Below are 46,143 nucleotides of genomic sequence, written 5' to 3' on the forward strand. Positions count from 1 at the left end.
AGGATGCATAGTAGGGGGGTCTAATAGATAGCTTGTCGCTTCCAGGACATGGTAAATCCTCAGGTGAACCCAGTTCAGTGATGATTTGAAACCCGAAGTTCGGGAACAGTTTGGAAACCAGGGTAGAACTAGGGACATTTAAAAATCATATGAACACAAAGATATTTGTAGGCAACCTGTCGTTCAACACGACGGAGAATGACTTGCAGGACGCCTTTGCGGCGCACGGCACAGTGACGGAGGCCAATCTGATGATGGACCGCGCCACGGGCAAGCCCCGCGGGTTTGCTTTCATCACGATGGCAACCCCCGAAGAGGCCCAGAAAGCCATTGAGGCCTTGAACGGCTCGACGCTGGATGGGCGCAATCTGACGGTCAATGTAGCCAAGCCCCGGGAAGAACGTTCCGGCGGCGGCGGCCGAGACCACGCCCGCGCCGACTACGGACGGCGTTACTAAGAGCCTTTTTGCACAAGGGCGTGGAGCTGACAGTTCCGCGCCCTTTTTTGTTTCCGGGAACAGCAACATGAATGATAGCGCGCACAAATCCTCGAGCGGGAAAGGCCCAACCGCCTCAAGCAAAGCGCGTCCGGCGCGCAAGCCGTTCATTTTTGGGGCCAAAGCCAGCGCTGGCAAAGAAGCACAGGCGCCAACAACTCAGAAGGCGCCTGTTGAAGCCACCCAAGGAGCCAGGCCTGCGAGGAAAGCCTTGAATGGCAACTGGCTGTCTGAGGCGCTTAAAGGCCTGATCCATACCGCTCGGGAGCAGGGGTATTTGACCTACGACGACATCAATGAGGTGCTGGTGGAGGGAGTTTCCCCCGATGATTTGGAGGCGCTTTACACGGAGCTGCGGAGCGTTGGCATCGAGATTGTCGTCCATGCCGAGGTCGAGAAGGTCAAGGCCGAGGAACCCGAACCTGAGGAAGAGCGCGGATTCGAAGCTCTCGATGATCCGGTGCGGATGTATATGAACCAGATGGGCAAAGTGCCTTTGCTCACGCGGGAGCAGGAGGTAGAGGTTTGCAAGCGCATCGAAACAGCGGAATTGGAGATGAAGCGGCTGGTATATCGGCTCGGTTTTGCCGCCAAGGAGCACAACGCGATTGCCGAGAAGTTGCTGGCCGACCCGCCCAAAGAACGTTATGACCGCATCATCGAGGAAAAGAAGGTCACCAGCCGCCAGCGCCACCTTCAAAACCTGGGCAAGCTAGTAAAAGGAGTCCGCCTGGCGGATGGACAGGTGGATGAGTGCTTTGTTCGCTGGCAGAATGCCGCGTCACCCAGCCAACGGCAAAGAGTTTTTGCCGAGTTCCAGAGGCTGGACAAACACCTCCAGGAGGCGCTTCCGAAGTTCTTTTTCAAACAGAAGGTCATTGAGGACCTGGTTGGGGTCGCCCGCAATGTCCAGGAGAAGTTCCAAGCCGGCTTGAAGCGGATTGAGGAGCTTGAAGGGGAGCCCAAGAGCAGCCGGCGCCAAGGCGCGTTGCAAGAGGAACGGGACAGGCTCCTTGCGCTGGAACAATTTGCCCGGTGTCCGCGCGAGGAGTTTGGCCGGAGGCTGGAGCAGTTGCAGCAGGCGGCGGGCCTGGCGCATCAGGCCAAGAGCGAGATGGCGGAGGCGAATTTGCGCCTGGTGGTTTCGATTGCAAAGAAGTACGTCAACCGGGGTCAGTCGTTCCTGGATTTGATTCAGGAAGGCAACCTGGGCCTGCTCAAAGGGGTCGAGAAATTCGAGTATCGGCGAGGTTACAAGTTTTCCACGTATGCCGTTTGGTGGATTCGGCAGGCCTTGACCCGATCGATAGCCGACCAGTCACGCACGATTCGCATTCCGGTGCACATGATCGAGATCATGACCAAGCTGTGGCGGGTGCAGAAACAGCTCGGCCAGGACCTGGGCCGCGAGCCCACGGCCGAGGACTTGGCGGACGAGATGCATCTTTCCATCGAGCGAATTAACGCCTTGCTCAAAATGGCTCGCCAGCCGGTCTCTCTGGACGCCCCGGTCGGAGACGATGCGGACGTGAACGTGGGTGATTTCATTGAAGACAAGAGCGCGGAGAACCCAGCCGACGGCACCAGCCACAACCTGCTCAAGGCGAATCTGGACAGGGTGCTGACCAGCCTCAGCCAGCGTGAGCGGAAGATACTCGAAATGCGCTTTGGGCTGGTGGATGGCTGCGGTCACACGCTGGAGGAAATCGGCAATCTTTACAGCGTCACGCGCGAGCGCATCCGCCAGATAGAAGCCAAGGCCCTGCGCAAATTGCGCCACCCCACGCGCGCGCATCAGCTCCGCGGCTTTCTTGATACTCAACCAGAAGCCGGCGTGGCCGGCATTTCCGAATCCCGAGAACGCAAAATGTAAGAGCCTCAGACTTCCTGATCCCCTGGAAAGTGAGACGGGGTGATGGAGTGGTGGAGTGGCATTCCGAGCCTGTTATCGGAGGACGAGGAGAGGGGGTTTTAACTTCCAAAGACCTGCCGGACAAACTCTCTGCTGATGCGATGATCCTCGATTGGGGAGCGGGTGATGGTGGTGGCAGGTTCCAGCGCGATTTCGACCGAGAAGCGCCGGGCCAGGCGATGTTCCCGGGCATATTGGGCGACGGCTGAGTAATCCACATCGCCGGGCTCGAGGTCTTCGAGCCAAATCCGGTTGCGGCTCTGGCGCAGGTGCCAGGTTACCACGCGTTGACCATACTGCCTTAAGGCATCCAGCGGCATGATCCCTCCTTTCCATACCCAATGCACATCGTAGCACCAGCCGACCACTTCGGGCTTGGTATGATCGAAGTCATAGTGGAATTCGCGCGCGTGGTTGGCCATCTCGGGCATGTGTTGATGGACGCCCAGTTTCATTCCCATCGCGTTGAGGCCCGCGCCTAATTCGCTCAAGGCCGCCACCTGTGTCTTGAGTTCCGCGTCGGTTTTTTCGCGCCCAATTGGGTCTGCGTTGCAACTGATTACTTGGAAACCGGCTTCCTGGCATACTTTTGCCGCTGCCAGGATATTGGCGACCACTTCGGTGGCCTTGCCTTCTTCGTGCAGCCGAGCGCCGACATAGAGGCTGACTGGCTGCAATCCCTTGGCTTTGAGCTGTCCAGCGAAATGCGCGTTTTGGTCCGGATTCTTCACATCCATAAAGCCTTCGAGATAGTCATAGCCCGTGTCGCGCAGGGCCGAGATGATCTCCTCGACATCGAAGGGTTTTTTGGCGCGCTGAGCGTATTGGGTCCAGACATAAATGTTCGAGCCGACCAGCGATTTTGGCGTTGCCGGCGAGCCGGTCTCCGCCGCCCCAATGCCCTCATCAGCAGACAGCACAAGGCCGAGAGCCGCCGCTGAGGTTATCCCGAGAAATTCGCGCCGCGACTGAAGGCGGTTGGTTTTGGAATCGGAAAGGAGGCTTGCGCGCATGACGCCATTGAAGACCGGACGGCGGCAGAAAAAAAGAAGAAAAGGAAACCGTTGAAACGGGGTTAACGGCTCGTTCAGCATTCACCTCCACCCCCATGAATGGCCATGAATGGGGGTGTTAATCAGAGTCCGCCGCCCGGTGCGAGCGCAGGTGGAATAGGTTTCTAGATACACAGCATTGGGTTATCCTAAGACAACACCACTTCACGAAGAATTTTGTCTCGCACCCTTTTTCACTTTGCCCGCGCCTGATTTGTGATAACCTCAGAGCCCTAAAAGGCGCAGAAAACATGACATCCAAAGTTAGTCGTAGCATTGTTGGGCTGGCGGGTCTCGGCCTGGCCTCATTGTTAGCAGTGGAACTCTTTGCCGGAACATCAAAGACACCGGCGCTGGTGCCATTGCCGCAGAAGCTCGAAATGCGCAAGGGCACATTCGTCTTGAGGCCTAAAACCCGGATCGTGGTTGATGCGGCCTCACGCGATACCGGCGATTACCTGGCCCAGCGGCTGCGTCACTCGACCGGTTTTGCCTTGCCGGTCGTGAGCGACGCCAAAACCAAAGGGGACATTGTCCTTGGGGTTGCGCCGCAAAGGGCGGGGCTCGGAGAGGAATCTTACGATTTGTCAGTTTCCCCAGGGTCAGTGGTCATTGAGGGAGGTGATTCTGCAGGGGTGTTTTACGGAGCGCAAACATTGCTGCAGTTGGTTCCGGTGGAGGTCTTCAGCAGCACGATGACGAAAGGGATTAAATGGAGCATGCCGTCAGTGGCCATCCATGATCAGCCGCGTTTCGCCTGGCGCGGGTTCATGCTGGATGTGAGCCGGCATTTCTTCAATAAATCAGAGATCAAACAGATGCTGGACCTGATGGCGCTGCACAAGCTGAACACCTTTCATTGGCATCTGACTGATGACCAGGGGTGGAGGATAGAAATCAAGAAGTATCCGCGCCTGACGGAGGTGGGGGCCTGGCGCAAGAGCATCGGTTTCAAACTCGATCCGAAGGCGAGCAGGGCTTACGGCCCGGATGGCCGTTACGGCGGTTATTACACGCAGGATGACATCCGGGAGATAGTCGCCTACGCCAAAGCCCTGCACATTACCATTGTGCCTGAGATCGAAATGCCGGGCCATTCCAGCGCCGCTTTGGCGGCCTACCCCGAGTTGAGCTGCACCGGCGGGCCCTTTAGCACGGATATGAGCGGGGGAGTTTTTCCGGGCGTCTATTGCGCTGGTAATGATGAGACGTTCAATTTTCTTGAGAACGTCCTGAGCGAGGTTATGGAACTCTTTCCGGGCAAGTATATCCACATCGGTGGCGACGAGGTTCCGAAACAGAGTTGGATGAACTGCGAGAAATGCCAGGCGCGCATGAAAGCCGAAGGGCTAAAGACAGGGCGTGAACTGGAGAGTTATTTCGTGAGGCGCATCGAGAAATTCCTTAATAGCAGGGGGCGCAGGCTCATTGGCTGGAGCGAGATTCGCGAGGGGGGCCTGGCACAGAACGCGGCTGTGATGGATTGGATCGGGGGCGCCTTCGAGGCCGCCAGCGCCGGGCATGACGTGGTGATGACTCCCACCGCGTATTGTTATTTTGATCATTATCAATCCACCAATCACGCCACCGAACCGCACGCGATTGGCGGGTTTCTGCCCTTAAACCAGGTGTATGCTTTCGACCCGATTCCCGCAGACCTGGAGGCTCAATATCGCAGCCATATTATCGGCGCCCAGGCTAACCTGTGGACCGAGTATGTGCCCTCGTTCAAACATGTCCAATATATGGCCTTTCCGCGCCTGTGCGCCATGGCCGAGGTGGGATGGTCGCCGCAACAAGAACGCAATTACGACGATTTCCGGCGGCGCCTGGCTGTTCATTGCCGGCGTCTGGATGACTTGGGAGTCAATTACCGCAAAGGGATTCCGGACGCCAACGCGCCTAAAACCATTCAGTTAAGCGGGGGCTAACAGGAAACGGGGGTTTGGGCTTAGGGCTGGGGTTGGAGTTGGAACAATTGGGCTGCATTGGCGGGTACATCCAGGAATAGTCCATGGTTCTGCAGTTCTAAGCCGGGACGGACGTACTGCTCGTCACTCAGCAGATCTTGCATCGACCACGAACAGCTCGAAAGGTTTGGGAAATTCAAGGACACCACGCATTGGCTGGGGTGGGTAGCGAGGTTGATGACCACCAGGTCGAACAGATCGGGCTGGGCCTGCCATTGGACGATGACAAAATTCTGTGCGGTAGGATTATCCTGCCAAGCCGCTCGAGGCCGCAGCAGTTCGCCTTTGCCCTGCCCAACGGCGCTCCTGTTCAAAACCTGCAAAAGGTTTTCGTAAAGAGCGGTGATCCGAGGATCATCCGGGCCAGCCCTGCTCCGAACCAATTGCACGGGGGCCTTGCGGCGGGCGCCGGTGAGTTGTCCCTGGTGCAGAAAGCGCATCCCGGGCAAGGCCAGGACCAGCAAGGCTGCGGCCCGATGTTCTGAAAACGAGAGCAGGGAGGCGATTCTCGGTTCGTCATGGTTTTCGAGGAAATGGGCGCCTTGAGCCAAGGCCCCAGGACGCATTTCATAGACGTGCCGCTGAACCGCCGCCGGAGCCCGGGCGAGGATTTTGTCCAGGAGGTCTTTATCGTAGGTAAAATCGAACCCGAGGGCTTGGAGGCGCGGTTCGAGGCCCCAGTAAGCTTCCGCCAGAAAAAGAAAGCCCGGAGCTTGCCTTTTAACGGCGAGAATAGCCGAAGCCCAAAACTCGGGCAGAGCGCCTGCGCCAGAGCGCGCCGGGCCAGGACTGACAGCCGCTTGAAGGGTTGGGACCTTTGGCCATGTTTGATTGAAGACATCGTTGAGCAACAGCATGGCCATATCGCAGCGAACCCCATCACAACAGCCGGCAATGCGTTGCAGCAATTCGATCATAATCCGGTGCGTTTCTGGCCGGCGGTAATCCAACTGCACGGTATCGGTCCAGGCGGCGAAGTTCGGGTCTTTGCCATGGGCCAGCCATCGCATGCCGGCCCTGGTTTGTTGCTGGAAATGTTCGGGCGCCCGGTCCTTGCTTTGCACAAATAATTCCGGGCGCTCAACGACCCAAGGGTGGTCCAGGCCGAGGTGATTGGGGACAAAATCAAGAACGAGTTTTAGCCCGCGCGCGCTGAGTTGCTGCCGGAACGTGTTTAAGGCTGCGTCGCCTCCCAATTCGGACCCCACGTGGTAATCCGCAATGGCATACGGCGAGCCGCCGACGGCTTCCGGCCCATACTCCGGACCGAGAAGCTTTAATTCAGACCAGGCCCGACTCCGTGCGAGCGGGCCGGTGGCCCAAACACCCATGAGCCAAATATGGGTAAAACCCAGGTCCTGCCACGCAGCAACCTCGGCTTCGGGCACCGAATCGAGCGTAACAGGGCGGGAATATTTTTTTGAAAGCTCGCCCAGCCACCATCGGGCATTGAGTTCGTAAAGGAGCGGTTGGCGCACTTAGGAATTCAGCGCCTTGAAGGCCTTGGCCGGGTTTGAGACGCGGAGAATGAGCAATCCATTTTTGGCGTTTGGGGGTGTGGCGCTGTAGCAGTACTCGATGTTGACTTTGGCATCCGCAAGTTTATGGGCGATTCGGGCCAGTTCACCTGGTTTATTGGTGCCGTCAATCATCAGGACGTCGTCCTCGACAACCAGGGTCCCATGTTCTTCGAACAGGTGGAGTGCCTTGCGAAAATCGCTAAGCACCAGGCGGATGACGCTGTGGTCCACGGTGTCGCTGGTGGTAATGGCATAGATGTTGATTTTGGCTTTAGCCAACTCCTCAGCCAGCCGGGCTAATGTGCCGGGCCGGTTATCGAGGAAAATGGCAAGTTGCTTGGTGATTTGCATAGAATCATTAGTGGAGGATTACTGCCCGCACCATCATAGCCGATCAGGCTGGAATCGCCAACCGGGAAAAATGCCTTATGGGCGTGTTTTGAAAATAGAATTGCCGCCATTCGTTCTCGTCCTCGTGGTCGTCCTCGTTCTCGCAAGACTGGAAAACCGAGGACGAAGGACGAGGAGGAACGGGAGCCGTCCATTTTTCAAACGCCCTCTTAGGGGCGAGATAGCATCTCTAATAATTGCGTGGCTTGGGTATATGCAGGCTGGATTTCCAGGGCGCGGCGGGCCGCGGCGCGGGCCTGGTCGGCGCGCCCGAGCCTGGCCAGGATAGTGGCCCGGGCAAAGGGAATATCCGGCGAGTGGTCATCAATGGATTCGGCCCTTACCAGGCTCTCGATGGCTTCTTGCGTTTTGCCGCAGCTATTATAAGCCAGCCCGAGATTGTACCAGCCTCGGGCAAAGCGCGGGTCCAACTCGACGGACTGCTTGAGGACCGCGCAGGCCTTCTCGATTTGACCGTCTTCGTTCAAAGCGAGACCCAGCTTGAAGCGGCATTGGGCATCGCGCGGCGCCAAGGCACAGGCGGTCTCTAATTCCTGAACGGCCTCATCCTGTTTCTGTTCGAGGCTCAACCCGGTGGCCAGGGCCTCATGCAATGGAGCAGAACGAGCATCCCAATCCACGGCGCGTCTTAAATAGCTCATCGCAGGATTGAGTTCACCTCGGTCCAGATGAAAGACGCCCAGTTGAAACGCGCCCGGCGGCTGGTCGCCGTTATAGGCGAGGTAAGTCATTAATTCCCGCCCCGGGACTGAGTTGGTATCAATGGTGCGCCGCAAAGCCCACTCGGCCTCGATGCGCACGGCGCGGATGGGGTCTTCGAGACTGTTGCGGAGGGATTCCTGGATGGCCGGATTATCGGGCGCCACCGGTTCCAGTGCGCGTGCGCCGAGTGCCCGCGCCAGGGGGTCCGGGTCCCGCAAACTGGAGATCAGTGCCGAGGTAATTTGGGGAGCGTCTGCCCAATGCCGGAGCAGGCCCGCCGAAACCGCGCGCCAGAAGCCGTTAGTCTCCGTCTTTAAAAGACCCAAAAGCTCGGGCAGGGCCTTATCATCACCGGCACGGGCGCGGGCAAGAATCCGCGCTCGGGTGCGGGTAGGTCTTTCCATGCGCTGGCCATACCATTTGTCGGCCGCCTGCAGGACCCACTGGAGGCTCTGATTGGTGTGGCAGCGGCTGCAGGCGTTGGGAATGCCGAATTCTTTTGTGAGCAGGGGGTCGGGGATGGTGAAACCGTGGTCGTGGCGGGCATGGCGCTGCATGTAAAGCGTCTGGGGCATGTGACAATCGGCGCAGCTATCGCCCGGTTGGCCGGCCTGGTGGTGGCTGTGGGTGGCCGGATCAATTTTTGGCGCCGGCGGGGCAGGCGCAGCGTGGCAGACCATGCACAGGTTATTGCCCGGAATCCGCACCTGTGCGGAGTGGGGTTCATGACAATCGATACAGCGAATTCCAGCGGCATGCATCCGGCTGCCCTCGAATGCGGTGAACTCGAAATCCTCGTCCCGGACCTGGCCGTCGGGATAGAACACATCCGTTTCGTCGGGCAGGACCAGGGCGAAATGGTCGGAAAAGTTGTCTCCGGGACGGAACTGGCCAGTTAACTCGACCCGGCGGGCGTGACAAGAGCCGCAGACGTCGAACATGGCCTGGCGCCGGACTGGCCGAAGCGTGGGGTCGCCGGCTTGATTGGGATGGGCGGCTTGCCAGCGATTGTGCGCCGCCATTGGGCCATGGCAGCTTTCGCACCCGACGCTCATTTCGGCGAGCGTGGTTGAGTATGAATCGGTGGGTTCAAGGTAGTTCTTGCGCACGCTCGTGTTATGACAAGCGGCGCACATGGAATTCCAGGTCATGCCGCGTCCCGTCCAATGGCCCCACTCACCGGGTTTGCGGTCCTCATTGCCATAGACATCGAACCAGTCCTGCCGCTGCGGATCAAAGGCCAGTTCCGTAACTTGAAAACGTCCTCCGCCAGATGGCACCAGGAATTGTTCCAAGGGCGCGACGCCGATTACCCTTTCGAGGGCAAAACCCTCGGGGCGCCCATCTATGCCAGCCGTGTGGAGTTGGACCCCCCGGGGGGTAAGCTGGGCGGAGGAGATTTGTGTTCCGTGCCGAATGGTTCGGGTTGGGGAAAAGGCAGAGGAGTCACGCGCCAAGCTGAGCCGTCGCTCAGCCGATGCGTGATGAGACTTCTGCCAGAGAACAAACTCCTCTTTGTGGCAGGCGGCGCAACTGGGCGAACCACCGAAGGCTGCGATGGGAGGTTCGGGGGCGGTGGTGGCCCGAGGTGCCGTGGTTTTGGGGGTTCTGGGGCCAAACTGAAGGGCTGCCACAATAGCGAGTGCCAGAATGGCAGCGCAACCTAACCAGTTTTTCTGCACGGACATGCCAGCAAATAGTACTAGAAAGGGAATAGGACGTATAGGAGGTATGGGAATTATGGAACATCTGATTTGGACTTGCGGTGTCAAGCCGAGCGTGGGTCATGCGCTCGCGCAGGCCGCCTTGTTGCAGAAAATCCGTTTCCAGGCGGCGGAGTTGGTGGTCGATGAGGTAGTTGGCCTGGTGGATGAGACAGATCGCAATGTTGGCGATCACTGCGGCCGGACGGGTTTCCACAAATGCGCGATAGTCTTCGAATTTCTGCGGGGTTTTCCTGCCAAGTTTTCGGACGTAACGCGCCTGCTTGGAATCCTTGCTCCACTTGGGCAAATCGCGCGCCCTTAAAAAATCGCGATAATCATCGAGCAACTCCTCGAGGCTAGCGCGTGCCACATTGGTAAGCTTGATCTCGGTTTCTTTCGACGTAAGGCCGGCCTTGCTGCCCTCAAGCAGGTTCTTTTTCCCTGATCGCGCGGATTGGATCATCTGATCAACTGTGCGATCGCCCCGCGAAAGAAATTTATGAGCAAATCGGAATGTAATATCATAGACGACCTCGGCTTTCTGGAATGACAGGAGCGTCTGATAATCCCCGCGCGGCGGCAGAAGCCGTCGCGGGACTTTACTCCCATCGCTCACATGCTTCCCCTCATTCCCATCTGCTACCCACGAGGGTTCTGCTCCTCCGGCCTCTTATTCTCCAGGCGCACCATTCGAGCCTGGTCCTCGTCAAAGCGAGCGCTCTCTTTTTCCAGCATCCTGGCAATCAGGAAGAGGCCGGCGAAGACAGCGCCCACGGGGAAGATGATGTAGAGGGCATCGTACCCGCGCGTATTGACCAGGCCGATGTTGATAACCAATCCGGCGACCAGGCAGATCGCCGCCAGGAGCAACAGAGTTTTATTCATTTTCGTCATAAATTCTTAAGATTTTAGAGCCGGCGTGGTTTGGGCAGTGAGCGCAAAGCCATTCCCCACAAAACCTGTCTGGGCCGCCTTTTCAGATCTGCACTTTCCACCCTCATAATTTGGCGCCCAGCAGAAGTCATCGATGGCGCTCTGAATGGCGGCATCGTTCAGGCTGCGCCCGAACCCCTCATCCCGGGCGGTTTGTGCAACTTTGAATGCGATGAGGCGGCTGACCTCGCGCAGGTCCCGCAAGCTGGGATACAAGCAGCCGGGGCCGGATGGCCGTGAGTTTGAAAAAAACGCCAGAGCCCGGGCAGCGGCCAGGAACATGGAATCAGTTACGCGACTGGCTTCGCTGATGAGCACGCCGAGGCCAACGCCTGGAAAAACAAAGACGTTGTTGCATTGGCCGATCACGTGTTTTTGGCCATTGAAGGTGACTGGCTCGAACGGGGAGCCGGTGGCGATGAGCGCGCGTCCGTCCGAGTGCAGCAAGGCCTCCGCCGGAGTGCATTCGGCTTTGCTGGTGGGGTTGCTTAAGGGGAAGATAATGGGCCGCTCGCAGCCTTTGGCCATGGCGCGAATGACGGCTGGGGTGAAGTCTCCGGGCTGGCCGGTGGCGCCGATTAGTACCGTAGGCCGGCACGACAGGATGACTTGCTCCAATGCCACAGGCGGTGGCTGGGCAAGCCCGAGCGCAGGGAAGTCCTCCGGGCGCAAGGCTGCTTCGCGCTTATGCCGCTCCAACTCGCCGCGCCCTTCCCAGACCACGCCCTCGGAGTCCATGAAAATTTGGCACTGGCGAGCTTCGGCTTCGGTCAGGCTTTCGGCGCGGAGTGCGGTCCGCAATAGCCGCCCGATTCCGACACCGGCAGCGCCCGAGCCGAACATGAGGAAGCGCTGTTGGCGCAACGAGTGGCCCAGAGCGCCGACAGCCGAAAGGATGCCCGCGAGAGTCACAGCGGCTGTGCCCTGGATGTCGTCGTTGAAGCTGGCTAACCGCTGAGCATAGCGCTCCAGGAGGTTAAAGGCATTTGCCTTTTTGAAGTCTTCCCACTGGAGGAGGGCGCGCGGGAAGACGTGTTTGACCGCTTGCACAAACTCCTCGATAAACAGATCGTATTCGGCGCTGCGCAGGCGGCGTCCGCGGTATCCCACGTAATAAGGGTCCTCCAACAATGCCGAATTGTCCGTTCCGACGTCCAGGCTGATAGGAAGACAAAGGGAGGGGTGAATGCCCGCTCCAGCCGAGTAGAGGACCAATTTGCCGATGGGAATGGCCATCCCACCGGCCCCTTGATCGCCCAAGCCGAGAATCCGCTCGTTGTCTGTCACGACGATTAGCCGGATGTCTCTCCGAAAGTTTCTCAGACGCTGAGCGATTTGGCCCCGATCCTTTGGACACAAGAACAGCCCGCGTGGGCGGCGATAAATGTGGCTGAACTGCTGGCATGCAAGCCCGACCGTGGGGGTATAGATAATCGGGACCAACAGCTTTAGATTTTCGACCAATAACCGGTAGAACAAAGTTTCATTGCGGTCCAACAGGGAAATCAAACCGATGTACTGTTCGAGCGAGTCTTTCTTCGAGCTAATGTGCTCCCATTCGACGGCAACCTGCTGTTCGATACTGAGAACCGCTGGCGGCAGCAGGCCTTCTATTCCCAGCCGCCGCCGCTCGGCCAAAGTGAAGCCGGCATCCTTGTTTTGCGCCGGGTCGCGCAAGACCTGCTCGCCTCGCGACCAATGCACGTTGAACGTCGATTTGTTTTTCATCAGCCGGGCAAAGCACCGGCAAAGAGAGCTCCGCCTGCGTGTCGGTTCTTCTGCCCTTGGCTAAATCTGGCACCCCTGGGATTGTCCGGCTGTACGCCAATTGTCAATCGCTTGGCATTTTTTGCTTGGTGAGGACTATGCGAGTGCCAAAAGCAATCGAGTCGGGGCAGGGCAGGGCTAATGACAAAAGCCGAAGCAACGAGCCGCCATTCCTGGGTGTAGGAGACGACGTAAGGAGTCTCTGATCAGCAACTTCCGGGTGAACCAAAGGCGGCCAGCAGACAATCTTGATAGAGACTCCTTACGTCGTCTCCTACGTGGAATGGACAAAAAAAGAGCGGCCATCTGCTGGCCGCCCTACCTATGAATCCCCTGTAACCCCGCCATGTTCTTCAGCGCTTCCGTTGCAAAGCCACTATCGCGTAAGAGTCCCAACCATCCACTAGGAAAATCCTTGGGGCTCTCCATGGCCCTAGAAGATGGTTTCGTCGAAATTTGAGAGGACGTTTACGCCGCCTTTTGTTCCACCGGCTTTTGCCCCAGCCGGGTCTGCTCGACTCCTTCAATGAAGTAATAAGGGGACATGTGCGGACGGTCGCGCCGGGGGCGGGTCCCCGCCTTGGGCCAGGTAAAGTGACAGTCCTCGCAATAATAATCCTTCTCGACCAGGCCAAAGCGGGCAGCCACACCCATGGCCAGAGTGGTCATCAGAGAATTGCGCGCGAATTGTGGATAATCGACTCGGAGCGAGCCGCACTCGGGGCACCGGATAGCCTCGCGCAACGCGCCCTCGGCTGCATCCCAGTCCAATAGAAACTGCTCCGCCCGTTCAAATTGGTCGGCGGGAACCTCGATGCGCGCGCCTGCCTCCGGTTGTAAAACGAACCACAGCCGCTCGAGGCTGAGGTCATCGTGAACCTCTGAATCGAACCCGGCCTGACACAGGCGCTGTTGAATCGGCTCGGCCTTAGACCGGTTGGGAAATAAAGCTATCTCCATTATATTCATATAATAACTTCGGCCTCCCCGGCGCGGAAATCAACCGGAAGCGGAGATTGCTAAATCGCTCAGAGGGGTCAGACCAGTCAGACCGGTCCGACGAAAATCGCAAACTTCCTTTACAATTCCATCCGCCGCGCGGTGGGTTGCTTTTGGCCATCGCGCGCCACGCTGGCGTTACGAGCGCGGCCCTCAGCCCAACTGCGGAGCCGATTGATCTGCTCGTCCATGGTTTTGGCCAAGGGCACAGTTTGCGCCAGAGCTTCCAGGACGTGTTCAGTAGTCAACTCGACCTTCGAGTAGAAGGCATCGTAGAGGGCGCTGTTAATTGCCTCCTCGATTTCTGCGCCGCTGAACTGAGGGCTGGCGTCGGCCAAGGCATCCAGATCAAAGAGGGCGGCGTCGCGCGCGTGTTTTTGGAGGTGAATGCGGAAGACCTCGAGGCGCTCCTGGCGGCTGGGCAGATCGACAAAAAAAATCTCGTCGAGCCGGCCTTTGCGGAGCAGTTCCGGGGGCAATTGAGAGATATCGTTAGCGGTGGCAACGACAAAGACCGGAGCGCTCTTTTCAGAAAGCCAGGTCAGGAAAGTGCCGAACACGCGGGCGGTGGTGCCGCCGTCGGTGGCGCCGGACCCCTGGGAACCGGCGAAGGCCTTGTCAATTTCGTCCACCCAAAGAATGGCCGGAGCAACCGATTCGGCCACGGCAATGGCCCGGCGGACGTTTTCCTCTGAGGACCCGACGAGGCTGCCGAACATGCGCCCCATATCGAAACGCAACAGGGGCAGTTGCCATTGGGTTGAGACGGCCTTGGCGCACAGGCTCTTGCCGCAGCCCTGCACGCCCAGCATGAGGATGCCCTTGGGGGCGGGCAACCCGAAGGCCCGCGCCTCTTTGGAGAAGGCCAGCGCGCGTTTGCCCAACCAATCCTTCAGGACGGCCAGGCCGCCAATTTGCGAAAAACCTTCGGTGGTTGCGTAGTATTCCAGCAAACCGCTCTTGCGAATGATCTGCTGCTTTTCGGCGAAGACCTCGTTGACATCGTCCCCGCTGAGGCGTTCGTCTTTGACGATGATCTTGGCAAAGACGTTTTCGGCTTCGCCCAAGGTGAGGCCCAAAGCGGCCTGGAGCAGGCGCTCGCGCCCGGCCTCATCGAGGGCGATGACGACCTGCTTGAACTGTTTGACATCGGCGATGATCTTGTCGAGCAGATCGCTCAAATCCTCCCGTGATGGGAGAGGATAGTTGAGCACCGTGATCTCCTTTTCCAATTCAGTCGGTATCTCCATGATCGGGGAAACCAGGATGATGGTCTTGAAGCTGTTCTTCAAGTGGATGGCAATCTCCTTGAGCTTCCGCACGACAGCAAAGTTGTTCTTGGTCAGAAACGGGTGAAAATCTTTAAAGATAAAGAGGGCCGGTTCGACCTGCTCGATAACCTGGTCGAGGGCGGCCAGGGGGTCTTTCGTAGCGGCGTTGCGATGTTTTTGGGATTGGATGGATGTGCCCGCTGGGACAATCCCGGTGCTGTAGCTCCATTCGAAGACCTTTTTCTGCCGCTTTTTGGCAATCTCGACCGCCAGGTTCTGCACGCGCATCTCTTCGCTCGAAACGATGTAAAGGATCGGGTAGCGCGCCCGAATGAGCGTCTCCAGTTCAGTCTGAAAGTTCATAAGATGCGGCGCCGGAGGCTTGAATCTTTCGGAACCACTTTTTTCAGCACAGCCGCCAATGCCGGCGTGAGATTATGCACCAGAATATTGCCATCCGATAGGATTAACAGTTCGCTTGAAGTGCTGTGTTCGGCGCCAAGGCTGGTGGCGCCCACCGGCGAGGACGCCTGCGCTGCCTGGTCATAGGCGCCGCCGGGTTTGTTGTATCTTGGCCTGTTCATTGAATGAGGTTCAAGTTTAAATCACGCGCAATGCACACAGCGCGCTCCTGCTGATCGGCGGGAACGGTTCGGCGCAGTTCGGGATGACGGGCTGAGCGCCAGGCAGGCCAGAAGCCGGCACGAAGGCTTACCTTGACTCGCGGCAACTGGGCGGCAAGCCATTCGGCTACGGGCCTCCAGCAACAATCGATGTGGCCAGGCATGAGCAGATGGCGAACGATGAGTTCGGAGCGGGTACTGAGCAGGTTCTGCTGGACGGTCTCGATATAGCGTTCAACTCGCGCGAGTCTTAGCGCGCAATCATCATTGCCGAATTTAAAATCCGCCACCCACACATCGAACATCCCATCGAGCAATTGCCGCGACTGCCACGACCCATGGGCGTTGGTTTTCCAGACCAGTTTCGCCGTTACGGGAAGTTGCGCGACCAACGCCAGGGCGGCAGGCAGATGGATGGTGGGCTCGCCGCCCAGCAATTGGATGGTGAGTGCGCCCTCCTCGATAGCCAGGCGGGCGCCAGCGGCCACATCGGCCACATCGAACCGCGCGCCTGCCCTTGGGTTCCAGCTTGATGAACCGGTGATGCAGAAATCGCAACGCAGATCGCAGCCGCTCAGGGCTATCGCAAAGGTGGGAAGCAACTCCAGCTCATCTCCAACCTCGATTTGAGCCGAAAAAAACCGGGTCTCAGCTCCCGCTCGGCAGCGGCCCGATTCGCCGGCGAGCCGGTTGACCCCGCAATCGTGGGCGCAGAGACGGCAGTCTGCGAGCATGGCACGGGCGAGCCGCGCGCGAGCCCCGGCGATCAGCGGGCGGTTCATTCGCGCCGCCCTGGGCTCGAGAGAATCCGGGCAAGTCATGCGCATTTGAAAAGGTCCTCTAACCGCCAAACCAGCGGCGCCACCAGGACCGTGGCGTCGGCGGAGGTATCTGACGAAGGGATTGTTCTAAACGCTGCGCGATGACGGGTGGCACGGGGGTATGGAGCGCGTCGTGCCGGAGCATCTCTTCGGCGCTGGCGAATTCGAGAGCCGGTTGCGATTGGCTTTGCTGCTGATTGGCAGCCGCCTCCTGCTCTTCGGCTTTTTGTTGTGAGGAAAGTCTGTGTTGAGGCTTCATATAAATCTAGGCCGTTTTTTGAAACAGGACGGCAAAGGCCTTGCGCGCGCGGTGGAGCTTGCCGCGGACGGCGTCGGCAGATTGCTCCGTAAGGGCTGCGACTTGCTCATAGCTCAATTCCTGGTCGGCCACCAGCAGGAGCAACAGCCGGTATTCCGCCGGCAGACCATCCAATGCCTTCTGGATGCGCTGGCCTAGTTCCTTTGTTTCAAGCACGCGCAGCGGGGAATCGGCTTTTGCGGGAGTGGTTTCCCAAATGGCATCATCGGCGTTGGACATCATGTGCCGCTCGTTCCAGGCCTGCAGCAGGTTGCGGCAATGATTGATGGCAATCCGGTACAACCAGGTGCGCCAGGAGGATTCCTCTCGGAACTGGCTCATCTTTCGGAAGGCCTTGAGAAAGACGTCATGGGTGGCATCTTCGGCCTTTTGCGGGTCGCTCAGCAACCGGAGGGCCAGGTAATAAATGGCGCGGCTATACTCGTTGTAGAGGTCGGCAAATTCAGAGGACGCCAGTCTGGCTGGCGATGTCTCCGCAGAAGCGGGTAATGCCTGTGGCTCGCTCACAGTGACGTTCACTGCTGATTAGACAAAACCCGCCAGGGTATGTCACGAGGACAAAAGGGGCGAAGGTCCTGCGCACCGATTAGCAAGGATGCGCCTTCCGGAGGCGGGTTTTAAAAGTGGCTCCTAATGGCTGGTTTGAGCGTCCAGGCCTGCAGCCGCCCCATTTCCAGAATTTTCGGCGCGCGAAACCCTTCTTTGTGAATCACCCAACCGCCAAAAACCTCCGGCGAGTCCTTGGCAATATGCCGGGCAGGCAGGACTTCCAGGTTTCTTCCAAGCCTTACGCCCTCCTGCACCGGCAGCCGGCCAGTCCGGTTGTGGAAATCGTAAAGGTCAGCCAATGCAATCAAAAAATCAGCCGGTGCGACCGGGTCAGCTCCGATGAAAACGCGCGCGGGGACGCGTTGCTGGGTTTGAATGAAATCGAAGACATCGCGCGCTGCATCGCGGAAAGCAAACCAATCCAGGTGGTCCTTTTCAGAAACGGGCGGCGGGCTGTCCGGGCCCAGCAGGCCCGAGGCAACCAACGGAAAGGCCGGCGGTTGGCCAGATAGCAGTTTGCCCGCAGCGCGCGAAAGCAACTCGAATTGGTCGGCCAAAGAATAAGCCCGGCTGCCGATGACCTGGAAATCAATGCCCCTGCCGTTCTCTTTGGCAAGGCGGCGGGCTAATTCGGCTACGTCAGCCTCCGGCGCGCCTTCCGAGCGGACGACATCCGGATAGAGGCCAGGCAGTTGGCTGGCCGTGATAAATCGCAGCCCAGGTATGGCCCTGATGTAATCAATGTACTGCGAAAACCGGTCAAAGGCCGCTTCCGTTTCCGCTGCGGGCCTTTGAGGCGGAGGCCGCCATTGCTCCCGGGGCGGGTTGGCCCCGCGTCGGAAATTCACGCCATCCCAGAACTCCTGGTGCACCCACTCGCAGGGGTGATAATAGATGCTGATGAGGCCCCCGCCCTGTTCCCGCAATCGATCGGCAATGGCTGTCACCTTGCGCTCTGCCGGTTCCAAAGCATTGGGGTCGTGCAAATCCATTCGCGTGCAGTTTTGGCCCATGTGATAGACGTTTAATGCGCCAGCGTACCAAAAGGGCTGTTCATTGAGCCCGACATGCTCGCCTTCATCGACATAGCAGGGAGTGCCATGCGGGCTCACACCGATGCTCTTCAATGCGGCGATCGCCTGGGGCGCCCACGATGAACCCGGCTGCCCGTAACATGCAAGCGTCGGGACCGAGAAGACCCTTCGCACATCCGCCGCTCCGCCTCCCTCGCGCCGGATAAACTCAGCCATGCCGTCCAGGAGCCCGCACTCCGCCAGATACTCCGAGGGCGTTGGATGAACAGAATGGAAATTTGCGTGGTACGCAATGTCATGCCGTTTGAGCGCGCGGATCACGTCCTGCCGCCCCCGCCGTTCCAGCACCCGCGCCTTCTCCCCAACGACTTTAAACGTCGCCCGGATGCCCCGTTGGGACAGCAGGCCGGCCAGTCGCTTGCAAGCATCATCGTCAGCCGGCAACAGGTAGTCCTCAGTATCGAACCAAAGGATGACATCGACCTCGGCCCGGGCCGGTGAGGGCTGTTGTTGCCGGTTCGGATGCGGCTGGTCAGTGGGTTGGGTTCCAACCGCCTGAGCATTGCAGGTTCGGGCCGCGACGTTCAGCAAGAGCGCGCACAGAAAGGCCGCCGAAATTGAAATGAGGCCTCGCGCCTGGAGTGGAGCGCGCCGATTCTTATGAATCCCGTTTGTGGCGGCCCAATTACTTTTGGGGCTGAGTACAAGTTTCATCCCTTACCCTTTTTCTGAAGAACCACCGCAGCGCGACCCAAAGCGCCACCGCAATCGCCACGGCAAGACTGATGGCTCCGGCGCTTTTGCCAAATGACGCGGCAATTGCCCCCGCGCCAATCAAGGTGCAAGGCACCGCTTCAGGCAACTGACCAACGATTGTCCCAATAATAAAGTGGCGGTGGCGGATGTGCACCAGCCCGCAGGTCATGTTGACCAGCAGTCCGGGCACGGGCAATTGGCGCGCCAGGATAACACCCAGGATGCCTTCTTGCTGGATCAGGTGATGGAGCCGTCCGCGTTTGGAAAGATAGCGCCGGGCCCAATCGCCTCCTTTGGAACGGGCCGTCAGGAAGACACCATAGTTGCCCAGCAGCGTGCCAAACTGCGCCCAGAGCAGCCCCTGCCAAAACCCCAGCGCCATGCCTGCGATGACGCAAAACAACAAACGCGGAAACCCCACCGCTACCAGCGCGGCAATGCCCCCCGTGAGTGCCAGCGGCGCCCAGAATCCCAAGCCTCGTATATAGAGGCTGATTTCCCGCAAGTGCTTTAATTGGTCCCGCAGCGGCGATAGGTACACGATAGCCAGCAAAACTCCAACAATGAGCGCCAGCAGCGCGATCTTGCGCCAGGGTGGCCGCGCTTCCGCCTCTGCTTCAATATCGGCGGTTCGTTCCGGGCACTTCTCGTCTATGGGTTCGGCATCTGCCGTCATCAGCGCTACCATGCGCTAAGGTTGGCCAAAAATGAATGAAAAAGTACGAGGGGGAGCGCCCCGCCTCCCTCTAACTACCACGCGCCACGCGCGTCTTTTGCCCACGTCACTTCCACTTTGTGCGTGGCATACTGGTCGGCAGACTTGTCAGCCAAACCTCGGACTCGAAATGCCCCTTCAGAGTGCGGCTGCACAACAAGGGAATAGTCGCTGTCGGAAAGCGTATCTATGAGCTGGCCTGCCAAGTTGAAGAACCTCACCTGAAAGTGGAGATCCTCCCACGCGGTATCGGTGTTGTTGCGAATTGTGCCGATGCAGGAAACGTTAGGAATATCCTTCTCGATGCCGTAATGAACCTTCGACTCGACAATGGAAAAGGACTCTGAGGGGCGAAATGCCGAACTCGGTTTACGCGGCAAGTCGTAGAGAATCGAACCCATGGGGATGGGGAACATTGCACCGATTACAACGATGAGCGCAATCCAAGTGGCCGGATGAAACCAGGCGGTGTACATCCGGTATTGCCAACTGCGGCAGTGAGGACATTTCTTCGCTCTTTCCAGGATCGGCTCGCCACACGCGATGCAAGATCTTTCGTTCTGAGCGCTCATGCTTTATGTCGAACGAGGTGAGCTCAGGCACGCGGGACCAAATGGCGTGAACCGCGAAGCGGAACTGGAACCGCCATCCCGCCGGTTCAAGATAGAGCTCAACCGCTTCTCGGATGTTTCGCAAGGCCTCCTCGCGCGACCTTCCCTGGGACCAGCAGCTCTTGAGGGAGGGGCAGTGGCAACGAAATAACCATCCTCGCCACGCTCCAATATCACCTTAATTCTCCCTCATCCCTCTCTTCAATGAGGTTCTTTCGATGGATGTGCGCGGCGCGCGAATCGGCGATGTCCTCTTCGATGTGCTCCAGGTGCGCCGAGTATTTCCTGAGGTCCCGCGGGTCCATGCCGGTTTTGGCGCGAATCAGTTCAAGCCGCCTGAACACGGTGGCCTTCGAGCAGCGGAATTTTTGGGCGATCTGACTGATGCTTTTGTCTTCCATGCAATAGAGGCGGAAAACCGTCAGGACAGTCGGTGCCTGGATGGACTCATCCGAATCGAGCTGCTGAACCAAGGCAAAAGCGCGCCGCGCCACATCCTCTTCAACAGGTTCGGCGGGTTGCGGTGTGAACCGGCCAAATAAATCAGCGGGCGATCTGATGGCGCGCAAAATTCCCGTGGCCATTTCTTCAGCAGCATCATCCGGCTCGCTCACAAGGGCTGTCGAACCCATTGTGGACTGAAATGTAATATGGGATTCGAGGTCGAAAAAGCCTGCGCCGGCATGGGCCAGCAGTTCCTTGCCGGTTGCGTCCAAATGCCGGGCGGTGGGCGCCAGGAGGATGAATGGCTGCCGCAAGCGCGCGGCCAACTCGCTGATAACAGGGCGTAATCCACTCGGCTCGCTCTGCACGGTGAGAATCACCGGGATGGCCGCTTCGGACCAGGCGCCAATTTGCCGGGTGTTTTCGAGCGTGAACCCGGCTTTTCGGCTGTGCAGCCCGAGCGCCTTGCACAAGGCGCTCCCCAGACGCGGCCAGCTTAAAGTCCATAACGCGGTGTCCTGCGGCGCCAGGCGCAAATCGTCGCAATTCCAGGATTCGCATCGGCACACCGCAACGATCTCGATCGAGTTATGGTGGACGATCTCGTGCGCGCAACCGCATTGCCTCGGACAAGGATACGAGGTGGCGGCCTGAGCGGCGCGGACCAGGAAGCCATTGCGGAACGCCGCAAAATGGGCTCCTAACTGGGTTCGCCACTCGGCGGTGACGGCGCTGAGGTTGTGAATGGATTCAAGGACAAGCCAGGGCGATTTCATAAATAACCATTATTTTCCACCCTGAATCCGCGGCGAGTGAGCCACAGTTCAACCCGCTGTGCGTCACAATGGCGTCCCACCTTGAGATGATTCGGCAGCCGGATTTGCACCGCACGCGGTTTGCGGCAGTCGCGGAAAAGAATCTCGAAAGCGGCGCGCGCCAACCTGCCATCTTTGGGGATGGCCTCTTCGGGCGGATTGGCCGCTGCGGCGGAGCCAAACAGGTCGTTTGCCATGCGAATGGTTCGGCGAGCGAAGCCGCCGCCCCAGTCGATCTCGATCTCCCGCAGAACGATGCGCTCGATGCCGTCCAGGCCGGCCGCATCGAGAGCATCAGGGCCTTCATTGCGCAGCGGTTCCAACGTGTAGGTCGAGCGGCAGCCAAAGGAATCCTCGCACCCGAGCAGCCACAGACCGAACTTCCTGCGGTAGAGTTCTCTCTCCCCGCGCGTGCGGGCATTAATGCGCAGTTCGGCCCGGCCAGGGCAATAGGCAATTACGTCGTCGCGTTCGGGGCGGTAATGAAGGACTTCAGTGTGCTGTTGTTCGACCGTGAGCGCGCGAGTAAACGCATCGCCGTGACGGACCACAAACCAGTAATCACCGTTCAAAGGATAGAGTTCCACATGGGTCGTGTTGCGCCCACGAAGATGTTGCGCAAACCAAGGGTCTAATTCGGCTGAAAGAACCTCCAGGGCGCCCTGGCCGGGCGGCGTAAAGTCTCGCCGTTCTCCGGGCTTGGCGCTGAAGTGCTCGAAAGCCGTTAAACGCCGCAATTGTTGCTGGTTATGAGTGCGGGCCAGCAAAACGGGATCGGCCAGCCAGACCTGCAAGGCCAATTCCTCGCGCGACCCGTCGGGGTGGGGCGCAAGCGCCAGTCCGCCTTGAGCGATCGCCATTTCGAGCTGTTCCTGGCCTTCGGACGTCGAGAGGTCATCAATCGCAAACAGCGCCTCGGTTAGCGTGTCCGGAAGAGCCTCCGGCAATGCGAGCAGCCGCGCCAACTCCCCAAAATATTCCTCGTCGCCAACATGCGGCCCTGGCATCTCGATATGGCTCTGCTTTATATGAGCCGCGAACTGGTCGAAGAAACGGACCAGCAAGTCGCGTCCGATGCGTTTGAGCAGTTGAGGCCGTGTGAATCGTTTGAATTGAATTTTCATGGCCCCAGTTTGGCAGGAGAGGGGTATCAAATGCTGACCCCTCCCCGGAAGTACGGATGGACGAGTTGCTCACCGGTTATTCACAACCCTTTGGCGCTTCCGATGACAAGAAAAGGCCATGTCTTTCGCGGATACAACGCGCGTGTCAAACCCGAGAGGCGGTTGAGAATGCCATTTACCTGGCTCAAACTGAGCCACGGCCCGGCAGCAGTAGCAGGTCTCAGGCGTTACCCTCATGGCGAATACTCGATTGGAATCGATGAAGTCTCCGGTTTCGATTCAACAAACCAATGACCCGTTCGATTGCAGAAGCCGCAAACTGAAAGCATCACGGGGACTTCCACGAGCACACCGACTACGGTTGCCAGTGCGGCGCCTGAATTTGCGCCGAACAGGGTGATTGCCACCGCGACGGCTAATTCGAAGAAGTTGCTCGCGCCAATCAGAGCACCCGGCGAAGCGACGTTATGCTCCACGCGCAGGATGCGCATCAGAAAATAAGCCAAACCCGAGTTGAAATAGACTTGGATAATGATAGGGACCGCGATGAGCAGGACGGCAATCCGGCGCTGGGTGAGGTTGGCAGACTGAAAGGCGAAGATAAGCACCAGTGTGAGCAGGAGGGCGCCGATCATCACCGGGTGAAACTTGGGCAGAAAGTTTTGCTCGAACCATTGTTTTTCGTGGGACTTAAGCAGTGCGGTGCGCGTGAGCCAACCGGCCGTCAGAGGGATGACGATGAAGACCACCACCGAGGTGATGAGGACTTTCGCAGGAACGACCACGTTGGCAACGCCGCACAGGAACATCACGATTGGCGCGAAGGCCACGAGCATGATGAGGTCATTTACCGCAACCTGGACCAACGTGTAAGCCGGGTCGCCGTCCGTGAGGTAAGACCAGACGAAAACCATGGCTGTGCAGGGCGCGGCAGCCAGGATGATAAGCCCGGCGGTGTAATCCCTTGCGGTTTTCGGGTCAATCCACGGCGCAAACAGGTGCTGCATGAAGAGCCAGGCCAGCAGCGCCATGCTGAACGGTTTTATGAGCCAATTCACAAAGAGTGTGACCAGAAGGCCCTTCGGCCTGCGAGCGACGCCGCCTATCGCACCGAAATCCACCTTGAGCATCATTGGGTAAATCATCAACCAGAGCAGGATGCCAATGGGGACGTTCACCTGCGAGCTTCGTCCGAATTCCATTCTGCTGAGGGTTGCCGTGAGGTCAGGAAAGAGCTTGCCGAGGGCCACCCCGATGATCATGCAGACCAACACCCAAACGGTAAGGTAACGCTCAAAGAAAGCGAGGCGCTTCTTTGCCGGAACCGGCCTATCCATCACAGCGACGGAGGAATCGTTCATGACAGAAACAAGACGTTTAGCTTCGGCCTTGGCGTTTGCAGAGCGCAACGGGGTCCATGGCTAAAATCTTCTTGAGACGCGCCGCGTCTTCGACGGTGAGCGAGTCCTTTTCCAGAGACCTGGCCACCAGGCCAATCGCTTCGCGGGCAGGCCGCGAAGCCCCTTTGGCGGGCAGGGAATAGTATATCCACCGGCCATCCTTGCGTGAATCCACCAGGCCGGCTTGATAGAGAATGGACAGGTGCTTGGAAATCGTGGATGCAGCCAGGCCGAATAGCTCGGTAATCTGGCAGACGCACAACTCACCACCCCGCAACGCCAGGAGCACCCGGACGCGGTTTTCGTCCGCCAGCGCCTTGGTGATGGCCATGAAATCACGCCTGTTCATCTATTGTAATTCGCCATACAACGAAATGATAGGCCCCAAGCTCATTGAAAGCAAGGTTTGTTATCTGGGCCTCGCGTTCTTCAACTATTCTCAAAAGAGGCGGACGTTGCCTGAAAAAACCTCGCGTGCGGTTCCGCCGGGTCAAGCGAATGTTTTGTTGATAATACATATGTTTTGACACAATACTCTCAAGGGCTTATTGATTAAGGCACTTAATGAAATTCAGAAGACAAGTTCCTGTTGCCCGCGGTCCGGCGGCAGGATGATAAACGCTACAGCCGCCAGAGTGGGCAGCGCTCCAAATGAAATCGAACGGTAAGTTTGCCTCCGGGGCCACGGTGGTCGCGCTCGCCTGTAGCGCAGCGACTTTGCTCGCAACAACCAATGCGGCGGAATATGCGTCCGCTGCGGGGCCGGCCACTCCCGGGCCGCTCTGGGACCCTGCGGTTAAGACTCCGGAGCAAACGCCGGAGCAGTTCTGGAACTGGCATTTCCAGAACACGGACATTATCCAGGGTGACCCTGCCTTCCCCGCCAAATACTCCGGGCCGAACAGCCTGGACAGCAAGGGGGAGATCAGGGAAACGGTCTCTCTGGATTTGTTTGCAGGCGCCCGGTTGTGGCAAGGGGCCGAGGCGCACGTCGATGGGCTGATGTGGCAAGGATTCGGCTTGAGCAAAACTCTCGGGATAGAGGCCTTTCCCAACGGCGAGGCCTTCCGTTTGGGAACCAAGGTCCCCAATGTGACCTTCGCGCGGGCCTTCATCCGCCAGACCCTTGGCCTGGGTGGCGAGCAGGAGACCATCCAGGATGACCCGCTCCATCTGGCGGGCAAGCAGGATGTGTCACGGGTGACCCTCACCCTGGGGAAGATGAGCGCCAAAGATATCTTCGATAATAATACCTACGCCAACGACCCGCGCACTCAGTTCATGAACTGGGGGCTGATGGCTAACGAGGCCTGGGATTATCCGGCGGACAGCCTCGGTTATGAAACCGGCTTCGCCGTCGAGTTGAACCAGCCCAAGTGGGCGCTGCGCTATGGCTTCTTCCAAATGCCCAAGGTCTCCAATGGCACGGCCCAGGACATGCATTATTTGGATGCCTGGGGTATGGTGGCGGAGTTCGAGCGCCGCTTTGTCCTCCACGAACGCCCGGGCGCCGTCCGTTTCCTTGCTTTTCTCAATCAGGCCCACATGGGCAGCTACCAGGAGGCGGTGGATAACGCCGCCCGCACTGGGCTCCCGGCGAATATCGCGGCGACAGGGGCGTATCGGCAGAAATACGGGTTTGGGCTGAACGCGGAGCAGGAGGTCCTCAAGAATGTGGGAGTCTTTACGCGCCTCGGCTGGAGCGATGGCCGCAACGAGGCCTGGGTCTTTTCCGACGTGGACCGCACCGCGAGTCTGGGCCTGAGCATCAAAGGCGAATTCTGGCGACGCCCTAGCGATACCGTCGGGTTGGCCGGGGTGCTCAGTGGGATTTCCCGGGTCCACCAGCAATTCTTCGAAGCGGGCGGCACGGGCATCCTTGCCGGCGACGGGGCGCTGAATTACGGATGGGAAAAAGTCATCGAAACTTACTACGACTTTCAACTCTGGAGCAGCGTTCACGCCACACTCGATTACCAATTCGTCAGCAACCCCGCATTCAATCGCGACCGTGGCCCGGTCTCCATTCTGGGCGCCAGACTGCACTGGGAGTTTTGACACACTTCCTCCCCTGCTCGTTTTGCTCCACTGAAGGAGCCTGGTTTTGTTCTCGATCGTATGGGCCATAAACCTATCCGGCGAAGGCTCCTCCCGGCATATTTGCAGATGCGCCCCCCAGACCCCTTGGCAGCGCGAGTGAAATGCTCGCCATGGCGATGGACATTTGCTAATGATTCCCCCGCTGTGAAAACAACAACTCGAAAGCCAAAGAGCGCGGCGTTGAACCGCTCCGAATCGACAGAAGACCATTTGGAGCGGATTCAGGAGCTGATCGAGGGGAAGGGCTATGCCCGGGTAGCCGACCTGGCCGCCTCACTCCACTTGAGCACCTCGGCGGTCTCGAACATGGTGCGCCGGCTGGCTCGGCGTGGCTATGTCAATTACGAACGCTACCGCGGCTTTACTCTGACCCCAAGCGGGCGCCAAGTGGCCCAGCACGTGAAAGCCCGGCACAATATCCTGACGGATTTCCTGGAAATCGTCGGCCTGGATTCCCAAACGGTGGACCGCGAGGTCGAGGATATCGAACACCATCTCCGCCCGGAGACCCTCACAGTCCTTTCGCAGCTTGTCGGCTTCTGGCGGGAACACCCGCGTCAATTGAATGCTTTCAAACGCTATGTCCGCAAAGCACGGCTCGCCTCATTTCGCCAGGAAAGGGAGGATGGAAAGTAGCGCCGGCGAGTTAAACGGGCATCTCGCCCGTTGGGCAGCGTACGCCCGCGCTGCTTTGTCATGAGCCCTGCGTGGGCTAGGATTGCAGTGCGTTACAGTTGCATTGCAGCTCGAAGTTGGACGTTCGAGGTTCGATGTTCGGCGCCTGGCGGAACATCGAACGTCCAATGTCGAACATTCAACATCGAACGCGGAGGATATACTTTTATTGCGTTGCTTATCGGCCAAGGATCACATGCCACGCCGACTTTAGCGAGTCGGGCAGTCCGCAGATGTCCATCGCGGTGATCAACAGGGCGCTGCCCCAGCCGGCGAGCAAGAGAAACCAACCGAGCTTCCATTTGCCCAGGCGCTTGCGGGAGGAGGTGAAATGCAGCAGCGGGAACATGGCAAAGGGGAGCTGGAGCGCCAGCACGACCTGGCTGAGAGTCAGGAGATCATTGACGCTGCTATCGCCGCGAAGCCCGATGATAAGAACCGCCGGGATGATGGCAAGGGCCCGGGTGATGAGCCGGCGCAACCACGGTTGCAGGCGCCAGTGCATAAAGCCTTCCATCACCACCTGGCCCGCGAGCGTGCCGGTGATCGTGCTGCTTTGGCCGCTGGCCAGCAGAGCCACGACAAACAGCGCGCTAGCCATCGATGTGCCTAGCAGCGGCGCCAGCGTGAGATAGGCGATGCGAATCCAGTCGCTCTCGGGGCTAAAGGAAACTGTCTGGCCGCCCGCCACCACCAGGTGGGTTTTTCCGTAAAAGACCATGGCCGCCAGGACCATAATGGCGGCGTTGACAAAGAACGCGATGGTTAAGGCGGTAACCGAATCAATCGTGTTGAACCGGATACCAGTGCGAATCGAGGCTTCGTCTTTCTGTAATCTGCGACTCTGCACCAGGGCCGAATGCAGGTAGAGATTATGGGGCATCACCGTCGCGCCGATAATGCCAATCGCCACGTAAATCATCCCGGCCTGGCGAAGACCCGGCGTGACCATGGCCCGCCCCATTTCCAAAAAATTCGGCTGGGTCTGGGGCAGGACAAAAACCTCGATAAAATAGCAAACGCCGATGGTCAGAACCAGCAGCAGCACGATGCCTTCGATGGTTCGCATCCCGAAGCGTTGCAGGGCCAGGAGCAGCAGAACATCCAGCCCCGTAATAATGACCGCCCAAAGCAGTGGGATATGGAACATGAGGTTGAGCGCCACGGCGCTGCCGAGCACCTCCGCCAGGTCACAGGCGCCAATGGCCACTTCGCAGAACAGCCAATTGGGCCAGCGGGTCCAGCCCGGATACCAATCCCGGCAGCATTGCGCCAGGTCCTTTCCCGTGACCACTCCCAAACGGGAGGCAATCACCTGCATGAAAATGGCCATCAAGCTGGCCAGCCCTACCACCCAGAGCAGCCCGTATTTGAACTGCGCGCCCCCGGCCAAGTCGGTGCCCCAGTTGCCAGGGTCCATGTAACCGACGCTGACCAGTATCGCCGGCCCGACAAAAGCGCGCCATTGCTGCCAAAAGCCGGCTTCATGATTGGGCACGTCGATGCTGCCATGCACATTTTCGAGCGACAAATGACCCCCATGCGGGCTTGGCGCGGACATCCCGTTGGCTTCTTTCCCGGCGCAAAGCGATCTCATTTCCACCGGTTGGGGTGAGGCTCTCATTGCTGAATCATTCGGCCACGGGGGCTCAGCTCCCGAAGGCGCGCCGGCTCTGCCATTTTCATGCAGTCTTTTCTATACAACAAGGTTGTTTACTATGTCAAAAAGAATGTTTTAATAGCAATACTCCACCCTGCTCCAGATGTCTCGAGAATTTCAACATTTTATGCCAGCTTGACACTAAATTGGTTCTGATCTATATTTCGTTAGATGGCGAAATAAGGTTATGCTGACGCGAGAATTTCATGACCATGACGATGATCAGGGCTTTGGACTCCGAGGACCAGAGCAGGCGTTATGCGTTTGCCGGCACGTCGCCCAACTCACTGCACAACACACATTGAACGATAAAACAAACCAATGAAACCGACCCAAGATGCTGAGCTGGTTCACCGGAAGGTCCGCGCAGGTTACTCTGATATAGCCGCTGGGCGCAATGCGCGGCGGTCAAGCGGAGGGGGTTGCTGCGGCCCCAAACCAAGTTCTTGCGGGACCGCCGCCGTGGATTCCGAAAAGCTTGCCCGGCATATCGGCTACTCCGCCGAAGAATTGGCCGCCCTGCCGGAGGGCGCCAATATGGGGCTCTCTTGTGGGAACCCAAACGCCCTGGCCTCACTGAAACCCGGCGAGGTGGTTCTGGACCTGGGCAGCGGGGGCGGCTTCGATGTGTTTATTGCGGGCAAAAAGGTGGGTCCCACGGGTCGTGTGATAGGGGTCGATATGACAGCCGAAATGCTGGCCAAGGCTCGCCAGAACATCGATTCATATCGCCGTGCAACCGGCCTCGACAATGTCGAGTTCCGGCTTGGAGAAATTGAACATCTCCCTCTGGCTGACGCCAGCGTGGATGCTATTATATCGAACTGCGTCATTAATCTGTCGCCTGACAAGGGGCAAGTCTGGCGTGAGATTTCGCGCGTTCTCAAGCCCGGTGGGCGGGTGGCCGTTTCAGACCTCGCGCTGGTCAAACCGTTGCCTGCCGTCATCGCCGGGATGGTCGAGGCGCTCGTGGGCTGCGTGGCCGGCGCAGTCCTGATTTCCGAAACGGAGGGTATGGCCAAAGACGCTGGGTTGAGCGACATCGTTTTGAATCCCAAGTCCAGCTACATCGACGGCATGGTGGATGGGCAAGACCCGCTCTACCAAAAGATTATCGCTCACCTGCCCCCAGGCGCCAAGCCCGGCGATTATATCACCAGCCTGGAAATCAGCGCGCGTAAACCAAGGCCGGTCCCTGGCGGGAAGTGACTCGAACGCGTCTCTTCCTGGCAGTATTTACATCAGCCTCAGCGGGCCTCTTGCTGCTCGAGCGCGGCTACTTTGCGCAGCCGGCGCAGATGACGGTCTGCTTGACTGAACTTGGCCGCCAGAAAGGTCTGGACAAGGTCCCATGCCACAGCGGGGCCGATGGTCCGGCCTCCTAAACAAAGAACATTCATGTGATCGTCTTCAACGCCCTGCCTGGCGGAAAAATGGTCCTCGATAAGACCCGAGCGGACCCCTTTGATCTTATTGGCGCAAACTGAGGCCCCAACCCCGCTGCCGCAAACGGCCACGCCGCGCTCGACTTTGCCCTCAGCCACCGCGCGGGCGAGGGGAATAACAAAGTCAGGGTAATCGTCGGCTGCATTGAGTTGCGTTGCCCCGAAATCGGTGATCTCATGGCGCGCCTCGCGCAGTTGGGCCGCCAGTTTTTCCTTTAATTCAAACCCGCCGTGATCGGCGGCAATTCCTATGCGCATAAGTTTTTCCAGTAGGGCGCTTTAGCGAGGGAGTGATTCGCCATTTTTGCGTTGCTCGCAAGTCCCGCAGATCGTGTGCTTCGGTTCAGTGTTCATCGCCCGGGAACGGCGGCACATCTGGCACAGCGGCGAGATGCTTCGCAAAATCCTCGCGGCGGCGGCACTGGAAAACTCAGGCTGGGGCAAGGTCGGCCTCCAAGGGCTTGTCCTTCTTGAAGCGACTCACGCCGAAAATGCTGAAGCCGATAACGTTGCCTTTGGCATCAACGCGCTCCATTACGGCATCGTGGCGGGTTTCCTTTTCGTAGCCGGCAGCCTTCGAGAACCTCACTTCAAGGTAATCGGCTTCGGCATCGAACCAGACTTTTATTTTTTCGGCCATAAATCTTCTCCGGCTTTCGGTTTATCCGTCAGGTAAGCCGTGACCACAAACGCATCGTTCTCCCCATACGTAACCACAACGCACAGCTATTTGCCACCCACAATTGTCTGGGCGTAAAACTCGTAAAACAACCGCACCGCTTCATCCGACCGCGAGCGGCGCACCAATTGCGGTTGAAGCAACACCCGCTGAATCTCGGTTCCAGTTTCCTTCATTTCAGGATGCCCCAGGATGTGCGCCAACCGTTCATCCGTTAGCCGCACGGAATGGCCAAAGCAATCTTTAAGCGTTTTCATTCTGTTGCGCCCTCCACGATTTTGATTTCCTCCGGCATCAGGCTGTAGAGGGCATACACCAACTCGTCTATCTCCAGCTCCAACGCGCTCGTGTCCGCTCTTCCGACGGGTCGGGACTGTTCAACGCGGATCAGGACCATTGACAAAGTCTTTGGCGCAAGCGCCCTCGCCCAATCCGCACCTAACCGCAGTCCCTATTCAGTGACCACCGGATTGCGCCACCCGTCCAGAGGCGTGACACGGTCCACTTCAGCCGGTCCCCAGGTCCCCGGTTCATATTCATAGAGCGGAGTGCCGGCCTTGAGGGCCGGGTCCACAATGCGCCAGGCCTCTTCGACATAATCTTCACGGGCGAACAGGGTGGCATCTCCGCACATGGCGTCGCTAAGCACCCGTTCGTAGGCATCCATTTCCTTGGCAAACGGATGGCGGCTCGCCAGCAATTCCGAGAGCACACTCTTGGTTTCATCGACCGGCGAGGTCACATTCAACCCAAACGCCAGCACGATGTCGGGGCTGATTCGCAACCGCACGTAATTTGACTCCAGATTGTACTGTTTATACATCGTGGGGGGGAGGCGTAAACGGACCAGGATTTCGGTGCAGGTCACAGCCAGGCATTTGCCCGAGCGGATATAGAAAGGGACCCCGCGCCAACGCCAGGAATCAATGTGCAATTTGAGGGCCGCAAAAGTCTCTACCTTGGAATCAGGCGCCACGCCCGGCTCATTTCTGTAGCCTTTGAATTGCCCTCGCACCAGGCTCTTGGCATCCAGCGGGGCCACGGCCTTGAGGACCTTCACCTTTTCGTCACGAATCGATTCGCTGTCGGTGCGGATGGGCGGTTCCATGGCCAGGTTGGTCAGCACCTGGAACAGATGGTTCTGCACCACGTCGCGCACCGTGCCCACCTGCTCGTAGAATGCGCCCCGGCCCTGCACCCCGAAGTTCTCGGCCATGGTGATCTGAACATTCTCGACATAGGCCCGGTTCCAGAAGGGCTCGAAGACGATATTGGCAAAGCGAAAAAACAACATGCTGTGCACCGGCTGTTTGCCCAGATAATGGTCGATGCGAAAAATCGCCTTCTCGTCAAAAGTTTGCAGCAGGATGCGATTCAGAGCGCGCGCCGAGGCGAGGTCGCGTCCAAAGGGCTTTTCTATGATGACGCGGCCATTGGCGGTGATACCCGTTCGGGAGAGTTGCTCGATGACGGTGGCGAAGGCCGATGGCGGGATGGCCAGGTAGTAGGCGGGCCGCTTGGCCTCACCGAGTTCGCGGCGAAGGGCTTGGAAAACGGCGCTGTCGTTGTAGTCGCCATCGACGTAGCGCAATAGCTCGCATAATTTTTTGAAAGCCGCCGGGTCCAACCCTCCGTGGTTCTCGACGCTGTCCTTCGCCCGCGCTTTGAGTTGGTCCAGGTTCCAGCCTGCCTTGGCCACGCCGATAACCGGCACGTTGAGGGTGCCCCGCTTGACCATCGCCTGAAGCGCCGGGAAAATCTTCTTGTGAGCCAGGTCGCCTGTGGCCCCGAAAAAAACCAGGGTGTCCGAATGAGTCGAGTTGCCGTTCATTGCACCTTCGCCACGGGTTTTTCCAGATGGCCGCCAAAGCCAAAGCGCATTGCTGAAAGCAGTTTGTCCTGGTAATCGGCTTCGCCGCGCGAGGCGAACCGCTCGTAGAGCGCCGTCGTTAAAACCGGGACCGGCACTCCTTCATCAATCGCGGCTTTGATGGTCCAGCGGCCTTCGCCGGAATCGGAGACCCGGCCAGCAAATCGCGCCAGCTTCGGGTCGGCGGTCAAAGCGGTGGCTGTCAGGTCCAGCAGCCAGGAGGCAATGACGCTCCCGCGCCGCCAGACTTCGGCCACGTCCGGAATGTTGAACTCGTAGCGGTAGTGATCGGGATTGCGCAAAGGCGTTGTTTCGGCATCAGCCTGGCTCTGCTTTTCGCCGATATCGGCGGATTTTAAAACCCCCAGGCCCTCCGCGTACGCGGCCATGATTCCGTACTCAATCCCGTTGTGGACCATCTTGACGAAATGGCCCGCGCCGTTCGGACCGCAATGCAGGTATCCTTGTTCGGCGGTGCCGCCGAGTTTTTCCCGGCCCGGAGTGTGGGGAATTTGGCCGCGCCCAGGGGCGAGTGTGGCGAAGATGGGGTCCAAGTGTTGAACCACTTCCTGTTCGCCGCCGATCATCATGCAGTAGCCCCGGTCCAGGCCCCAAACCCCGCCGCTCGTGCCGACATCCACATAATGAATGCCCTTGGAGACCAGGTCCTTCGCCCGGCGAATATCATCCACATAATACGAATTGCCTCCGTCGATGAGGATATCTCCCTGTTCCAGAAGCGGCACGAATTCGGCAATTGTTCCATCCACCACTCCCGCAGGAACCATGAGCCACACCGCGCGCGGTTTAGCGAGCTTCTTCACCAGGTCAGCGGGCGAACCAGCGCCTGCGGCTCCTTCCTTCGCCAAATCGTTTACCGCCTGTGCCGCGCGGTCATAGGCCACGCACTGGTGGCCGCCTCGAATCAGGCGCCGAACCATATTGGCCCCCATGCGCCCAAGTCCTACCATTCCAAGTTGCATTGTCGATTGGTTTTTCATGATGCGGATTTCATTTTCCTGTAAAGACGGATTAGGTTCTTGGTTGAGCTATCATGGTCCAGTTTTGACTCCGCCGCGCTTTCCAGTTCGGGGATAATGCGCTGGGCCAGCGCTTTGCCCAGTTCCACACCCCATTGATCGAACGAATTGATGTTCCAGACCACGCCCTGGGTGAAGACGCTGTGCTCGTACAGAGCGATGAGTTTGCCCAGCACTTCCGGCGTCAGCCGCTCAGCCAGAATGGTGTTCGAGGGACGGTTGCCCTCGAACACCCGATGCGGCGCCAGCCAGTCCGGTGTTCCCTCGGCTTTGACTTCTTGTGCTGTCTTGCCAAAAGCCAGCGCCTCGGTTTGAGCAAACACGTTTGCCAGCAGCATATCATGGTGCCGGCCCAACGGGGTCAGGGCCTGCCCAAAGGCAATGAAGTCACAGGGGATGAGCCGTGTGCCCTGGTGAATCAACTGATAAAAGGAATGCTGCCCGTTGGTCCCTGGTTCGCCCCAGAAAATCGGGCTAGTATCGTAAGTGACCTGTTTGCCTTCCAGCGTCACGTGCTTGCCATTGCTCTCCATGGTCAACTGCTGCAGGTAAGCCGGAAACCGCTTCAAGTACTGCTCGTAAGGCAGCACCGCGATGGTCTGGGCGTCGAAAAAATCCATGTACCACACGACCAACAGGCCCAGGAGCACGGGCAGGTTCTTCTCAAAGGGCGCGGTGCGGAAATGCTCGTCCATCTCATGAAATCCCTTAAGCATCAGGCGAAAGTTCTCCGGGCCAATAGCCAGCATGGTCGAAAGCCCGATGGCTGAGTCCATCGAGTAACGGCCACCGACCCAGTCCCAAAAGCCGAACATGTTGGCCGTGTCGATGCCAAATGCCGAAACCTTTTCAGCATTGGTGGAAACGGCCACGAAATGCCTGGCCACTGCGGAGCGGTCGCCGCCAAGGCCGTTGAGCAACCAGTCGCGGGCGGTTTGGGCGTTGGTCATCGTTTCGAGCGTCGTGAAGGTCTTTGACGACACGATAAACATTGTCTCTGCCGGATCGAGGTCGCGTGTCGCTTCAAAAAAATCAATGCCATCGACGTTCGAGACGAAACGGAACGTCAGGTTCCGTTCGCTGTAATGCTTAAGCGCCTTGTAAGCCATCACCGGGCCGAGGTCGGAGCCGCCGATGCCGATGTTGATGATATTTCTGATAGGCTTGCCGGTATGGCCTTCCCATTCGCCGCTGCGAATGCGTTCCGAAAAGGCGGTCATTTTATCCAGAACCTCGTGGACCTCGGGCACGACGTTCTTGCCGTCCACCAGGATGATGGCGTTCTTTGGCGCGCGCAAAGCAACGTGCAGCACGGCGCGTTTTTCTGTGACGTTGATCTTCTCGCCATGGAACATGGCTTCCGTTCGCTCTTTCAGCCCCGACTGCTTTGCAAGCTGGACCAGGAGCTTAAGCGTTTGGTCTGTGACCCGGTTTTTTGAGTAATCCAGAAACAGGCCGGCAGCATCGAGGGTCATTCGCTGCCCGCGTTTTGGGTCTTTGGCAAACAGCTCTCTGAGATGGAGCTTGCGCAGGCTCTTGTGGTGAGCCGCAAGCGCCTTCCACGCGGGGCGCTGCGTGAGTGGCTTAAAGGTTGGTTTCATTTGCATTTTCGCTCAAAAGTTCTTGTTCATGTCCCTATGGCAAAAGTGGCGCAGGCATCCTCGCCTGCGGGCCAGGCTAGGCGGGCGTCTCGCCTGGCGAGAACGCCTCCGTTACTTTTGCATCAGTCCCGCCCCCGCCCAAAGCATTATTTACGATTTCCTTCGCTTGGATGACGATGCTTTCGAGATGATTCTGGTCTCGAAAACTCTCCGCATAAATCTTGTAGATATTTTCCGTGCCGGAGGGCCGCGCCGCGAACCAGCCGTTGGCCGTCATGACCTTTAAACCGCCGATTGGCGCGTTATTGCCCGGAGCGCGAGTCAGCTTTGCAAGAATCGGCTCTCCTGACAATTCAGATTCCCGGACCGCTTCCGGGGAAAGCCTTTCCAGCCGCGCCTTTTGTTCAGGCGTAGCGGCCGCATCAATGCGCGTGTAGTATGGGTATCCGACCTCCGCCGTTAGTTGCTGGAAATGCTCACCGGGGTCCTTGCCGGTGCGAGCAGTGATTTCCGCAGCGAGCAAGTCCATAATCGGGCCGTCTTTATCGGTGGTCCAAACCGTGCCGTCGCGCCGCAGGAAGCTTGCCCCGGCGCTTTCCTCGCCCCCGAAGCAGAGCGAGCCATCGAAGAGCCCCGGCGCAAACCATTTGAAACCCACCGGCACTTCGCAGACTGCATGGCCGAGCCTCTTCGTGACCCGGTCGATCAGGCTGCTGGTGACGACCGTTTTGCCCACTGACGCTTTGGCCGACCAATCCGGGCGTTCGGACAACAGGTACCCGATTGCCACCGCAAGGAAATGGTTCGGATTCATCAGCCCCGCCGCAGGCGTGACAATGCCATGGCGGTCGGAATCCGGATCATTAGCAAAAGCGACCCGGTATTCGTCTTTGAGAGCGACCAATCGGGCCATCGCGTAAGGGCTCGAGCAATCCATGCGGATTTTGCCATCGTGGTCCACCGTCATAAAAGAGAAAGTCGGGTCAAGCTTCGGATTGACGACCTGGATTTCCAGGTTATAGACCGAGTTGATGGGCTCCCAATAGGGCAAGGCCGCCCCGCCCAGGGGGTCCACTCCAAGCTTCAGGCCGGCAGCGCGGATCGCTTCCATATCCACCACATTCCGCAGGTCCCGAACGTAAGGCAGAATGAAATCCTCCTCATGCGTCGTTGCCTCTTTGATTGCCTTGGTGAAAGGGATGCGAATCACCTGGTCATTGGCCTTTCGCAGCAAATCGTTGGCCCGCTCCTGAACCCACCGGGTCACGTCGCTTTCGGCGGGGCCGCCGTTGGGGGGATTGTATTTGAAACCCCCGTCTTCAGGCGGATTATGCGAAGGGGTAATGACAATCCCATCGGCAAGCCCGCTTTTGCGCCCACGATTGTGGACAACGATTGCCCTGGAAATAACGGGTGTAGGAGTGACTCCGTCGCCTGGCTGGATGAAAGTTTCTACGGCATTTCCCGCCAAAACCTCCAGCGCCGTGCGTTGGGCGGGGCTCGAGAGCGCATGAGTATCTTTGCCCATAAAGAGTGGCCCGGTAATGCCGTGTCTGCGCCGGTAATCGCAGATGGCCTGGGCAATCGCCAGGATATGGGATTCGGTAAAGGTTCCATTCAATGAGGAGCCGCGATGGCCGCTGGTGCCGAAGCTTACCCGCTGGTTGGGGTCCTGCATCGCCGGCTTGCGTTCATAGTAATCGCGTTCCAGCCGCCTTAAATCCACCAGCAATTCCTTGGGAGCCGGTTTGCCTGCAAGTGGTGAGAGAGGCATAGCGCGCAGTTAATTCTCGAGGTGATGGTCGTCGTTCCACAACTCGATCACCGGTTCCGTCGGGCTGTGGTTATAGCCCAAGACGCTCAGACTCGCCGTGCTCAATGGGAAGAATCGTCCGTTAGCCGGAGCCATTTCGAGCCAGCGCGCCGCCAGCACTGCGAGAAAGTGCCTGCTCGAAAACACCAAACAGTCGCCGGGCAGCCGGCGCAAAAGGGTCACAACCCGGTCTGCGCGCGCCCCGATTTGAGCCGGGGATTCACCCTCGGGACAGCCATCGCGGAAGAGTTGCCAATCTGGCTGTAGAGCGCGAATCTCGGCCGTGGTGCGCCCTTCATATCTACCGTAATTCCATTCGACAAGGTCCGGCTCGATTTGCGCCTCTGGTTGCAATCCGGCGAGTTCGCAGGTCTGAAGGGCACGCTGCAGCGGGCTGACAAGCACCTTTGCCAGTTTCAGCGCTCTCAATCTCGCCCCGAGCCGCGCGGCATTAGCCCTCCCGCGCTCTGTCAGGGGCAAGTCGGTCAAGCCGGTATGCTGGCCTGTGAGGCTCCAGGCGGTTTCCCCGTGACGGACAAGATAAACCGTGGAAAGCAGTTCGCTCATAGGTCCGGCTTGCGCTTCTTTATCTTAATGCTCACGGTAGTGGTTTCTCCAACGGGTCTTTCCGTGGACTATAGCGCGATTCTTCTTGCGTGGCCAATCGGAGTTATTCGCAGGTGAATTGCAGTTTTCGGACCTGTGACCCCATCGACACGCTGCTGGAACATCTGTCACCAGAACATTGCAATTGTCACGTTTACTTCCAAGGGCCGGGTGTGATTAGGTGCTGGCATGAAAATAAAAAGTATGTCAGCATTCCGGTCGCTGATCATGACCGCCTCCTCCGTCCTGATCAATCGGTGACGGTGGCGCTTGAATTCTCCAATCCTAGCGGACAACCGATCGACTACGACACGCGCGTCCTCGACGTTGTTCCTGCCCCGTAACGCCTCTTTTTGCAAGAATCCGGTACCGGCGGCTCGGATTCCCTCCGTGACCGCCGGTAGGTGTGGCCCTTCTGGTCTTCGCAGGAACCATGCAGCCCGGCGAGAATTCAAGCCGGTCCAACGCCTTCTCGGCCCGGCCGTCAACCTGTTGAAACAGTTCAAACGCAGAAAACCAGTCCGTTCACCGGGCTAAAGCCCCGGTATTAATGAGACGCGAAATCCGACATGACCGGCGCCCACCGCCTCAATAAATCCGCGCGCTTTGGCCAGGGTCTCTTCGTACTCGGCCAGAGGCGACGAATCAGCGACGATCCCAGCGCCGGCATGGAAATAAGAGACGCCTGGTTTGCAGATCGCGGTGCGAATGCCGATACTCAATTGGCTCTCGCGATTGAATCCAATGTAGCCCAGTGCTCCCGTATAAGGGCCGCGCGAGACCGCTTCCAGCTCATCGATGATCTCCATGGCGCGAAATTTCGGAGCGCCTGTAATGCTGCCACCCGGAAAACAGGCCGACAAAACCCCAAAGTGGCCGAGATCGCTCCTCAAACGGCCCTCGATGGTGGAGACCAAATGCTGAACCTGCGGATAGCGCTCGAGGCGGGCAAGTTCGAGAACCTCGATCGACCCGAACTCACAAACCCTCCCCAAATCGTTGCGAAGCAGGTCCGTGATCATCACCAACTCGGCCAGTTCCTTGGCGCTGGTTTGTAATTCATAGCCAAGCTGCGCATCCCGCGCCGGTTCGGCTGAGCGCGGGCGTGTTCCCTTGATAGGCCGAGTACAGACATGCGAGCCGCTGGCGCGCAGAAATAACTCCGGCGATGAGGAAGCGACAGAAAAGTCGCCGCAGCACAGGTAGGCAGAGAACGGGGCTGGAGATACAGCCGTCAGGCGCTCAAATAAATCCCATCCCGAACCTGGCCATGGAACACAGAGTCGCTGCGCCAGATTGACCTGATAAATATCACCGGCCCGGATATACGTTTGTGCCCGGGCCACCAGCGCCATGAATTCGGCTTGCGACAAGTTCGAGAACACGGCTGATGCATCCTGGAAGCGCTGCAGCGACCGATTCGAACCAGAACGCCATAAAGCCTGTGATTCTGGCGATTTACCTTGTGGACAATCCTGCAGGACACGCTGGGAAAGGCGCTGCTGCCAAAATTGGACCTGACTCCGCGCCCGAACGGACGTTCTCGAACCGTCGGGACCGAGCCCAGTCGAGACAATCCAGGCCTTTCCGAGGCAATGGTCGAACGCAACCAGGCTGTCATAAAAGCCAAGGTGGCAATCCGGCAACTCGAGATCGTTGAAAGCCCGGCGTGGGAGTTTGGGCTCGATGAAATTCTTCAGGTCATAGCCCCAATAGCCAAAACAGCCGCCGAGCGGAAAAGGCAGATCGATCTGTTCGATCATTTCATAACGCGGCATTAACTCCTCGAGAACCCTCCAGGGATTGCCGTAGCGGCAGAGCGGGCCGGGAGCCCAAATGCCCCCGCCTGCAGAGCAGGATGAACCGCGGATTTCGATTCGAGAGCCGAAAGACCTGAATGTCAGGAAGGGCCGTGCGGCCAGAAACGAGTAGCGCACCTGAGCCGAGTCCATCATCGCGCTGCGAAATAGAACAAGACCTGGTTCGTTCGCGAGCGGCGCTGCCATGGCCTCCAGGCCAGGGGCATCCGGAATCTCGATGAGCAACGGTTTCACTGGATTGCCCGCTCAAGGTCCTCTACCAGACGGCGGTCGGATTTCAGCGGGCTCACAATCGCCAGATTGAAACGCTCGGGCCGGAAGAAGTCACGGGCAACCGCGCGAATTTCTTCTGCGCTGACTCGGCCCAGACGTTGCTTGATTGCCGCAGGAGACAAGACTTTGCCGTATGCCAGCAGTTGCTCTGCCACCCAGTTCATTTGGCTATCGGTGCTCTCCTGTCCCAGGTCAATCTGCCCCAGAACATATTCTCGCGCGCGCCTCAGTTCGGCGCGGCCCGGTGGCGAGTCCGCCAACCGCCGCATCTCGCGTCCTATCAGCTTAAGGGTTCGCCGGAGATTCTCCGTGTCCAGACCGGCCGAGATGACCAAGTCACCCGTGTCGTGGAAAAAGCTGGGGGTGCTGTAAATCGAGTAGGCCAGCCCGTGGTCCTCGCGCACTACCTGGAACAAGCGCGAACTCATGTTCTCCCCGAGCAGAGTATTGAGCAGGCGCAACGCATAGCGCCGCTCGTCATGCCTCGAACAGGTCCGGATGCCCAGCGCTATTTGGGCCTGTTCGGTCTCTTTGGTATGCAGGTGAACCCGGGGGGCATGCTGAGAGTTTTGCGCAGGGCGAAAGGCCGGCATTGGCCGCGAAGGCAACTGCGAAGCCAGGCGCCCAATGGCACGAACAGCCTGGCGGTGCGTCACCCTTCCCGCTGCAACAGCCAGCGTATTGGCCCCCACATAATTTTGGCGCAAATAGCTGACCAGATCGTTGCGCGTCATCGCATCGAGAGTCTTTTCAGTCCCAGTGATTGGGCGTCCCAACGGTTGGCCGGGCCACAGCGTCGCATTGAGCAATTCCTGAACGAGGTGTTGCGGTTCGTCCAGATACATTGCCATCTCTTCCTTGATCACCTCGCGTTCTTTGGTGATCTCGACCGGCGCAAAACGGGAATGCAACAGCATATCGGTCAGCACTTCGAGCACTCCCTCGAAGCGTGGATGGCAGGCGCGCGCATGAAAACAGGTGGTCTCTTCTCCGGTGAACGCGTTCAAATACCCGCCAACCCCTTCGACCGCTTCAGAAATCTCGCGCGCAGAGCGTTTCTTTGTCCCTTTAAACAGAAGATGCTCGATAAAATGACAGACCCCATTCAACTCCTCGGGTTCATAACGAGAACCAATACCCACCCATAGGCCCACGCTCACCCCCACCATTTGGGGCATCTCGGCCGTCGCCACCCGCAGACCCTTGCTCAGTTGAGTAATCCGATACAACGCACGTAACGTTGATCGGCCCCGGCATGAAGTCCAGTTCCAGAACAAGAGAGAATCAGGGCCGCGTGGAACTCAGATTTGATAGACAGAGCGGGTTGAATGGTCAATTCGCGTGAAAATCACGCAGAATGCGTGAAATCCACGCGCACACCGAGTAGGGCACACTGGAAAACCAAGGAAAAATGCATTAAAATTGATTGGCATTAAATATGCTCGCCATTTTTCGAGGAAATGGGGTTGGGTCGCTGCAGGCAGTTCCTGGCGCCGGTCGGGGTCTCAGACCAGGCCGGCGCCGGTTTTTTTTCCTAAGTCGTGTTTTGAAAATGGACCAGTTGCCCTCGTTCTCGTCAGATTGTAGCAGCCGACTGCCGCGTCGGCTGCTACGGACCAGGACGAAGAGGAAGGCGGCAATCTATTGTTAAACGTGCTCTAAAGCGGGCAAAAAGATGAGCGCTTATTCTTTCTGTGGAATCTCCCAGCGAGGAACACCGGCTTTCCCATGGACTACCCGGGCGAGTGTGTCGAAATGGTTCTCTCCTGGAGACGACGGATGGGTCGGCGGCATTGAATCTCCCTGTAAGATTCGCGCCTGCCAATCGCCTGGTTGCGAGAAAAACTCGATTCCACCTTTTTTGGCCAACTCAGCCAAGTACTCGCGCAGTGGCCGAGTTTGGCGGGCCTCCTCCGAACCCTGCTCAAACAAAGCCACCAAGGCCTGTCCCGCTCCGGCCTCGGCAACCCATGACTGCAGCCAATCCTTCAAATGCCCGGGTAAATCGCCGCCCCGGCACGAGAGAATCACCACATCGGCCTCCGCTGCATCGCGAAGGGCCATGTCGCAAAGCTTGGGGATGCGCAGCACGTCGAACTTCCACATCTGGTTGGCGCATTGGCAAGGTGCGTCCAGATTCTCGGCCAAAAAATCGTATGTCCGTTTTGCTTTCTTTCCTGTATTGAAATCTTCGTAAAGGATCACGACGTTGAAAGTTGGATTCGGATTGAGGTTGGTGGAACCGGGTGGAGCAAAAATCAGCGTGTGTTGCATGGCGACACAATGGGAGCCGCAGGATTAAAAGACTAGTGGGGTTTTGACCCCAATTGGCGCTCAACGCCAAAGGCTGGTGAGCAAAGGGGCAAATAGCAGGCTGGGCAAATAATCGGCCAATTGGACGCGCTTGAGGCCGAGCATGACCAGCGCCACACAAAACACCAGGAGCCCGCCCACGGCGTTAACTGACTCGAGCAGGTTGTGCGCGCTCAACAACGGCTCGAGGTACCGAAGGCAAACCAGGCTAATTGTCCCCTGGAACGCCAGCACCGGAAGGGCCGCCATCAAAACACCCCATCCGAAAAGCGATACAAAGCCAATACTTGCTACACCATCAATGACTGCCTTGATTGCCAGCGGGTAAAAGTACTGCGATAGGGTCAAACCGTCCTGGACGGCCCCCAGGATACCCAGGGGCGCCGCGCAAAATAGCGCGGCACAGGCCTTGAAACCCTCGCTCGCGCGCTCCGGGTCGTCTGGCCGGGCGGCCACCAACCGCTCGCGCGCCTGGCGCCCGAGGCGATTGGAGAGTTGCTGCAAACCCAAAAGGCGCCCGGTCAATTTGCCCAGCATGAGCGCGAAGACCAGGATCAGAATCTCCTTGAAGATTTCAAACGGAGTCCCGCCCAGGCTCAACCACGTGAGCCGCAGGCCAGAGAAAACGGTGAAAACGGCCAGCACAAGCTGGAGGTACGATTCGGCGGGCGTAGGAAGCGGTTTGCGGCGCACTAATCCCACTGCCCCGCCAACCAAAATCCCGCCCACATTGAGAATCGTTCCGAACATCCAGTGGATCATAGGTTTAAAGGCTTTGCTTTAAAGACTAAATTTTACCCGTGTCCATTTTCACCAGCTTGTGATTAAATCCGGCAGCCTTTATGGGAAAAGAATTCAGCATCGTACCCCGAGAGGTGCCACGGGTCGAAACGCGTTTCCGCCGGATTGTCACTCCTCTGCCCCATCCCGACTCCGTCGCCACGCTGGAAAAGCTGCGCCGCTTCGAGCCCCAATCCATGCGCGGCCAGCCGCCCCTGGTCTGGGACCGTGCTGAGGACATTTTTGTTTTCGATGCTTTTGGCAATCGTTGGCTGGACTGGAGCAGCGGAGTGCTGGTCGCCAACTGCGGCCATGGGGCGTCCTTGGTGCGCCAGGCCATCATTGACCAGGTAAACAGCGGCTTGCTGCACAACTACGTCTTCCCAAGCCGCCAACGGGCTGCACTCGTTGAAAAACTGGCCGGATTGGCCCCCGAAGGATTGGACAAGGTCTTTCTGCTCACCACAGGGTCCGAGGCCACTGAATGCGCCATCAAACTGGCCCGGGCGCATGGCATCCGCACGGGGGGACCCGCCAAGCTGGCGATTGTGGGCGCCGAGCGCGCCTTTCATGGACGCACTCTCGGGGCACAGCAAGCCGGCGGCATTCCCGGTCAGAAAAGCTGGATAATCAATGAAGACCCGGCCATTGTGCAGGTCCCCTTTCCGGATGGTTATTGGACGACCGACACCCGCTTCGAGCTTTTCCTCGAAACCCTTCAACGCAAAGGACTCGCTCCAGAGAATGTAGCCGGGGTTCTGCTCGAAAGTTACCAGGGCGTTGGGCCCGACTTCGCCCCTGTTGAATACATTCAGCGGCTGGCGCATTGGTGCCGCCAAAACGGCGCGGTCCTTATCTTCGATGAGGTCCAGTCGGGCTTTGGGCGCACCGGTCGCTTTTGGGGTTTCGAACATTACGGAGTTGTCCCGGACCTGATCTGCTGCGGCAAAGGCATTAGCAGTTCGCTCCCGCTTTCCGCCGTCATTGGCCGGGCTGAAATCATGGACCAATTCCCTCCTGGCTCGATGACCAGCACCCACACGGGTAACCCGGTCTGTTGCGCCGCGGCTCTGGCCAGTTTGAAAAAGATTACTGCGGAAGATTTACCCGCCAATGCCGCACGGATGGGGAAAATTCTGGAAGATGGTTTGCGCGAAATTCAGCGGCAACATGCGGCCCGAGTAGGGCGCTTTAGCTGCCGCGGCCTGGTGGGTGGCCTGCAAATGACCTTGCCAGGACGAAAAGAGCCGGCCCCGGACCTGGCGCATCAAATTATCGAACGCTGCTTCCATAAAGGCCTGCTGTTTTTCGCCCCGGTTGGCGCCTGGGGCCAGACGGTCAAGATCGCACCCCCGCTCACCATTCAGGAGGATGCCTTGCGGGAAGGTCTCTCCGTCCTGGCCGAGGCGGTTCAAGAGAGCATAGATATCCTTTAATAACATCGAACGTCCAACGTGCCCTTAAACGTAAAGCGCCGCCTGGAGTTCGCGGACCATCACTCCAATGAAAGGATACCGCCGCTCGGGTTCCTGCTCCAGACAACGCAACACCACCTTTTCGAGAGTCGCGGGGAGGTCCGGATTAAGCTGACGCGGACCGACGAATTCCGAGCGGTCGAGTTGCTTGCGGAGGATCTCCCCAGGAGTATCGCCGGGGAATGGTTTGTGGTTTGTGAGCAGTTCGTAAGCGGCGGCGCCGTAGGAGAAAATGTCCACTCGATGGGAAATCGGTTCACCCATCAGTTGCTCGGGCGCCATGTAAGCGGGTGTGCCCGGATTCTTCCTGGAAAACTTCTTTGGTTTCTCCGGGATCGGCTGGGCGAGGTCGAAATCCACCAGCCGCACGCTGCCATTGCGGGTCACCAGGACATTTTCCGGTTTAAAATCCAGGTGCATGAAGCCGTTTTCGTGCATGTGTTCCAGGGCGGCGGCCATATCAATGAGAATCTGCGCCACGTTTTCGAGCAGAATCGGGTCATGGTTCGTGTAGAGTTCTTTCAGGTTGGCCGCTTCCACATACTCCATGAGCAGATACAGATGGCCTTTGACCTTCCCATGCTCGACGTAACTGATGATGCTCGGATGATCGCCAATCTTGGAGAGAATCTCGCACCCGCGCAGAAAGCGGCGCCGGGCCAGGAGGTTGAAGCGGAGCCGCTCGTGCATGACGCGCAGGGCATAGGCCTTGTTCTTGCCATCCGTCGCCAGCCAAATGTCGGCCATCCCGCCGCTGTTGAGGACCTCCTGAAGATAAAAGCGCCCAAAGGCCCCGGGCGCCAACCCCTGGCCGTCACTGGATGTATTTGAAGTGCCTGGCACTAAATTTATTTATCATGCGGCCCGCCCCCCGGCTACTGCTTTTAATGCGGGAGAGGAGGACGACCATTTACCGTTGCGACAATGCTGCCATTTCTGGACTTATCAGGCGAATAAATTGGCTTTTGACACCGCTTGCCGGTTCGGTAGCTTACTAAACCCATGAGCACCACTACTTGTCCGCCCGCCGGCACAGGGCCGCTTGGCCACTGGCTGGCTCCGGCCCAAAGTCGTTCCAGCCTCTGCTCCAAGACTCGAGGAGATTCCTGAGATGGCCTTGAAACGAAAATACACGAAAGCCGAAATCAAGAGCGCTATCGATTTAGCCGAGGGCCACCGCTTCAGCAGTTACATCAGTGTCTGGGGCGGCAACGATTCGCATTTCCAGGATGTCGATATCATCAATACCAAGACAAACGTCAAGGTGAAGACAATCACCAAATACTCGCCGCCTGCCAATGAGGCCGAAAAAGTGTCGGACGATACAGGGCACACGCTGCGCAACCACGTAAAAGGACATCAGGAAGCGTCGTATGTCGGGCAAAAGTCGCGTTACGACAGCTTGGAGGATTGCCTGCAGGCAACGGCAGAAGCGCTGAATTCGGACAAGGGCCAGACGGCGTTGGAAGAGATGGACGCCGACGCGGCGATTCGCGACCGCAAGCTCCGGGTCGATGTGACGGGCGCCTGGTATGGTGACGCCGCCGATGGTGTGAAGAAGAAGATCAAAGATGTCACCGTGATTGTGATGCGCCTGGGCCAGGAGACTCTGTGGATCCACACCAGCTACCCCACCGGCTTCGTGAGTTGAGCGCGCCCGCCATCTCTCAGAAGTGACGGGAACAAAAACCGACGAAACCGGCGTCTGTCCCCTGTACGCCCGTCGTGAAAGGGCTAGAGCGGCCCTATCAAGCCCGGATGCGCATTAGCGGTCAGGGTGATGCGATCCGGAAAAAGCGCTTGGGGTAATTCGGATCGATGGGCACCGTGATGAGCTGCATGGGGCCGATTTGGACGAAGTTGGTGTAACGGAGCCAACTGCCGGGAGTCAGGTCGGAGGAAGCCTCCAGGCCGTAGGTCAGGCCGCCGGTAGCGCTGACGGTGAAGAGGAAGTTGCTGCCGTCCGGGCTCAGAGACAGCCCGCTGATTATCGGGGCTGGATTGGTACTGCCGACTCCGTTCATTTGGAAAGAAAAGGGCTG

At 58.3% G+C, this 46,143-nt stretch carries 43 protein-coding genes and 2 pseudogenes; 8 read left to right on the plus strand and 37 right to left on the minus strand.

Features of this window, described 5'->3' with window-relative positions:
• The first annotated feature begins 149 nt into the window (after window positions 1-149).
• Together VG146_06125 and rpoD are read left to right on the plus strand one after the other, a co-directional pair.
• The gene (locus tag VG146_06125; protein ID HEV2391925.1) at window positions 150-458 is read left to right on the plus strand and encodes an RNA-binding protein; all 309 of its coding nucleotides are present in this window, start codon (window positions 150-152) and stop codon (window positions 456-458) included.
• A 67-nt stretch (window positions 459-525) separates the two neighbouring features.
• On the plus strand, window positions 526-2,370 hold the full coding sequence (gene rpoD, locus VG146_06130) for an RNA polymerase sigma factor RpoD (GenBank protein HEV2391926.1): 1,845 nt from the start codon (window positions 526-528) through the stop codon (window positions 2,368-2,370).
• Window positions 2,371-2,468: 98 nt separating this feature from the next.
• On the opposite strand, the gene VG146_06135 is transcribed toward rpoD, so the two are convergent.
• On the minus strand, window positions 2,469-3,422 hold the full coding sequence (locus VG146_06135) for a sugar phosphate isomerase/epimerase (GenBank protein ID HEV2391927.1): 954 nt from the start codon (window positions 3,420-3,422) through the stop codon (window positions 2,469-2,471).
• Window positions 3,423-3,712: 290 nt separating this feature from the next.
• Here VG146_06135 and VG146_06140 point away from each other — a divergent pair, with 290 nt between their 5' ends.
• Window positions 3,713-5,392, plus strand: coding sequence for a beta-N-acetylhexosaminidase (locus tag VG146_06140; protein ID HEV2391928.1), 1,680 nt, complete (start codon window positions 3,713-3,715; stop codon window positions 5,390-5,392).
• A 20-nt stretch (window positions 5,393-5,412) separates the two neighbouring features.
• On the opposite strand, the gene VG146_06145 is transcribed toward VG146_06140, so the two are convergent.
• The 20 genes and pseudogenes from VG146_06145 to VG146_06240 form a co-directional block, all read right to left on the minus strand.
• Window positions 5,413-6,909 (minus strand): alpha-amylase family glycosyl hydrolase, encoded by a 1,497-nt coding sequence (locus VG146_06145; protein HEV2391929.1) that lies wholly within the window; start codon window positions 6,907-6,909, stop codon window positions 5,413-5,415.
• Window positions 6,910-7,302 (minus strand): amino acid-binding protein, encoded by a 393-nt coding sequence (locus VG146_06150; GenBank protein HEV2391930.1) that lies wholly within the window; start codon window positions 7,300-7,302, stop codon window positions 6,910-6,912.
• A 209-nt stretch (window positions 7,303-7,511) separates the two neighbouring features.
• Window positions 7,512-9,752 (minus strand): ammonia-forming cytochrome c nitrite reductase subunit c552, encoded by a 2,241-nt coding sequence (locus VG146_06155; protein HEV2391931.1) that lies wholly within the window; start codon window positions 9,750-9,752, stop codon window positions 7,512-7,514.
• A gap of 79 nt (window positions 9,753-9,831) precedes the next feature.
• Window positions 9,832-10,386, minus strand: a pseudogene (locus VG146_06160) (four helix bundle suffix domain-containing protein).
• A 23-nt stretch (window positions 10,387-10,409) separates the two neighbouring features.
• Window positions 10,410-10,655 (minus strand): hypothetical protein, encoded by a 246-nt coding sequence (locus tag VG146_06165; protein HEV2391932.1) that lies wholly within the window; start codon window positions 10,653-10,655, stop codon window positions 10,410-10,412.
• 15 nt (window positions 10,656-10,670) lie between these two features.
• Complete coding sequence (locus VG146_06170) at window positions 10,671-12,431, minus strand: NAD-dependent malic enzyme (protein HEV2391933.1); 1,761 nt, start codon at window positions 12,429-12,431, stop codon at window positions 10,671-10,673.
• 507 nt (window positions 12,432-12,938) lie between these two features.
• Window positions 12,939-13,430: a hypothetical protein gene (locus VG146_06175; protein ID HEV2391934.1), complete on the minus strand. Its 492-nt coding sequence runs from the start codon at window positions 13,428-13,430 to the stop codon at window positions 12,939-12,941.
• Window positions 13,431-13,549: 119 nt separating this feature from the next.
• Entirely contained in the window at window positions 13,550-15,103 is a 1,554-nt protein-coding gene (locus tag VG146_06180; GenBank protein HEV2391935.1) for an AAA family ATPase, read from the minus strand.
• A complete protein-coding gene (locus VG146_06185; protein ID HEV2391936.1) occupies window positions 15,100-15,324 on the minus strand; it encodes a hypothetical protein in 225 nt (74 codons plus the stop codon). The genes VG146_06180 and VG146_06185 overlap by 4 nt, the downstream gene beginning before the upstream one ends.
• Complete coding sequence (locus VG146_06190) at window positions 15,321-16,190, minus strand: radical SAM protein (GenBank protein HEV2391937.1); 870 nt, start codon at window positions 16,188-16,190, stop codon at window positions 15,321-15,323. Before VG146_06190 ends, VG146_06185 begins: the two co-directional genes overlap by 4 nt.
• A gap of 13 nt (window positions 16,191-16,203) precedes the next feature.
• Window positions 16,204-16,443, minus strand: a complete 240-nt coding sequence (locus VG146_06195; protein ID HEV2391938.1) for a hypothetical protein — start codon at window positions 16,441-16,443, stop codon at window positions 16,204-16,206.
• A 6-nt stretch (window positions 16,444-16,449) separates the two neighbouring features.
• Entirely contained in the window at window positions 16,450-17,010 is a 561-nt protein-coding gene (locus VG146_06200) for an RNA polymerase sigma factor (GenBank protein HEV2391939.1), read from the minus strand.
• A gap of 110 nt (window positions 17,011-17,120) precedes the next feature.
• Complete coding sequence (locus VG146_06205) at window positions 17,121-18,800, minus strand: hypothetical protein (GenBank protein ID HEV2391940.1); 1,680 nt, start codon at window positions 18,798-18,800, stop codon at window positions 17,121-17,123.
• Entirely contained in the window at window positions 18,772-19,530 is a 759-nt protein-coding gene (locus VG146_06210) for a VTT domain-containing protein (protein HEV2391941.1), read from the minus strand. The genes VG146_06205 and VG146_06210 overlap by 29 nt, the downstream gene beginning before the upstream one ends.
• Window positions 19,531-19,592: 62 nt before the next feature.
• Window positions 19,593-20,129, minus strand: a complete 537-nt coding sequence (locus VG146_06215; protein ID HEV2391942.1) for a hypothetical protein — start codon at window positions 20,127-20,129, stop codon at window positions 19,593-19,595.
• A gap of 82 nt (window positions 20,130-20,211) precedes the next feature.
• Window positions 20,212-20,351, minus strand: a pseudogene (locus VG146_06220) (type II toxin-antitoxin system HicB family antitoxin).
• Complete coding sequence (locus VG146_06225; protein ID HEV2391943.1) at window positions 20,342-21,388, minus strand: hypothetical protein; 1,047 nt, start codon at window positions 21,386-21,388, stop codon at window positions 20,342-20,344. The pseudogene VG146_06220 and the gene VG146_06225 overlap by 10 nt, the downstream one beginning before the upstream one ends.
• Window positions 21,385-22,551, minus strand: a complete 1,167-nt coding sequence (locus VG146_06230; GenBank protein ID HEV2391944.1) for a hypothetical protein — start codon at window positions 22,549-22,551, stop codon at window positions 21,385-21,387. Before VG146_06230 ends, VG146_06225 begins: the two co-directional genes overlap by 4 nt.
• Before the next feature lie 233 nt (window positions 22,552-22,784).
• Window positions 22,785-23,912 carry an ACR3 family arsenite efflux transporter gene (arsB, locus tag VG146_06235; GenBank protein HEV2391945.1) on the minus strand — a complete coding sequence of 376 codons (1,128 nt, stop codon included), beginning with the start codon at window positions 23,910-23,912 and terminating at the stop codon, window positions 22,785-22,787.
• A gap of 16 nt (window positions 23,913-23,928) precedes the next feature.
• Window positions 23,929-24,300, minus strand: coding sequence for a metalloregulator ArsR/SmtB family transcription factor (locus VG146_06240; GenBank protein HEV2391946.1), 372 nt, complete (start codon window positions 24,298-24,300; stop codon window positions 23,929-23,931).
• A 302-nt stretch (window positions 24,301-24,602) separates the two neighbouring features.
• Between VG146_06240 and VG146_06245 the strand changes: the two genes are divergently transcribed.
• Window positions 24,603-26,009: a carbohydrate porin gene (locus VG146_06245; protein HEV2391947.1), complete on the plus strand. Its 1,407-nt coding sequence runs from the start codon at window positions 24,603-24,605 to the stop codon at window positions 26,007-26,009.
• A 186-nt stretch (window positions 26,010-26,195) separates the two neighbouring features.
• On the plus strand, window positions 26,196-26,687 hold the full coding sequence (mntR, locus tag VG146_06250) for a transcriptional regulator MntR (GenBank protein ID HEV2391948.1): 492 nt from the start codon (window positions 26,196-26,198) through the stop codon (window positions 26,685-26,687).
• A gap of 217 nt (window positions 26,688-26,904) precedes the next feature.
• Here mntR and VG146_06255 read toward each other — a convergent pair whose 3' ends face one another.
• Window positions 26,905-28,323 (minus strand): Nramp family divalent metal transporter, encoded by a 1,419-nt coding sequence (locus tag VG146_06255; protein ID HEV2391949.1) that lies wholly within the window; start codon window positions 28,321-28,323, stop codon window positions 26,905-26,907.
• 384 nt (window positions 28,324-28,707) lie between these two features.
• Between VG146_06255 and arsM the strand changes: the two genes are divergently transcribed.
• Window positions 28,708-29,595: an arsenite methyltransferase gene (gene arsM, locus VG146_06260; protein HEV2391950.1), complete on the plus strand. Its 888-nt coding sequence runs from the start codon at window positions 28,708-28,710 to the stop codon at window positions 29,593-29,595.
• Window positions 29,596-29,633: 38 nt separating this feature from the next.
• On the opposite strand, the gene VG146_06265 is transcribed toward arsM, so the two are convergent.
• The 13 genes from VG146_06265 to VG146_06325 form a co-directional block, all read right to left on the minus strand.
• On the minus strand, window positions 29,634-30,089 hold the full coding sequence (locus VG146_06265) for an RpiB/LacA/LacB family sugar-phosphate isomerase (protein HEV2391951.1): 456 nt from the start codon (window positions 30,087-30,089) through the stop codon (window positions 29,634-29,636).
• 172 nt (window positions 30,090-30,261) lie between these two features.
• The gene (locus tag VG146_06270) at window positions 30,262-30,471 is read right to left on the minus strand and encodes a DUF2283 domain-containing protein (protein ID HEV2391952.1); all 210 of its coding nucleotides are present in this window, start codon (window positions 30,469-30,471) and stop codon (window positions 30,262-30,264) included.
• An 86-nt stretch (window positions 30,472-30,557) separates the two neighbouring features.
• The gene (locus tag VG146_06275; protein ID HEV2391953.1) at window positions 30,558-30,767 is read right to left on the minus strand and encodes a hypothetical protein; all 210 of its coding nucleotides are present in this window, start codon (window positions 30,765-30,767) and stop codon (window positions 30,558-30,560) included.
• Window positions 30,764-30,907 (minus strand): hypothetical protein, encoded by a 144-nt coding sequence (locus VG146_06280; GenBank protein HEV2391954.1) that lies wholly within the window; start codon window positions 30,905-30,907, stop codon window positions 30,764-30,766. The genes VG146_06275 and VG146_06280 overlap by 4 nt, the downstream gene beginning before the upstream one ends.
• Before the next feature lie 54 nt (window positions 30,908-30,961).
• Window positions 30,962-32,341, minus strand: coding sequence for a glucose-6-phosphate dehydrogenase (gene zwf / locus VG146_06285; protein ID HEV2391955.1), 1,380 nt, complete (start codon window positions 32,339-32,341; stop codon window positions 30,962-30,964).
• The gene (gnd, locus tag VG146_06290) at window positions 32,338-33,363 is read right to left on the minus strand and encodes a decarboxylating 6-phosphogluconate dehydrogenase (protein HEV2391956.1); all 1,026 of its coding nucleotides are present in this window, start codon (window positions 33,361-33,363) and stop codon (window positions 32,338-32,340) included. The genes zwf and gnd overlap by 4 nt, the downstream gene beginning before the upstream one ends.
• A 14-nt stretch (window positions 33,364-33,377) precedes the next feature.
• On the minus strand, window positions 33,378-35,027 hold the full coding sequence (gene pgi / locus VG146_06295) for a glucose-6-phosphate isomerase (protein ID HEV2391957.1): 1,650 nt from the start codon (window positions 35,025-35,027) through the stop codon (window positions 33,378-33,380).
• 70 nt (window positions 35,028-35,097) lie between these two features.
• On the minus strand, window positions 35,098-36,795 hold the full coding sequence (gene pgm / locus VG146_06300; GenBank protein HEV2391958.1) for a phosphoglucomutase (alpha-D-glucose-1,6-bisphosphate-dependent): 1,698 nt from the start codon (window positions 36,793-36,795) through the stop codon (window positions 35,098-35,100).
• Window positions 36,796-36,804: 9 nt separating this feature from the next.
• Window positions 36,805-37,401 (minus strand): histidine phosphatase family protein, encoded by a 597-nt coding sequence (locus VG146_06305; GenBank protein ID HEV2391959.1) that lies wholly within the window; start codon window positions 37,399-37,401, stop codon window positions 36,805-36,807.
• 572 nt (window positions 37,402-37,973) lie between these two features.
• On the minus strand, window positions 37,974-39,494 hold the full coding sequence (locus VG146_06310; GenBank protein ID HEV2391960.1) for an anthranilate synthase component I family protein: 1,521 nt from the start codon (window positions 39,492-39,494) through the stop codon (window positions 37,974-37,976).
• Complete coding sequence (locus VG146_06315; protein ID HEV2391961.1) at window positions 39,491-40,762, minus strand: pitrilysin family protein; 1,272 nt, start codon at window positions 40,760-40,762, stop codon at window positions 39,491-39,493. The genes VG146_06310 and VG146_06315 overlap by 4 nt, the downstream gene beginning before the upstream one ends.
• Before the next feature lie 454 nt (window positions 40,763-41,216).
• Window positions 41,217-41,807: a hypothetical protein gene (locus tag VG146_06320; protein HEV2391962.1), complete on the minus strand. Its 591-nt coding sequence runs from the start codon at window positions 41,805-41,807 to the stop codon at window positions 41,217-41,219.
• Window positions 41,808-41,867: 60 nt separating this feature from the next.
• Window positions 41,868-42,608, minus strand: coding sequence for a DUF554 family protein (locus VG146_06325; protein HEV2391963.1), 741 nt, complete (start codon window positions 42,606-42,608; stop codon window positions 41,868-41,870).
• A gap of 80 nt (window positions 42,609-42,688) precedes the next feature.
• Here VG146_06325 and VG146_06330 point away from each other — a divergent pair, with 80 nt between their 5' ends.
• Window positions 42,689-44,062: an aspartate aminotransferase family protein gene (locus VG146_06330; protein HEV2391964.1), complete on the plus strand. Its 1,374-nt coding sequence runs from the start codon at window positions 42,689-42,691 to the stop codon at window positions 44,060-44,062.
• Window positions 44,063-44,086: 24 nt separating this feature from the next.
• Here the strand turns inward: VG146_06330 and VG146_06335 are convergent, their stop codons facing one another.
• A complete protein-coding gene (locus VG146_06335; protein HEV2391965.1) occupies window positions 44,087-44,944 on the minus strand; it encodes a serine/threonine-protein kinase in 858 nt (285 codons plus the stop codon).
• 268 nt (window positions 44,945-45,212) lie between these two features.
• Between VG146_06335 and VG146_06340 the strand changes: the two genes are divergently transcribed.
• Window positions 45,213-45,752 (plus strand): hypothetical protein, encoded by a 540-nt coding sequence (locus VG146_06340; protein HEV2391966.1) that lies wholly within the window; start codon window positions 45,213-45,215, stop codon window positions 45,750-45,752.
• Between the two features lie 121 nt (window positions 45,753-45,873).
• On the opposite strand, the gene VG146_06345 is transcribed toward VG146_06340, so the two are convergent.
• A partial coding sequence (locus VG146_06345; protein HEV2391967.1) for a hypothetical protein occupies window positions 45,874-46,143 on the minus strand: 270 nt, incomplete at its 5' end.

This window comes from Verrucomicrobiia bacterium (assembly GCA_035946615.1).
Classification (GTDB): domain Bacteria; phylum Verrucomicrobiota; class Verrucomicrobiia; order Limisphaerales; family UBA8199; genus DASYZB01.

Bases quoted from the DNA above. Each gene is read 5' to 3' on its own strand.
- VG146_06325 (HEV2391963.1), bottom strand. From the start codon at position 42,608: ATGATCCACTGGATGTTCGGAACGATTCTCAATGTGGGCGGGATTTTG.
- VG146_06140 (HEV2391928.1), top strand. From the start codon at position 3,713: ATGACATCCAAAGTTAGTCGTAGCATTGTTGGGCTGGCGGGTCTCGGC.
- pgi (HEV2391957.1), bottom strand. From the start codon at position 35,027: ATGCAAATGAAACCAACCTTTAAGCCACTCACGCAGCGCCCCGCGTGG.
- VG146_06190 (HEV2391937.1), bottom strand. From the start codon at position 16,190: ATGCGCATGACTTGCCCGGATTCTCTCGAGCCCAGGGCGGCGCGAATG.
- VG146_06205 (HEV2391940.1), bottom strand. From the start codon at position 18,800: ATGAAACTTGTACTCAGCCCCAAAAGTAATTGGGCCGCCACAAACGGG.
- VG146_06225 (HEV2391943.1), bottom strand. From the start codon at position 21,388: ATGAAATCGCCCTGGCTTGTCCTTGAATCCATTCACAACCTCAGCGCC.
- VG146_06150 (HEV2391930.1), bottom strand. From the start codon at position 7,302: ATGCAAATCACCAAGCAACTTGCCATTTTCCTCGATAACCGGCCCGGC.
- arsM (HEV2391950.1), top strand. From the start codon at position 28,708: ATGAAACCGACCCAAGATGCTGAGCTGGTTCACCGGAAGGTCCGCGCA.
- gnd (HEV2391956.1), bottom strand. From the start codon at position 33,363: ATGCAACTTGGAATGGTAGGACTTGGGCGCATGGGGGCCAATATGGTT.
- VG146_06340 (HEV2391966.1), top strand. From the start codon at position 45,213: ATGGCCTTGAAACGAAAATACACGAAAGCCGAAATCAAGAGCGCTATC.
- VG146_06180 (HEV2391935.1), bottom strand. From the start codon at position 15,103: ATGAACTTTCAGACTGAACTGGAGACGCTCATTCGGGCGCGCTACCCG.
- arsB (HEV2391945.1), bottom strand. From the start codon at position 23,912: ATGAACGATTCCTCCGTCGCTGTGATGGATAGGCCGGTTCCGGCAAAG.
- VG146_06330 (HEV2391964.1), top strand. From the start codon at position 42,689: ATGGGAAAAGAATTCAGCATCGTACCCCGAGAGGTGCCACGGGTCGAA.
- VG146_06240 (HEV2391946.1), bottom strand. From the start codon at position 24,300: ATGAACAGGCGTGATTTCATGGCCATCACCAAGGCGCTGGCGGACGAA.
- VG146_06320 (HEV2391962.1), bottom strand. From the start codon at position 41,807: ATGCAACACACGCTGATTTTTGCTCCACCCGGTTCCACCAACCTCAAT.
- VG146_06175 (HEV2391934.1), bottom strand. From the start codon at position 13,430: ATGGAGATAGCTTTATTTCCCAACCGGTCTAAGGCCGAGCCGATTCAA.
- VG146_06185 (HEV2391936.1), bottom strand. From the start codon at position 15,324: ATGAACAGGCCAAGATACAACAAACCCGGCGGCGCCTATGACCAGGCA.
- zwf (HEV2391955.1), bottom strand. From the start codon at position 32,341: ATGAACGGCAACTCGACTCATTCGGACACCCTGGTTTTTTTCGGGGCC.
- VG146_06155 (HEV2391931.1), bottom strand. From the start codon at position 9,752: ATGTCCGTGCAGAAAAACTGGTTAGGTTGCGCTGCCATTCTGGCACTC.
- VG146_06245 (HEV2391947.1), top strand. From the start codon at position 24,603: ATGAAATCGAACGGTAAGTTTGCCTCCGGGGCCACGGTGGTCGCGCTC.
- VG146_06280 (HEV2391954.1), bottom strand. From the start codon at position 30,907: ATGGTCCTGATCCGCGTTGAACAGTCCCGACCCGTCGGAAGAGCGGAC.
- VG146_06275 (HEV2391953.1), bottom strand. From the start codon at position 30,767: ATGAAAACGCTTAAAGATTGCTTTGGCCATTCCGTGCGGCTAACGGAT.
- pgm (HEV2391958.1), bottom strand. From the start codon at position 36,795: ATGCCTCTCTCACCACTTGCAGGCAAACCGGCTCCCAAGGAATTGCTG.
- VG146_06270 (HEV2391952.1), bottom strand. From the start codon at position 30,471: ATGGCCGAAAAAATAAAAGTCTGGTTCGATGCCGAAGCCGATTACCTT.
- VG146_06215 (HEV2391942.1), bottom strand. From the start codon at position 20,129: ATGAGCGCTCAGAACGAAAGATCTTGCATCGCGTGTGGCGAGCCGATC.
- VG146_06135 (HEV2391927.1), bottom strand. From the start codon at position 3,422: ATGCGCGCAAGCCTCCTTTCCGATTCCAAAACCAACCGCCTTCAGTCG.
- rpoD (HEV2391926.1), top strand. From the start codon at position 526: ATGAATGATAGCGCGCACAAATCCTCGAGCGGGAAAGGCCCAACCGCC.
- VG146_06125 (HEV2391925.1), top strand. From the start codon at position 150: ATGAACACAAAGATATTTGTAGGCAACCTGTCGTTCAACACGACGGAG.
- VG146_06210 (HEV2391941.1), bottom strand. From the start codon at position 19,530: ATGGTAGCGCTGATGACGGCAGATGCCGAACCCATAGACGAGAAGTGC.
- VG146_06195 (HEV2391938.1), bottom strand. From the start codon at position 16,443: ATGAAGCCTCAACACAGACTTTCCTCACAACAAAAAGCCGAAGAGCAG.
- VG146_06305 (HEV2391959.1), bottom strand. From the start codon at position 37,401: ATGAGCGAACTGCTTTCCACGGTTTATCTTGTCCGTCACGGGGAAACC.
- VG146_06165 (HEV2391932.1), bottom strand. From the start codon at position 10,655: ATGAATAAAACTCTGTTGCTCCTGGCGGCGATCTGCCTGGTCGCCGGA.
- VG146_06265 (HEV2391951.1), bottom strand. From the start codon at position 30,089: ATGCGCATAGGAATTGCCGCCGATCACGGCGGGTTTGAATTAAAGGAA.
- VG146_06255 (HEV2391949.1), bottom strand. From the start codon at position 28,323: ATGAGATCGCTTTGCGCCGGGAAAGAAGCCAACGGGATGTCCGCGCCA.
- VG146_06230 (HEV2391944.1), bottom strand. From the start codon at position 22,551: ATGAAAATTCAATTCAAACGATTCACACGGCCTCAACTGCTCAAACGC.
- VG146_06170 (HEV2391933.1), bottom strand. From the start codon at position 12,431: ATGAAAAACAAATCGACGTTCAACGTGCATTGGTCGCGAGGCGAGCAG.